The organism is Trichocoleus desertorum AS-A10, assembly GCF_039962155.1.
In the GTDB taxonomy this organism is placed as follows: Bacteria; Cyanobacteriota; Cyanobacteriia; order FACHB-46; family FACHB-46; genus Trichocoleus.
In genome coordinates, this window is the sequence record NZ_JAMPKN010000023.1 from 1 (window position 1) to 56,727 (window position 56,727).

Consider the following 56,727-nt stretch of genomic DNA (forward strand, 5'->3'; position numbering starts at 1 on the left):
CTACCCGGTTGCACTGCTGAGCCAGCGGCACCGAGCCGTTGGTAAGGAGACAGGGTTGACGAGCTATATTGAGCGGTTCAACAACACGTTACGACAACGAATCTCTCGCCTAGTGAGGAAAACATTGTCCTTCTCCAAAAAGCTCGACAATCATGTTGGAGCCATCTAAACGAAATGATCAGAACCAAGTTGTCATGTTGTTGAGATAACCTAATTTTTCTACATCCTTTACAAAATTGCACTACCCAAGAGGCAATTGAAGCCGTGGGAGCAAAGGTGGTGTTTTTACCTCCTTATTCTCCTGACCTCTCACCCATTGAATTATGTTGGTCGAAACTCAAGCAACTTTTACGTTCAGCGAAGGCTCGAACTCATGAAGCACTGGATCAAGCGTTAACGCGAATTATCAACGAGTATATTTCCGAGGAGGATGTCTTGGGTTGGTTCGCTCACTGTGGTTTATCCATCTGATAACCGCTGTAAGTTTAATTCTGGCTAGCTGCTTACCGTTCTTATGGGTGTGAATGGATTGACATTAGCGGTGCCTATACTCTAGAGCGTTTTAAGTTTAATTCTGGCCAGCTACTTACTATTCCCTGTAGTCTACAGGGTGAGAAGCGAAGATTGAGGATCTATTCGTATTACCGAAGGCCAGAGAGTTTGGGTTAAGTTCAAAATCAGCCATAGACGATGCTGATTTGAGGAAAGAAAACTATAGCGCTTGGCGATCGCCGAACCCGATCGCCAAGCGCTATAGTTTTCTTTCCTGGCCACACTCCTAACAGCTGCCAAGAGCCGATGGTTGACACGAGACAAATTTTTCAGAGACAACTAATTAGGATACTGCTTCAACTTCCAGATTAGCTCTACGGAAGTAAGCAGCGGACATTAAACCGATCGCTTTGCAATGCTCAGCGCACTTGCGGAAAATGGCAGCGTACTCTGTCATTTTGTCATCATGCATTTCGTCGCAAGCGATCGCGCACTTGAAGCACATCTCGGCGCAAAGCTGGCAGGTTCTACCTGCAAACTCAGAACCATCGGCAATCATGTTGATGCACATCATTGTCATCTCAGCACAATCGCGAAGCATAGACATCATCGAAACATCGATGTACTTACAGCTTCTATCTGAGCAGTAAGTCATGACTTCTAAGCACATGTTGTGGCAATCGGTGCAAACTTCGATACAGACTTTTAGCTCAGTTAATTCAGTATTCATAGAATCAGTCATCATATTTACCTCTATATTCTTTTGAGATAAGGACAATTGCTTTGGGTGCTTATTTAGAAGCGTATTCCTACCTTCTCAGCAAAGTCAATGGAGATGCTAAACCCCCCATTTAGAAGGCCAGAATGCCGCTCCATTTACCGGGAATTGCTGCCTCTATCCCAGAAATTCACCGGAGATTAAGGGGGATTAGAAGCTAAGGGAGCCAGAAATCTTTATAGGGGCTTGGCAAATAGGGCTCTGCAAATCACGCTGATTTAGTGATCATTCTGGCCTCTCGGGCTGCCTCTCGGACTCATAGACGAATCTGGCCTTAGATTTACTTTAAAAATTTTGAGAACAGCAGGAAATTATATAGATAAGTAACTTTATAAGAAGTTGTAGTGGGATTTGGTGAAACGCAGAATTAAGAACCCTTTCAGGCGTTTTAGGAGTCATTTCAGGTTTTTAGGCAGACTAAGAAGTATGACGAAACTCGTAGTTGTATCAGCGGCTTATGTCAGGAAAACCTGACAATTCATTGTTTTATAACTCTTAAACAGTTCCAGGTAGCTTAGGTGTTGAGTCTAGCGGCAGAGTTCGGTGGCTCTACCTTTTGGTTGGCTACCAAAACTAAAGGTAGCCTTATGCTTGTATAAAATACGTTAACTCGATAGACTAACCGTATTTTGTAAGTTGGGTTTCGGGAGAGTTGTCGTGGGTATTTCTGTTCAAAACGTTGACAAGCATTTTAGCTCCTTTCACGCGATCGATAATGTGAGCCTGAATATTGAGACAGGGTCCTTAGTTGCTCTTCTAGGTCCTTCGGGGTCTGGTAAATCAACTTTGCTACGGATGATTGCTGGATTGGAGCAACCTGACTCTGGAGAAATTTTTTTGACTGGCGAAAATGCCACCTACCGCTCAGTCCAGGACCGGGGAATTGGTTTTGTATTTCAGCATTACGCGCTGTTTAAGCACCTAACCATTCGGCAGAACATTGCTTTCCCGTTAGAAATTCGTAAAGCTAAGCCTAGCCAAATTCGTCATCGGGTTGAGGAACTACTGAACTTGGTGCAATTACGAGGGTTGGGCGATCGCTATCCTTCTCAGCTTTCCGGGGGTCAACGGCAGCGGGTGGCGCTAGCACGGGCATTGGCAGTTCAACCCAAAGTTTTGCTGTTAGATGAACCTTTTGGGGCTCTGGATGCAAAAGTTCGTAAGGAACTGCGGACTTGGCTACGGAAACTGCATAACGAGGTCCATGTGACCACTGTGTTTGTCACCCATGATCAAGAAGAAGCGATGGAAGTGGCTGATCAGATTGTGGTCATGAACGAAGGTCGGATTGAACAAGTTGGTAGCGCGGCAGAGCTTTATGATTCGCCAGCGTCTCCTTTTGTGATGAGTTTCATTGGTCCGGTGAATGTGCTCCCCGCGAATGCTGGCATCTTACCAAGAAACCAAGGCATACAAGGCGATCGCGTCTTTTTACGGCCTCATGATTTGGTGATCCGCTCCTATGCCACTGAGGATACAGTGCCTGCCAAGATTGAGCGGATTGTTCACCTAGGTTGGGAAGTTCAGGTGGAGTTAATGTTGCCTTCAGGTCGGGGGGTAACGGCTTACTTGGCGCGGGAAGACTTTGACAAACTGAACCTAGAACGGCACCAAGATGTCCATATCATCCCTAAGCAAGTGAAAACTTTTCCAGAGTATTCGTTGAATTAAGTAGATAGCTGTGAATAGCTTCTAATCTCTTGATGGGCTCACCCTTGCAACTACTCTTTGTCCGGACTTTAATTTTGTCTTGCTATGACCTTGGAATCTGCCCCCCCTCTTCAAAATGCTAAGCCAGCTACCAAGAAAAATAAAGATGCGTATGTTGCTAGTAGAGTTCTGATCGCTGTTCTGTTAGCAGCTTTGCTTTCTACTTTCTTTGTCATTGTCAATGCAGGAGAGCGGGGGGTGCTGATGCAGTTTGGCAGGGTGCAAGAACCTGTGTTGGGGGAAGGAATTCATCTGATTGTTCCTGGCATTAATACCGTTAAGAAGCTGAGTGTGCGAGTGCAAAATCAGGAAATCTCTGCTGAAGCTTCTTCCAAGGATCTGCAAGATGTTTATACTGATGTCGCCCTCAACTGGCATATTATCCCTGAGGAGGTGGACAAAATTTTTCAACAAATCGGGGATGAAGCGACAGTTGTTACGACGATCATTAACCCTGCCGTCGAAGAGGTGCTGAAAGCAGTAGTGGCAATGTACACAGCCGAGGAAGTAATTACGAAACGGGGAGAGGTCAAAGCGGCAGTGGACCAGGCTCTGACAACGCGATTAGGCACTTATCACATTGCAGTTGATGACATCTCTCTGGTGCATGTACATTTCTCTAAGCGGTTTAGCAATGCGGTGGAGGCTAAACAAGTGGCAGAGCAAGAAGCCAAACGAGCAGAATTTGTGGCTCTCAAGGCAGCTAGAGAAGCAAAAGCTAAGGTAAATTTAGCCAAAGGAGAAGCAGAAGCCCAGAACTTGCTGCGAGAGGGTTTAACCCCAGAGTTATTACAAAAGCAGGCGATCGAGAAATGGAATGGCAATCTCCCTCTGATTATGGGAGATGATGGTTCCTCCAAACTCCTCGATTTGAAGCAACTGGTTAAATTGGGTAAGCAACGCTTAAATCCTGATTAACCCTTTAACATTTGCTCAAAAGCGATCGCAATTTGGGTTTGAAACCGCTGTTGGTGTTTCAGTTTCAGCACGGGTTGAATAATTTCCAGAATGGAGCCTGCACCTTTGCGACTATTGGTGATCTGTACTGCTTGGAGGGTAGAGAGTTCGATCTCTTTTCTCACCATGAGTTCTGGGATCGCAGCGGCCCCTACTCCGCTCTCCACCACCGCTTTGACCATCTCGCTACTGCTTAGAACTAAAACTACATCTAGTTCACTGATCTCAATCCCCCAACTCTGTAGAGCTTGCTCAAACATCTGTTGAGCCCCCGAACCAGGCTCTCGCATGACCCAAGTGGTTTCGTTGAGTTCACGAACTGAGATTCTGGTGCGCTCAAACCAAGGGTGGGATTTGCCTACCACTACTTGCAGGCGATCGCTGCCAATAGCCTCCTCAGCTAAATAGCTTTTGAGCGCAGGTTTCACCTCACCGCTGACAATGCCTAAATCAAATAATCCGGTGGCTGTGCCTTCACAGATCTCTTCAGCATTAGCAAGGGTGCAAATGACGTTAATTCCTGGGTACTGACGCTTAAATTGACTAATTTTTCCTGGCAACCAGTAATTACCAATCGTCAAGCTTGAGCCTAGTTTCAACTCACCCCGTTGAAGGTTATTCAATTCCCGTAAACCGCGTTCAGTTAAAGCGACTTGCTCCAGAATCTTTTGCGCTTCTTCCTGGAGTAGCTTGCCTGCCTCCGTAATTTCCACGCGCCGACCAATGCGATGGAAGAGTTTGACACTGTACTCTGTTTCTAAGCTTTGGACGGCGGCACTGACTGCTGGTTGAGTGATGAAAAGTGCTTCAGCAGCGCGAGTAAAGTGTAATTGCTCAGCCACAGCCAAAAATATCCGTAATTGCTCCAGTGTCATAGTTGGCTTTTAACGCTCCCTGCTAGACGTTGTTAAGGAAAGTAAACTCCTAGAAATACCTTAAAAGCGATGGGTTCATCGGGGTTTGTCATCTTTAGCTTTATGCCTCTGCTGCTGTTGGTTCCAGGGGATCACAACAGCAGCTAGGATTTTGCAGTCTCTCAAAGCATTGGAGCAGATGAGCAGACATGAGCGATCTAGAGTTGATTACTTTTATTTATTAAACCAACAAAAAAGAACATTAGCTTCTATGGGTCTTCTTGACTAGAGTAAACATAGTGCTTTTGGCAATGCATCCTTGCTGAAGCAAAGCTCACCGGTCCCATCGGGAGTGGCCAAACTTCCAAGGATACATTTGCATACTGGGGGATTTGCATCCATGACTAGTGAATTTCAATCTGAGCAGAGTGCCCACGGCTTAAAGCCAAATTGCCTCTCCTTCGGTGAAGTGTTGGCCCAATCAGTTGCGGTCATTGCTCCCACTACCATCCCTGCCTCCAACTTAGGTTTGATTGTCGCGATCGCGGGAAATGGCACTTGGTTGAGTTTTCTGATTGGCATGATTGGGTTGATGTTTGTCAGCATTAACATCAATCAGTTTGCGAGTTGTTCCGCTTCTCCGGGTTCGTTATATTCTTACATTGCTAAAGGTTTAGGCCCAACGGCGGGTGTAATTTGCGGCTGGAGTTTGGTTCTCGCCTATTTGTTTACTGGTATGTCAGTGTTGTGTGGCTTCGCCAACTTCAGCACTATGTTACTGGGGCATTTGGGCATCCATCCTTCTAGCCTGACTTTATTAGCGATCGGCGCTGGGGTGGCCTGGTATGCAGCTTACAAAGATATTAAGCTTTCAGCAATGGCAATGTTGTGGCTAGAAGGAGTTTCCATTGCTCTCATCCTCCTCTTAGGCATTCTAATTTGGGCTCATGCAGGGTTTGCGATCGACTTCTCGCAACTGACGCTGCAAGGAGCGAAGCCAGGTGGAATCGCGATGGGGCTGGTTCTGGTGGTCTTTGGATTTTCTGGCTTTGAAAGCGCGACATCTTTAGGAGACGAAGCCAAGCGCCCGCTAAAGACCATCCCTAAGTCTGTGATGGGCAGCGCCATCTTAGCTGGGTTATTCTTCACCCTCATGAGTTACATCGAGATACTAGGTTTTAGTGGTACTTCCGCTTCCCTAGCTACGACTGAAGAACCTTTGGGCTATTTATCTAGACAACTTGGCTTGGGATTTTTGGGAGAGCTGATTGCAATTAGCGCCTTGTTTAGTTTCTTTACTTGCGTGCTAGGTAGTATTAACCCAGCAGCGAGAGTGTTTTTGACCATGTCCCGTCATGGCTTGTTCCCTGCTTCCCTAGGTGAGACTCACTCCTCCAACCAGACGCCCCATATTGCCATTACGATGTCGGCGCTTGTCATGTTTCTGGTTCCTGCCTGCCTATCCCTCTTCCATGTCAAATTATTCGACAGCATGGGTTATCTGGGAGCCATTTGTACCTATGGGTTCTTGACGGTATACATTCTCATATCGATCGCTGCTCCCGTATATCTCTATAAAATTCAAAAGCTCCGACCACGGGATGTACTGTTCTCAGTTCTGGGCGTTGGCTTCATGATGATCCCGGTCCTGGGGAGCGTCGGTGTTCCGGGTAGCCAGATTTTCCCAGTTCCCGAAGCTCCTTACGATGCCTTTCCTTATCTGTTCCTGCTCTATCTAACTGTGACTTGCGGCTGGTTTGTCATGCAAAGCCTCCGCTCTCCTCAAATTGTGCGAACGATGAAATCAAGGATTGAAGAGACGCATGCCAGGTTTGCTGTCCCTAGCCCTGTAGTCATCCCCTCGCTGACAGATGAAACCTAATTCTTCTGGGCACAACCCTGATTCCACAAAATTTATCTCTGAACTGATCTCTGTAGTAAAGACAATTAAGCGCTAATCAAGATGAACGAATTACTGACTGCATTGCCGACTGGGTTCACTGCCTTCACTGCTACGAATCTTGATGATATTTTGATCTTGCTCCTGTTCTTCTCCCAAGTAGATAGTGTGTTGCGACGACGGCACATCGTAGCAGGGCAATACCTAGGATTTGGGGTTCTCGTTTTAGCTAGCTTACCGGGTTTCTTTGGTAGCTTCTTATTCCCCCGCGATTGGGTGGGCCTACTAGGTCTCGTTCCAATCGCGATCGGTCTTAGCCGCTGGTTCAGTCAAGATGAGGCAGATGAGGCGGATGAGGAAATTACCCAGCCCACCGAGAAGTCTTGGCTAACTAGTTTTCTCTCTCCCCAAACCTATAGTGTGGCAGCAGTCACCTTTGCGAATGGCGGCGACAATGTGGGCATCTATATGCCTCTGTTTGCTAGTAGTAGTTGGGAAAGTTTGTTGGCTATTTTAGGTGTGTTCTTTACGTTAGTGGGGGCATGGTGCTACCTGGCTTACCGTCTGACTCAGGTGCCTGCGATCGCAGATGCCCTGACTCGATATGGAAACCAATTAGTTCCTTTTGTTCTAGTTGGGTTGGGAGCATTGATTCTAGTAGACAGCCGCACCTTAGAAAACCGAGGCTTGGCGGTGCTGGCTTTAGTAATGGGTGTTCTCTTCGTCACAACGCTGAGTCGGAATTCCATGCAATACTCGTCTGGTATTGCTGAATGCACAGCTCAGGCTGTCCCGATGCCGCAGGCGCACTCCCCAATTGAGCACAAGTAGTAGCCTTGCCGCAGGAGCATCATGAACTGGTTTGGACGAGCCGTGATTACCGGGGTTACTGCCTTTGCCGCCACCAATATTGATGACATTGTAATCCTGATGCTTTTTTTCTCTCAGGTAAATGCTAATTTTCGTCCCAAACATATCATCTGGGGTCAATATTTAGGATTCACGACGTTGATGATTGCCTGTCTTCCCGGTTTTCTAGGCGGTCTCGTCATTCCTAAAGCTTGGATTGGTTGCTTGGGTTTCGTACCCATTGTGATTGGCATCAGTCATTGGCTGAACCGAAAACAAAATGGAACTCAAGTCCAGACGGTCACAGATGAGTTGAGTTTAGAGAAAGCAGTTGCCTCAGGAGTGCCTAGCTACTTAGGTTTGCTTGTGCCTCAGGTCTACCATGTCGCTGCTGTGACATTGGCAAATGGGGGAGACAATATCGGGATTTATGTACCGTTGTTGGCGAGTAGCGATCCAGCCAGTTTAGCGGTTATCCTGAGCGTCTTTTTTGTCTTGGTTGGTGTTTGGTGCTACATCGCTGAGCGCTTAACTCGACAGCCAGCCGTAGCCCGCCTGCTCACGGCTTATGGTCAGGCGATCGTGCCTTTCGTGTTGATTGGACTGGGGCTTTACATCTTGGTTGAGAGCGGGACTTACCGTCTATTGCCAGCGTTTTCCTCCCCGTAGCTATCATCTGTTCCAACCCATCTAATCTCATAGATTTTCCATCTAAAGCAGCATGTAGCTGCTGGAAAACAGTTTAATTTCAAACTAAGGAGATCATCATGAAATTTTTCAGACTTGCGCTTTTAGCTTTGGCTTTGTTAGTGAGCTTAGCGATCGCTCCTCCGGCTTGGGCAGACCCTAACTTCACCAAGGGATCTGACTATGCTGAGGTGACTCAAGCCTTAGATGAACTTTTGCAAGCAAAGAACTCCCCCAATCAAGCAGGTTACAGGGGTGAGGAAGTTCAGCAGAAACTGGCTGATTTGCAATTTCAAAAGTATGTTTTAGAGACAGCAAAGGAACAGGCTCAGTGCCGGAATGAAACGGGAAGAACGATCGCCGTTTATGCCAGCAAACCCAAGAAATCTCCCACACCGCAACTTTACTTTTTAGGTAATGGTCAGGTCACAGATGATGATTGGAAATGCAGTGGCGTTTATCTTCCTAGCGGGGCTCAAGTCGCTTTAACTCCTAACGCTCAAGCGGAAGAGTTAGCAGAGCCGATCGCCTTTAAAATTGTAGATGGCACTCAGTTGATCGCTAAGAGCAATCCAAACAGTGGTGTACTTGAGTTTAATGTTTCTCCGGCCAAAGTGTTTACAGCTAGCGAACCTGGTTGGTCCATTCCAAATCTGTCTCTAGCAGATATTGGAGCCACCGCTCCTAATGCTCCAATTGAAGACTAAACCTTGATGGCATACTAGCTAAACTAAGCTGCTGACCTGAACGCCCAGTACAAGAATGGTGTCTTAAACCAACACATTAACTTGCTGGGCGTTCAGTCAAATGTTCTATAGTAAGGGACGCCGATCTATTACTGCGAATTGAGTTCAGGGAGACGCTATCGATGCAACTATTTAAATCCACTAAAACAGAAGGAGATGCCGAACCACCAAGACGGCTTAATCCTAATCGAGTCCGGGATCACCTAGCTAACGAGCGCACTTACCTAGCTTGGATGCGAAGTGCGATCGCCTTGATGGGTTTTGGTGTGCTGATTGTCCGTTTGCGAATTCTGCGTCCACCGCTCGCCCCCCAACCGCCTGGTAACGGCTGGAAGCTAGGTTTAGCCTTCTCTGCGGCAGGGCTGTTGATGGTGTTGCTTTCAGCTCAACATTATTTTACTGTGCGCCGAGATATTGAAGAAGATACTTATGCGCCCCCAGACCGCTGGGTGATTTTGTCCACCCTGGTGATCGTCATCTTGGGGGCTGGAGTCATCTATTATGTGTTTACAATTCCGCTAGAATCATTGGGTAGTGTGATCGTCGAATAACGAGTGGCAACTTACTCCTGTGTCGCTGACACTTCGTTGTTTTCAGGACTTAAAGTTTCTGGGTTCAACTTGGCTAAGTGAGGCTTGACGACTAAACTGACGGCGATCGCCCAAGCAATGGAAACCATCCACCCCGCTACAATATCGCTCGGATAGTGAACCCCTAAGTACAACCGTGTCCAAGCGATCGCCACGACAAATAAACTGCCCAAGGTAGTCACCCAACCACACCAACGACTGCCCCAAGTTAAAACAACTAAGGATGCTACAAAAGCCATACTAGCCATCGCATGACCGCTGGGGAAAGCGAATTCTGGTTCTGGGGGAAAAGTAGAGTCCCATAGGTGGGGGCGTACTCGATGCAGTAGCTCCTTGGCAGTACGGTTAATCAGCATGGCTCCTGGTAACGTGATCAGGAGATAAATCAGCGATCGCCAGCGCTTCAAGAAAAACATTGCCATCACCAGAGCTGTAGAGACGGGAAACACTCCCCAGCGCGTGCCAAACTGAGTTAAGGTCAGGGCCAGCGAGTCCAAGTTGGCTTGTGCTGTAGAATGAATCGCCAGCAAAATAGAGACATCCCAAGGTAGGCCACCTTCTTGCAGTTGAATCTGGCCCGCCAAAAGGATAGCAAGCTGTAATGGCAAAAAGACTCCTAGAAAAAGTAATAGGAGCGATCGCCAATGGGTGCTCAACCATAGTTGAACAAAACGACCAAAAGTTTGCAGAAGTTTGCCAAAGTTAGATGATAAAGCTCTTTGAGAAGACATGGAAGGATAAAAAGATGGATTCTAAGATGAACAACTAAACCTAAGGATACTTTAGACCTGATGGGCTAGCTTCCAACTCACCATGACTAAAACCATGTACACAACAAACCGCAGGGCGCGTTGTGGTGCGAGTTGGCAAAGTTTAGTCCCTACTAAAACGCCCGGTAATGATCCTATCCATATCGGGATTACCAAGCTCCAGTCAACTGTCCCTAGGGTGAGGTGTCCTAAAGCAGTAAAGCTTAAGAGAATGGCTGCTTGAGCTAAATCAGTGCCAACTAGCTTGCGAGCATCTAAGCGGAAGAAGGCAATCAGTGCTAGGGCAAACATGGAGCCGGAGGAGACACTGGTTAAACCCACCACACAACCCAAGATGGCTCCGATCGCGATCGCCGCCGCTCGTCCTAAGGTCGTTTCTAAATCGATCTTAGGTAAAGAAGGGTATTTTAAGCCGGGTACAAAGGACAGCAATAACAGTTGTACGAGCGCTGCTACAGTAACCATTAAGATGGCCACTCCGATCAACCGCAGCAAAATAGCGTCTAAATTGAATTCCCCGATATGCCTCAGCCAGTGCAGGATACCAACCCCTGTTAAGGCACCAGGCACACTTCCGATCGCCAACCATTTTACGACTGTTGCATCCAGGGTTTGTTGCTGCCAGTGCCGAACGCCTCCGGTGACTTTCATTAACGTTGCAGCAACCACATCAGAACTGACTGCAATGGAAGCTGGAACCTGAAAGACAAAGATCAGCATGGGGGTAATCAGAGAAGCTCCTCCAATTCCAGTTAAACCCACTACAATTCCCACAAAAAAACTCAGGCATGATAGTAGAGGGTAATTCATACTGTGGCCTTAGGATACATAGTTAAAAACAAAAGCTTTTCAAAAGCTACGTCTTCTGTGTCAGGCCTACTTGTTAGCCTTCATCACGCCTACCTGTTAGACATAGCCATTTTGCATAGATAGCTGAGGTGATGAACATAGCGCTCAGCAACAGTTTTCTAGCTTGGTCAGCGAACGAGAAGAAGATGCTTTCGGTGTCAAAAATCCTGGTAGATGCTAGGTAGATGCTGTGCTTGACCTTGAATCAGCTGCAATTTCTCAAGGCAATACAGACAAGTCGATACGAAGCGGTATCAAAGTTATCAGTTAACTTTTTAATGTCACTAGTTGTAAAAGTGAACTGAGGTCAATCGACTTTAGATCAGAAAAAATGGCTGGAACATCTAAAATTTTCAGTTGCACCAGGGCCAAAATGACTAGAGTGTAAACTGTTGAAGAACCGATACCCATCAACAATTCTTTTTTTAAGTTCTGCTCTTTTGGCTGCTCTTGGAGCATATCGGCTGTGCCTAGTTGCATCAATAAAATACCAATAATATTGGAGAGCCAATATCCGGCGATCAAGCCAGGAGTAAATAATTTTTCAGCGAACAGACTGCAAACATAACCAAAGAAGTAGGCAACTGGTAGGTTAAACACCAAGTCATTCCACCAACAGAGGGGAGACAATAGGTATCCGATCAAAATTAGAAAGCCGCCTCGTAACTTTTTGGGCGTAATTCCTTTGAGTTTTTCCTGAACAGTTTGCCAAAACACCTCTGGAGTGGCGTCTTGTTGCTGATCAGGCTGCTCGCTGGCCTCGTTGAGATTATGCATACAAACTACGGCATCTTGATAAACTTACAGTATTTTACATGCTGATGGCTTAATCACGCAAACTCGATAGGATTACCGTGTTTTTAAGGGCTCAGTAAAGCTTTAGTTGTTATACTACTTTTACCTGCCTAAAGTACGGTAAGCCGATAGGTTTACGGTTACTTCTGTTCAAGGTGCATTTGCTCGTCTAGCCCTAGGTCTATCAGAATCCATGCAAATTGCTCGTGATATTACCTGCCTGATCGGTCAGACTCCTTTAGTGCAGCTCAATCATATTCCTCAAGCCGAAGGTTGTGTGGCTCGAATTGCTGTGAAACTAGAAGGTCTGAATCCCTCGTCTTCTGTCAAAGACCGCATTGGTATTGGCATGATTCAAGCGGCGGAAGCAGAAGGGCTGATTCATCCGGGCAAGTCAGTTTTAGTAGAGCCTACATCGGGCAATACAGGCATTGCCTTGGCTATGGTAGCTGCGGCTAAAGGCTATCGCTTGATCTTGACCATGCCAGAAATGATGAGTCTGGAGCGGCAACTAATGCTGAAAGGCTATGGAGCCGAACTGGTACTCACCCCAGCCACCGAGGGGATGCAAGGGGCGATCGCGAAAGCAGAAGCCATTGTTGCTAGCCTTCCCGACGCTTTTATGCCACAGCAATTTCGCAATTCTGCTAATCCTCAGGTTCATCGAGAAACCACGGCTGAAGAAATTTGGGCAGATACAGAAGGGGAAGTCGATATTTTTATGGCGGGGGTCGGAACGGGTGGCACCATTACAGGCGTTGCGGAAGTGCTGAAGCCTCGCAAATCAGGGCTACAGGTGATCGCCGTCGAACCTGTCAATAGTGCGGTTCTCACAGGTGGTGCTCCCGGAGAGCACAAGATTCAAGGAATCGGGGCAGGGTTTATTCCCCCAGTCTTGCGCCTAGAACTGATTGATGAAGTCCTGCAAGTTTCTGATGAAGCTGCGATCGCTTACAGTCGGAGATTAGCCCGCGAGGAAGGCATTTTGTCTGGCATTTCTACCGGAGCAATTTTGGCAGCAGCGATTCAAGTGGCTCAGCGCCCAGAAAATGCTGGACGGTTGATTGTGATGGTGCAGCCGAGCTTTGGGGAGCGCTATTTGAGTACTGCTTTATTTAAGGACTTGGAAGCAGAGACTTCGGAATACAGCTAAATGCTACCAAAGCTTGACAATCCCCGGTTTGCCTACAGGGAAATGATTGTATCCCAATCTGAAGTCGCCTATACTTTTTGAAAGTAAATTAATTCCTCTGTAATGGCGATCCTACAGCTAAGCAACGGCAAAGTTTGCGGTAATTCTAGTGAGATTGTTCGTGAACTTGCTCTTTTTAACGTTCAGCTCCAGCACTACAGCTTAGAAGCTCCGCAACACTGGGCCGATTTACTAGCTGAGGATGTTCTACCAGACCTGGAAAAGCGTCAAATCTTGGAGCTCTGCGATCGCCAACTTGGATCGCTGAAGCAAGAAACTAGCTATCTCTGGTCTGACCTACTGGTGTTTCACCCTGGCTCCTCTCAGCTCCACAGCATCAGCACCTACAACCGATACCACACACACAAGGCTCCAGAAGCGCTTTACATATTGTCAGGAGAGGCAATTTTTAGCTTTATAGAGCTTGATGGTCAACAGGTACAGCTCCTAGTGCAGCCAGGAGACTACGTCCAAATTGCGGCTGGCGTAGAGCACTGGTTTAGTCCTACCGCTTCACTTGAGTTTAAGGCTGTCCGCTACTTTACCACTGTGGATGGTTGGGTGCCCCAGTACACCGAGTTGGGCGAGCTGAAGAAGCTACGCTAGTCAGCCTTCTTGTTTCTAACCTTGCTGAACGAGCCAAGGGAGGCGGTAGCCAGAAAGCAGTCTGGATTGCCCGCCAGAATTAAAGATTAAAGTTAGATATAGTACATCGGGTTTTTCTGTTTACGTGCATCTCGCTTCTGGACTAGATTTTGCAGCGTATAACGGCCTAAAACGGCTTGGGCTTGACCGCTCGCCTGCTCCCAGATTTCGCGCACGATGTCTCGCTCTATGGTTGGAGTCTCATTAGATTCTGTTTCTTTGCGATCGCCATCCACTAAAACGACGATCTCTAGCAATGTAACTTGCCAAGCTTCACGAGCGAGGGTGTACCCACCTCTAGAACCTCGCTGGCTCTGAACGATGCCCCCCCGGCGCAGACTAGTCAGAATTTGCTCGAGGTAACGATCGGGAATGGCTTGTCTGCCCGTAATTTCTCCGATTGTGAGAGGAGGAGCGCTAGCTGGATGACTGGCTAATTCCAATAGAGCTAGCAGCGCGTACTTGACTCTAGAAGACAGCCCCATTAGGGCGTAATTTTGACTATTCAAGTTCCTACTCGATTACTACGGTTTTCCGATAGGGTATTGCGACTTTATCGAAAATATCATAGAAACTACGACAAATCCATCGACTTACTGTATTTACTTCTCGGAAGGTTAAGCTAGATATGAATATCAAGATGCCAAAAGGCGTTTCAGCCTTATTTTGTATGACTCAGCGCTGACAGTTTCGCCTCGCTTAAATCACTGGCTTAAGGGTGAGCAGTGCCAAGCATGTCTAGTCAGGCAGTTTTGATCCTTAATGAGGGTGACCAAGATAAAGCAGCCATTTTAGACTCTGCCTCACTCCGCAATACTGCATCTTTATAAAGCTGATGGAATAGTTGCTGCTGAGCATGACTGCCACCAACAACCCACAATTTTGACAACACAGGTTTAAGATAGGCGATCGCCCCTTCCCAATCATTTCTAGCATGGGCAATCATTCCCTGCGCTGCCGGAAGAGTGATTACAGTCCAAATCCTGCGGGCTGTAGAGTCTAGCGTTTGAGCATAAGCAGTCATACTAGTGAACATTTCATGAACCAAGTCTGCTTGATTGGCTTTGGCTAAGGCATAAATATAGTGGAGGTCCTGGAAGGGCAGCGAGTGCTCATGTAGACGCGTCAATAGATGGGGGACTAAATTATCCCATCGTTCTTCAACAGGAACTGACTGGAACTCTAGACGCAGCAGTAAGGAGATCGCTCCAACCTGGTCTTTAGGAGAATCTCGGCGAGCTTTGCCCCAAATATGCTGATCGTAGAGGGACAAAACTTTAGTAGTCTCGCTCAATTGCCCATAGAAGAGCGCAACATGCCACCAGTTATGGGTGTAGAGCATAGAATTGCAATGCTCCCAGGTATCCGAAAGCTTCTCCATCCACTCAATTCCATCTACCACCCGCCCTTGTGTTTCCATCACGTGAGCAACGGCATGATGCGCCCAAGGATTGTTCCGCTTCAGGCGAGTGGCTTCGCGGGCGATCGCTTCTGCTTCCGGCAACTGATGGCATTGCTCCAACCCAAACGCGAGCATTGAAAGCAAATCTGGCTGGTTCGAATGAACTGGCAAAACTTTCTCGGCAATTTTCAGCAACCCAACTTTGTTGCCTCGATAAAAGTAGTGATATTGCCCCTGTTGTACAGAGATTAAATCTTGGGGATAGTCCTCAGCGATCGCTTCATGAACCGCGATCGCTGTATCAATAGCCCCTTTGGCCCAAGCTGCGATCGCCTGAATATAAAGCTGCTCCCGCTCGGTAGCTGACTGACTGTAAGTTTGGGCTGCTTGGAGATAAGGAATGGCTTGTTGCCGTGCGATCGCGCTTTCTTGAGACAAGTAGTGAGCTGCAGCGTACGCATTGGCAATTGCGCAGGTTGGATCGGCACTTAAGGCTTCGAAAATGGCGAGTTTTGCCTCTCGGCCATACTGTAGAGCTTGGTTAATAAAGGCATTAATAGCTGCGATCGCCACGAGCGAATGAGTCGTGACTTCTAATCCTTGAATATCTCGAAGCATTGTTACTCTCTCACACTACAAATCACCACACTGAAGCAGAGTTAGTAGCAAACACTAACTCTGGAAACAAAATCTACGGTAAGTCAGTCGGAATATAGTACTTTCTAGATTCAGTATTCCACAACTCTTCAACAAATGGCAAGATCAAACACCGATAAGTTGATAGGGTTATCGGTGTTTAATGATAGACTGCCCTCAAAGCTCGCCTGTCGCAGGGATGATGCAAAACGTCTATAGCAATCCCAAATGGGTTGTGAGAGGCAGCCCCTAGGAGCGTGCCTCTCACAACCCGCTAATCTCACACATAATTTAGGACAGCTATAGCGATTAGAGAAATATTTAAGGAATCAGTATGTTGCCTAGTCCCCTGAGAGCGGTTTCTTATTTGGCTCCAAATTTATTTTGGTTTTACCAGGCAGTGATTGCTTATTTAGAGCGAAGTTTAGATATCGAGATCTGCCTAGTGCAAGCTGAGTATGACCCACTCGCTGATCCAGCTTTGCTCCAGGATCAACTCGATATTGCTTTTATCTGTGGTCTCCCCTTTATTCGACATTATCAAGTTGCTCCTGCTCAGTTACAAGCAGTAGTCGCTCCGGTGATGCAAGCTGAACGCTATCAAAACCAGTCTGTCTATTTTGCAGATGTGATTGTAAATGCGGCTAGCGAAGTGAGGGCATTGGAGCAGTTGGCAGGCAAAACCTTTTGTTACAACGATCTTGGTTCTAACAGTGGTTACCATCTACTCTGGCATCGATTATTTCAAAAGCAATATTCACGAGCTTTTTTTAGCCAGACGGTGGCATCTGGTTCTCATGAGTATTCAATTCAATGGGTCGCCAAGAATAAGGTAGATTGTGCAGCGATCGATAGTACCGTTTTAGAGCAAGCAATACGAGATATCCCCGATTTATCTAATCAATTGCGAATTATTGAATCCATCGGCCCATGCCCCATGCCCCCCATGGTTGCAGCTCAGAGGCTGGGAAAGCCATTTCTTCAACAACTACAGGCACGTCTTCTCGATCCTGATTTAGACCTGCAATTACACATGCATCAGGCAGGCATTCACCGATTTGCAGTCATGGATTCACAGGCCTATCAACCAATCGCTCCCTCCATTTGCAGCTTCGGCACCTCAAGATACCATTGAAGTGCTTGCCTGCTGCTGCTTGGTAGCGCAAAAGGATGCAGTTGCAAGCTCGCTCGGAAAAAACAGAAAGGGGTTGATTGGCTCAGCTATCTATGCGATACTCCTGACCTATACGCTTAAACTACGGTTAATCGGTAGAGTAACTGTAGTTTATTGACTAGACAATTCAAAAGCTTCTAGCTCAGGCGGATTGTTTCACTTTCGTCAACGACTGCAATGCAAGTTCTTTGGTTTATTCCAACGCATGGAGACGGTCGCTACCTGGCAACAGCTGAAGGGGGGCGAACCACAGATTACCCCTATCTCAGGCAGATTGCTCAAGCAGTCGATCATCTAGGTTACACAGGGGCACTGCTGCCAACGGGACGATCTTGTGAAGATGCTTGGGTTGTGGCATCGACACTGGTTTCTCATACCCAGCGAATGCGCTTTCTAGTGGCAATTCGTCCAGGTCTGATGTCTCCGGGAGTTGCGGCTCGGATGGCAGCCACCTTCGATCGCCTATCGGGAGGGCGATTGTTGATTAATGTGGTGACAGGCGGTGACCCGGTCGAGTTGGCAGGCGATGGCGTACATCTCAGCCATGACGATCGCTACCGTTTGACTGATGAGTTTCTAACCGTGTGGCGGGCGACTTTAAAGGGAGAGGAATCTCATTTCAAAGGAGATTATCTGGATGTTCAGGGCAGCAAACTGCTGTTTCCGGCTATCCAGAAACCTTATCCGCCACTGTGGTTCGGCGGCTCATCTCCCATTGCTCAACAAATTGCTGCAAAGCATGTCGATGTCTACCTCACTTGGGGAGAACCGCCTGCTCAGGTGGCTGAGAAGATTGCGGCGGTGCGCCGACTGGCAGAAGTAGAGGGACGGACGCTGAAATTTGGCATTCGCTTGCATGTAATTGTGCGAGAAACCGAAAGTGCGGCCTGGGAGGCGGCTGAGCAGTTGATTCGGTATGTGGATGAATCTGCAATCGCCGCAGCTCAAAAAGCCTATGCTCGAATGGACTCGGAAGGCCAGCGCCGCATGACCCATCTGCATCATGGTAGTCGTGAAGCGCTGGAAATTAGCCCGAATTTATGGGCTGGAATTGGCCTGGTCAGAGGTGGGGCAGGGACAGCGTTGGTGGGCGACCCGGATACGGTGGCTGCTCGCATGCTGGAGTATGCCGAGTTGGGTATCGATACCTTTATCCTATCGGGCTATCCCCATCTGGAAGAGGCATACAGAACCGCAGAGTTGTTGTTTCCTTGGCTGCCCTTAGAAAATCAGCCTGCCACCCAACAGCATGTCATGTTTAGCCCCTTTGGTGAAATTGTGGCTAACGAAGTTGACCCCAAACAGTTAGATACTCAAACCACACTCGCAACTGTAGATTAATTAACGAGGTTTTGTCACTATGGCTTATGTTTTAGCGATCGCAGGTAGCCCTTCTCATCCTTCCCGCACTTACAGCTTGTTGGAGGATGCCACTCAGCGCCTACAACAGCAGGGTATTGAAACTGGGATTCTCTCGGTGCGCGACATTGCCGCTGAAGATTTAGCTTATGGTCGCTATGATAGTCCTGCTTTGGAACAACCCAAAGCCCTGATTGAGAAAGCGGATGGTTTAATCATCGCGACTCCCATCTACAAAGCTTCTTATACGGGAGTGTTGAAGGCATTTCTAGACCTGTTACCGCAGAAGGCACTAGTCGGAAAAGTAGTGCTGCCTTTAGCCACAGGAGGCACGCTCGCTCACTATCTCTCGATTGACTATTCCCTCAAACCTGTGCTGTCAGAGTTGGGTGCCCGGCGGTATATCAGCACAGTCTACGCAGTCGACAAGCAGATTCAGCGTTTGGAAGAGGGGGGTATTCAACTGGATGATGAAGTTGAGCAACGGCTGAATCTCTCCATCCAAGAGTTAGCGATCGCCGTAACTCAAGCTCAGGCAGCATCCAAAGAACTGGCTCCTGCATAGGATTGGATGAAAGATAATGATTCGTCGCAATGATTCATTTTTCAGGCGCTTTCCCATTTGGTTAATGGGTATTGCCTGTGTCTTCTGTTTTTCGATCTTGAGCAGTTGTAGTAGCAACCAAGCTGCCGCTGACCGCCCCAATACCATTCGTCTAGACTACGCATATTACAATCCAGTGAGTCTGGTTCTGAAGCAGAAAGGTTGGCTAGAGACAGACCTGAAGCCAGAGAATGTGCAGGTGGAATGGGTGTTGAGCCAGGGCAGCAACAAGGCATTGGAATTTCTCAACGCCCGCAGTATTGACTTTGGTTCTACCGCAGGTGCCGCTGCCCTGATTGGCAAAGCGAATGGGAACCCGATCAAGTCCATTTATGTGTATTCCAAACCAGAATGGACAGCCTTGGTCACCCGTGCCGATTCACCGATTAAAACCGTGGCTGACCTGAAAGGTAAGAAAGTTGCTGCCACAAGAGGGACTGACCCCTATATCTTTCTGTTGCGATCGCTGGATCAAGTGGGTTTGAGCGAGAAGGATATTGAGTTAGTCCAGTTGCAACATGCTGATGGTCGGGCGGCGTTGGAAAAAGGAGACGTGGATGCCTGGGCAGGACTTGATCCTCACATGGCAAAAACAGAGCTAGAAAAAGGCTCAAAACTGTTCTTTCGCAATCCTGATTTCAACAGCTACGGCGTCCTGAATGTGCGCGAGGAGTTTGCTCAGAAATATCCCAAGTATGTAGAGCAGGTCTTAGCCAACTATGAAAAAGCACGTCAATGGGCGCAGCAAAATCCCGCAGAACTAAAGCAGGTTTTGGTGCGGGAAGCGAAACTGACAGATACTGTGGCAGCTAAACAGCTAGAACGCACTGATCTATCGAACTCGCGGATTGGCGAGGAGCAGAAACAGGTGATTTTGGCGGCAGGGAACGTGCTGAAAAAGAGTGGGGTGATTCAGGATGCCGTGAATGTGGAGCAAACCGTTACTACATTAATCGATCCCCAATTCATCGCCAAGGTTGCCAGTCGCTAGATTCATGAGCATCCAGACATCTCGGCGATCGCGATCGGTTACTGTCCATAAAAAACTCCAGCTAGGGAAGCTTGCTGTATCTCGCAAGCGGCGCTTCCGCTCGGCTGGAGTAAGAGGATTCGTTTTGCCTGTGCTCCTCCTAATTGGGTGGGAAGCCTTATCTCGCATGGGAGTCTTTCCTCCCAATCTTCTTCCTGCTCCTTCTACGGTAATTGCTGCCATTTGGCAGTTAGCTCTCAAGGGAGATTTATGGAAGCACATTGGCATCACGCTATACCGCGTTGCCTTTGGCTTTGTCATCGGCAGTGGCATGGCGACGATCTTCGGTGCCTTGACGGGCTACTCTCGGGCTGCTCGCCAGTTCCTTGATCCCCTATTGCAATCCCTCCGCAGCATTCCCTCTCTAGCTTGGGTGCCGCTGTTTATTCTCTGGATGGGAATTCAGGAACCCTCGAAAATTGCCCTAATTGCAGTCGGAGTGTTTTTTCCGGTGTATTTGAATCTCATGAGTGGTGTGCAGGGGGTCGATCGCAAATTGGTGGAAGTGGGTCAGGTGTATCGGCTAAACAGTCTGCAACTGATTTGGCGCATCTTTCTCCCTGCAACGCTGCCTGCCTATACGGTGGGACTACGCAGCGGCTTGGGGCTGGGCTGGATGTTTGTCGTGGCGGCGGAAATGATGGGAGCTAGCCAGGGATTAGGCTATTTGTTGGTGGATGGTCAAACTACAGGTCGCCCGGAGATCATTCTAGCTAGCATCCTGTTATTTGCCCTGTTTGGGAAACTGACAGATACGGCTCTGGCAACCATGGAAAAACGCCTGCTCTACTGGCAAGACGCTTACAGCTCACAGAGGTAACGGAAATGCTCCAACTAGAAGGCGTTGCTAAACAGTTCTCAAACCAATTTATTGCCTTAGAAGAGATCAATCTGACCGTTGCTGCAGGTGAGATTGTGAGTTTAGTGGGAACCAGCGGTTGCGGCAAAAGCACATTGCTACGACTGATCGCTGGCCTCGACTCTCCCACACTAGGCCAGGTTTTGATTGATCAACAAGCGATCGCATTCCCACATCCCAAAATTGGCATTATCTTTCAGGAGCCACGCCTAATGCCCTGGCTCTCTGTGCGAGAGAATGTGCAATTTGGCTTGGAAGGTGTTGCTCAGAAAGAAAAAGAACGGCTAACCGATGTCATTCTAGAGCGTGTCGGCTTGATGGCGTTTTCCCAAGCGCTACCCCGTCAACTTTCGGGTGGGATGGCTCAGCGAGTGGCAATCGCTCGCGCTTTGGTCACAAAACCCTCAATTCTGCTGCTAGACGAACCCTTCAGCGCCTTAGATGCCTTCATCCGTATGAAGCTTCAAGATCATCTACTCAAAATTTGGGAATACGACCGCCCAACGCTGATTCTGGTCACCCATGATATTGAGGAAGCTTTGGTGTTGAGCGATCGCGTCATTGTATTGCGAAGTAATCCTGGTCATATCCATCAGGAATTAGTGCTAGATTCACCTCGGCCTCGCAGACGCACTGACTCCCAATTTCAGCAGTGGAAGGAGCAGCTCCTGCAAGCTCTGGATCTCACGGTTGAGGAGCGATCGTTGGAACCTGACAGCCACTTATTAACGGTTGAGGTTTGATGGAGATGCAGAGTATACAGTTCATGATTGATGATTGATTGCATTATGCAACTATTGAATTCAACCACCTCACAGGATTATCTGGCGATCGCCCAGACTTTAGCCGCAGAGTTTGCCAAGACAGCCGTGGAGCGAGACAAAGCAGGCGGCACACCCAAACAAGAGCGCGATCGAATTCGGGAAAGTGGTCTGCTGCATCTCATGATCCCAACCGAGTATGGTGGTGGGGGAGGAGATTGGATTACCGCATTCAAGATTAGCCGAGAATTTGCCAAAGTTGATGCCGCGATCGCCCATGTTTATTCTTACCACCATTTAGGGGTGGTGATTCCTCATATCTTTGGTACCGCAGAACAGCGAGACTATTACTACACTCATACGCTGCAGCACAACTGGTTTTGGTGCAATGCGCTCAATCCCCTCGATCGCCGAACAATTTTGACGCCTGACGGTGATCAGTTTCGGCTCAACGGAATGAAAGGCTTCTGTTCTGGCTCGAAAGATTCTGATATCTTGCCCATTACTGCCACTCATCAGGAAACAGGCGAGCTGCTGGTTCTAGCCATTCCCACTCAGCGTAACGGCGTTAGCATTCAAGATGATTGGGATAACATGGGCCAGCGTCAAACCGATAGTGGCAGCATTACATTTGAGAACGTGGTGGTGCAGGCCAATGAGATTTTTGGCAAGCGGACAGGTCACAATCAACCCTTTAGCACCTTCCGGGCTTTGTTGACTCAGATCAATCTGGCTAACATCTACCTCGGAATTGCCCAGGGTGCCTTTGCCGCCGCCAAAGACTACACTCGCACCGCCACTCATCCTTGGTTAACCTCAGGGGTCGAGAGCGCCACGCAAGATCCCTACATTTTGCAACAGTACGGTGATCTGTATGTGAACTTGCAAGCCGCCGTATTGCTGGCTGACAAAGCGGGAGACTTAATCCAAGCCGCGTGGCCTCAACAGTGGAGCTTGAGTGCCGAACAACGGGGAGAATGCGCGATCGCGATCGCCATTGCCAAAGTTGCTGCGACTCGGATTGGGTTAGACGTGACTAACCGTATGTTTGAAGTTATGGGTGCCCGCTCTACCAGTAGTAAATATGGATTCGATCGCTACTGGCGGAATCTCCGCACCTTTACCTTGCACGATCCAGTCGATTACAAAGTGCAAGACATTGGGAATTGGGCTTTGAATGATGAATTCCCCAAGCCTAATTTCTATTCGTAAGCTTAAGCGGCTTCGGCAGTAGCTAACGTTATCCTTTCCTAGGAGCCCCAGGCAATCAGCAGGGCGGCTCAAAATGCTTGCTGACGTAGCTCAGGAAAAACCTTGGCAACTTTGTTCAACACATAGTCACCGTAAGTGCCACGGAACTCATGAACATTGGCTTTGTCCCATCGATCGCTCTGGTTATCATCCATGATTGCTCCTGCGAGTTCAATGGGATGTATTTCAGCAGCGAAATTGGGATCGAAGAAAAACGGAAAAGATAAGCGATCGCGACCAGATAAATTTTTAACTCGATGAGGAGTAGAACGATATAGCCCACCTGTCAGGAGATCAAGCATATCACCAATATTACAAATGAATGAATTGGGTATGGGTAGTGCATCAATCCAGCCTGATTTTGACTTCACCTGCAAACCGCCAGCGTCATCTTGTTTAAGGATCGTTAACAGACCATAATCGGTATGTTCACCCACCCCCCAGGAAGATTCCTGCGGATTATTTGTAGCTGGGTAGTTGAAGATACGAAATAGAATCAGGGGATCAGCGGTGTAGCGATCGCGGAAGTAAGATGCCTCCAGCCCGAGGCTAAGCGCAATTCCAGCCATCAATGTTTGCCCTAGCTGGGTCATTGCTGCCAAATATTCCAATACTGTTTCACGAAATTGGGGAATATCTGGAAACAGGTTTGCCCCATGCATCGGTATCTCGTTTTGAACTGCTGGATGGGTTGCGTCTAACTCTGCCCCGAAATAGATTCCCTCTTTGAGATCGGGTTGCCCCGAAGTTAACTCACCTCCTATCGGGAAATAGCCCCGCCAGGCTCGTCCGCCTTTCGCCATTTGGATCTGCATTTTAGTCGCTAAATCTTGAGCAAAAAATTGACGGCTCTGGCGTTCTAAGCGTTGTTGTAATGCTTCATCAATGCCATGTCCCACGACATAGAAAAAGCCTGTGTTGCAGCAAGCCTGACGAATTTGAGTCGCTACAGTATCTGGCTTGCGACTAGACACTAAAAGACTGACATCAATGATGGGAATTTGAGAGGATGGAGTTGCCATAATTACTGCTTCAAACCACCTGGCTGAACTGAGTATTTACTGAATAACCCAAGAAGATTAAAAAATATGGTAAATCGATCAGCTTACTGTTTATAGATATTAAATCTAGACCTAGAATGAAATCAGTCTCCCAAGTTTACGCATCAGTAGAGGTCACTCTATGTCTCACGCTTGCTGTGGTCCCGGTTATGCTTCGCCTGAAGCCGCTATGCAGGGAGAGAGGGAGAAACTACTGTATACAATCGCCCTTTATACTGGCTCCACGATTGTAGAACCCGACTACTTAGCTACCGTTGATGTTGATCCAGAATCGCCCACCTACTCTCAAGTGATTCATCGTCTTGCCATGCCCTATGTTGGCGATGAGCTGCATCATTTTGGGTGGAATGCTTGTAGCTCCTGTCATGGAGATGTAAATAAATCTCGGCGCTATTTAGTGATCCCAGGGATACGCTCCAGCCGAATCTACATTATAGATACGATTGAGGCCAAAGCTCCTAAGATTCACAAAGTGATTGAACCGGAAGAAATCAAAGCAAAAGCTAACTTGACTGCGCCTCACACCGTTCATTGCTTAGCAAACGGACAGGTAATGATCTCTATGCTGGGCGATCGCGAAGGCAATGGCCCTGGTGGGTTTTTGCTCCTCGATGATAACTTCGATATTCTCGGTCGCTGGGAGCAAAACGCCAGTGGCATGAAATTCAACTATGACTTTTGGTACCAACCTCGCCACAATATTATGGTGAGCAGTGAGTGGGGCGCACCCAAGACCTTCTATCCTGGTTTTGACCTTAATGATGTGGCTGATGGAAACTATGGGCAACATCTCCACTTTTGGGACTGGGAGAAGCACGAAATCATTCAGAGCTTAGATTTAGGCGAGGAGGGGTTGGTTCCTTTAGAAGTGCGGTTCCACCACAATCCAGATAGCACTCACGGGTTTGTTGGTGCTGCGTTAAGTAGTAATATTTGGCACTGGTACAAAAATGGTACCTGGCAGGTCAATAAAGTCATTGATGTGCCCAGCGTAGATTTAGAAGGATTTCCGATCCCCTTGCCCTCTCTGATTACCGATTTGATTATGTCCTTGGACGATCGCTTCCTCTACTTCTCGAATTGGTTACATGGGGATATTCGCCAGTACGACATTAGTGATCCGCAAAATCCGAAGCAGGCAGGTCAAGTGTGGGTCGGTGGCCTGCTAGGTAAAAGCGGTGAAATAAATGGTCACAAGCCCGTGGGTGGTCCCCAAATGTTGCAACTGAGCCTCGATGGCAAACGTCTGTATGTGACTAATTCCTTATTCAGCACTTGGGATGACCAATTCTATCCCGATCTAGCGAAAGCAGGCTCTTACATGCTGCAAATTGACTGTGATATCGAGTCCGGCGGATTGGCAGTTAATCCCGATTTCTATATTGATTTTGGGGCAGAACCGCAAGGTCCCTCGCGAGCCCATGAAATGCGCTATCCCGGTGGCGATTGCACCTCGGATATTTGGGTATAAAAGGCTGGGATGAAAACTTACCGAGTTGAGTTGGTCAACCGCGATCGGGTTACGCTAGAAGTTCCAGAGAACCAGACGATTCTGGAAGCTCTGGAACAGGCGGGAATACAACTCCCGGTGGGTTGTCGTTATGGCGCTTGTGTTACCTGTGCCGCCAAACTGATTCAAGGAGAAGTGGATCAGATTCAACAACAGTGCTTGAAACCTGCTCAGTTAGCAGCAGGCTTTGTGCTGTTGTGTATTGCTTATCCTCGCTCAGACTGCCAATTAGAGGTTGGTCGGGAATGCCAAAACTTCCTCTACATCAACCCATTTAAGGTGCTTAAGGCTGAGACTGCGCCACCTCCTGAACCTTGATTGGTTTCGGCAGTAGCTTTAACTCGACGAAGGCATCCGCCACCTGCTGCTGATAGTTCACGACATCTGGTTTGAGCGGCTGTTGAACGCCATAGGGACGCTCCTTCAAAATCTCCGTTAATGTTGGGGCATCAATGCCAATCTGTGGTGACAAGAGGGTTGCTGCTTGGCTGAAATTGCTCTCTGTCCACTCATTCACCTTCTGGGTTTCTTCGATGATTGCCTGTAAGCGATCGGGATGTTGTTCAGTAAATTGCTGAGAGGCGAGGTAAAACTGACGATTGGCGACCAAATCTGATCCATCTTGCAAAACCCGAGCACCCATCGCCTTTTTAGCAACCGTTAAATAAGGCTCCCAAATCACCCAGGCATCTACGTTTCCTTGCTCAAAGGCGGCTCGGGCATCGGCAGGAGCTAAAAACACAGGTTGGATATCACTATATTTCAACCCTGCCTCTGCCAGCGCTCGAATCAATAAATAATGCACATTGGAGCCTTTGTTGAAGGCAACTTTTTTACCCTTCAAGTCAGCAACTTTTTGCAGCGGCGAATCCTTAGCCACTAAAATTGCCTCACCTTTGGGATCAGGTGGTTCATGGGCCACATAGAGGAGTGGGGTGCCAGCGGCCTGGGCAAAGATTGGCGGTGTCTCTCCGGTAGAGCCATAGTCAATACTACCTGCGTTGAGTGCTTCCAACAGCGGTGGTCCTGCGGGAAACTGCACCCACTGCACGGAGATCCCCTGCTCCTTCAACCGCTGATCTAAATCTCCGCGCGCCTTCAGCAGAAAGAGGGTGCCATATTTTTGATATCCAATCCGCACCACATTGCTCTCTGCCTGATTTGAAGTGGAGGGATTGCTGGTATTGGCTGTGCCAGCAGGTGCCGCACTAAGAGTTGATGTGTTTGTGGTATTGGAAGAACTATCAGATGAGCAGGCAGAGAGACCGCTAATGCTGACGCCCAACACTAATAGGAGGGCCAGAGGCTGAAAGGAAAATCGGACCGGAAACACAAATAACTCCTGATCTAGCGTACTGTTTTTTTGGAGAGAGATATGCGATCGCCTGAAAGCTAACTACATATGGTTTTGGCAAATATCGGTAGGGGCGGTTTTTGTCATAAAGTCGCTGCACAGTTGATAAGCTACCTATTAAACCCGCCCCTACAACTACCTCAACTAGCGGTTTACGCTGTTACCAGGCGCTGATCCTCTGCTTGAGATGACACAGATTGGACCTGAGATTCGATCGCTGTGCCCGTGAAGAAATCAGGGTTAGCTTCGGTGTAGAACTTGTAGGGGTTTTCAAACACATAAGCTTTGAAGTCAGCTTCAGAAATGACTTCTTCTTCTACCAGTTCCCAGCTTTCAGCCAAGGGAGCAGTCAAGTCAGGCACATCCCAGTGACCCACATCCGAGGAGTAGATGGCGTTGATCTTGACGCCCAAGGGATTTGCCTTATCGTTGAAGGCAGCGGCGATCGTGCGATCGTCGGATTCAGAGCCAAAGAAGAAACTGTTGACCCAGCGATCGCGGATATCCTCAACGGTCTCAATTCCAGCAGCGGCAAAATCTTCTAACTCACTACCTACAGGCGATCGGCTATGGCGATTGAAGGAAGATCCAAGAACTGTTGTCTTGAGTTCCTCTTTGCTCAGGGAATGGCCTTGAGTTATTTCGCCCCCAAAGCGCTCAAACAACTCAAACAGTTCATTGGCATTTGCCAGATTTGGATTGTAGTTTTGTAGCGCCTGCAAATTGCGTTTGGAGAAGCGATCGACGAGATGAATGTAGACATGGGCACCCCAGTCGGCACCCCCTTCTAGCATACCGACGCGCAGTTGTGGGAACCGTCGAGTTACACCGCCAAAGAACAAGGCTTTAGCAAAGGCTTGCGAGCCATCGGCAAAGTGACCGATGTGGTTGTTCATGTAGTTGCTGATAGAGGAGCGCCCCGTCCATCCTTGGCTACCGTAGTGAGTAGTGACAGGTACGCCCAATTCTACGACTTTCGCCCAGAAGGGATCATAGTCGTATTCACTGTCTAATCCGTAGAAGTCAATATAGGAGGCGTATTTGGCAATTTCAGGATATTGGTCGGGTGGATACTTATCCACGATCGCCTTGATCGGTCGCTTCACACCGCCAGGGATATTGATCACTTTCAAGCCGAGGGTTTTGACTGCAAATTCTAACTCCTCGATTGCTTCCTGGGGCGTCGTCATGGGGATACCTGCTACTGGAGTGAGGCGATCGCTATATTTGCGATAGATATCCGCATGATAGTGATTCACGGCCCGTTGCAAGGCTTGGCGATGTTCTGGACCAGCGCCTGCGGGTGCTAATACATTGTTGGGAAACAGCACTGAATAGTCTGAGCCTTGCTCTGCCTGCCGCTCATAGAAGAGTTCGGGAAGCGTATATGTGGCGAGATCGAGGGTGTTGCGGGTGACTCTGGCCCACCAAGGCGATCGCAGCGTGCGGTTATACTGACGCTCTTCTGGGGTTTGTTGATACCAGTCTTTACCGTCGGTCTTAGAGTTGAGACGTGAGGATTCTGCCTTCCGCAACGCATCTACCAGTTTCGCGCCACCATATTTATCGATGTAATCTTCTAGCGCCGGAGTGAAATCATTGGTGTGAACATCGGTATCAATCACCGGATAATTTAACTTAGCCCGGATTGCAGCGGAAGGTGAGTTCTTCAAGCGGCTATACTCAACCATGTTTTTTCTCCAGAAATACAAGTTTTGCGATCGGACAACTCGTAACTTACGCCAGTACCAATTGCTCTTCTTTTCGTTGAGCAGCGAGACGGTGAGCAGGGCGGCGTAATCCTAGGTTTTCCCGCAACGTACTGCCCTCATAAGCAGTTCGGAACAGCCCGCGTTTCTGCAACACGGGAATCACTAGGTTGACAAAATCATTTAATCCCGTTGGCAGGATGGGCGGCATGATATTAAACCCATCTGCCGCACCGTTGTTAAACCATTCTTCTAGTTGATCAGCAATGGTTTCAGGAGTGCCCAAAATCGTGCGATGACCGCGTGCTGTTGCCAAAGAGAGATACAGTTGGCGCAGCGTCAAATTGCCACGAGCCGCTAAATCACTGACTAGTTTGAGGCGGCTCTTGTTGGTATTGGTGTCACTGGGCAACTCAGGAGCGAGATCATCTAAGGAATATTTCGACAGATCCACACCTTTGTAGTAATTTTTCAGAATCCCCCAAGCCACATCGGGGTGAATCAAAGATTGCAGAAATTCATACTTCTCTTGCGCTTCCTCTTCAGTGCGCCCAATGATCGGGAAGGCTCCAGGCATAATTTTGAGATCGTCAGGCGATCGCCCATACTTCTCCAGCCGCCCTTTGACATCTGCATAAAATTCTTGAGCATCTGCCAAGGTTTGATTGGCGGTGAAGATGACCTCAGCAGTGCGGGCCGCTAAATCCCGTCCTGCTTCTGAGGCTCCCGCTTGCACGATGACTGGATATCCCTGCGGTGGGCGACCTACGTTTAAGGGGCCTTTAACGGAAAAATGTTTGCCTTTGTGATTCAGGACATGGAGTTTCTCGCGATCGAAATAGACACCTGATTCGCGATCGCGGATAAAGGCATCGTCCTCCCAGCTATCCCACAATCCTTTTACCACTTCCACAAACTCTTCAGCTCGCTCATAGCGTTGGCTGTGGTCTGGGTGATGCTGCAAACCAAAGTTCTGGGCGGCGTTCTCGTTGCCTGTGGTGACGACGTTCCAGCCCGCTCGGCCTTGGCTCAAGTGATCTAAGGAGGCAAACTTCCGAGCTAGCGTATAAGGATCTTCGTAAGTCGTCGAAGCAGTGGCAATGAAACCAATATCTTTGGTCACGGAGGATAGGGCAGAGAAAAGCGTCACTGGCTCAAAATGGACGATTTTGCCGTTGCGACTCTGAGTCTCCGGCGCACCTCCCCAAACTCCAGGGCTATCTGCGAGAAACACGGCATCAAACAAACCCCGCTCAGCAGTCTGAGTAATTTCCTTGTAATGTTCAAAGTTTAGACCTGCATCAATCTGAGCTTCAGGATGCCGCCAAGCAGAGATATGATGTCCCGTTGCTTGGATAAATGCACCTAAACGAAACTGCCGTTTTGTGCTCATAAGCTTGCTTCTATGGTGTGATAACTAATTTGCACTTCGCAAAAGACTTTTTGGGGTAGCGGTGTTAGCTTCTAACCGCTATTTGGCGGATTCCCAATGACTCGAAAATCACTATCCACGTTGACCAAATATGAATGTGATGAGGAATCCTGTTTAACGACCAACATTACTTGCAACACTCACATCCTGCCAATCAATAATCTGACGGAAGGATAAGCCAAACTACAGCGGGACTTTAACAGGAGGAGGGAGGTTTTGCATCAACTATGAGTTTATAATACACGAATTGTTAGTCTATCTAACAAAAATTTTGAGGCGCTGTGTGATTCATGGTTGCACTACTATTTCTGAGATGAGATTAGCGGCATCAATGGTTTAGTCAGCAACGACTAGCGCGATCGCCAGCCCATCGTAGCCCTGACTAACAACGATTTGAACTCTCCCTAATAGCCTGCGGTTTTATCTACTACATTTCGAAGCGGTTGGCTTGATTGGTAGCGGATCAGGTTATCCAGAAACAGTGCGATCGTACGTTCTGCAATTCGAGCTGAAAAACCAGAGCAATGAGGGGTGACAAAGACATTAGGTAAAGACCAGAAAGGACTCTCATGCGGTAAAGGTTCTGTATGAAACGTATCTAGTCCAGCTCCCGCAATCCAGCCTTCTTTGAGGGCCGTGATTAATGCCGCTTCGTCTACCACTGCCCCTCGGGCAATATTGATTAAGTAGGCGCTAGGACGCATGGCCTGTAAGGCAGTGGCATCAATCAAATTGCGAGTTTCGGGAGTGAGAGGTGTGGCTAAGACGACATAATCGGCTTCCGGTAGCAGCGATCGCCATTCATCTGTGCCCACAATGCGCTCAAACCCTGGCGTGGGTTGTGGGTGACGCCGAGACCCCCAAACATGCATGCCAAAAGCACTGGCCCGCTTCGCAATTTCTTGCCCAATACTGCCTGCCCCAAGAATGAGCAGCGTTTTGCCCCATACTTCCTGAAGAGGGAGTTGAATACTCCGCTTCCAGGTATGACTGGCTTGCAACTCCAGCAATTGAGGGATTGTTTTGGCGTGAAATAAGATATAGGTCAGGACAAATTCAGCGATCGGAATGGCAAAGGTGCCTGCTCCATTGGTGAGCATGATATCCCGTTCTAAATAGGTGGGAGTAAGGATATGATTGACACCCGCACTCGGCGTTTGATGCCAGCGAATCTGGGGTGCTGCTGCTAATACCTGCTGGAGCAAGTCAGGTTTGAGATAGAACCAATTGAGATATACCTCAGCGTCACTGGGATCACCCTCAAACTTGCCGTTGATATCAACCCAGGCCACTTGCAGATCGGGATCGAGTTGAGACAGCTTAGGTTCTAAATCAGGGGCGAATTCAGTCGGTAAGAGCAGTTTCATCAGTTTGCCAGATCTCTACAGTCACGATCATTTTAGGTCCAGGGTTTGGTGCGTGACTGACCAGGAAGGAGGATTGTGAATGGTTGCCGAGTAGATGAGACGATCGCTGTAGATCCTCATCTACCCAAAAGGTAAAACTAGCAGAATCTTATTTTTGAGCTGCACCCACCGGAGCAGGTTCACCCAGAATTTTGGCAAAACGCTCCAAGTAGAACTCTGTGGAGTTGGCAACTGCTTGAATCGAGGGGCGATCGCGCACCACATTCCACCACTCTTGCAAACGTGGGGTTTCAGCAGGGAGATTAAAGTTGCGGAAATGCTCTAGCAAGGGGAGACGCTCAAACCAAGGATAAAAGCTGATATCAACCAAGTTCAACGATTCTCCCAACCAGTATTGTCCTTCAGACTTACCTAACCCTTCTTGCTCTAGATACAACAATGCTTCTAGAAACTCACGCTGTCCTTGTTCTCGCTCCTGTGCATCTTTGCCACGCAGGAACTTGCTAAACGCAGGTACAAAGCGGGTGTTGGCATAGTCAATCCAGATGCGGGCGATCGCTTTGGCTCCAGGATCGCGTGGCAGGAGGGGTGGTTCTGGAAATACTTCATCCAGATATTCGTTAATAATGGCAGACTCGTACAGCGTCAGATCGCCATGTTTGATTGCTGGAACTTTGCCGTAGTGGGAAATTTGGGTATATCCTTCTGGCTTGTTTTGTAAATCAATTTCGGTGGGCGTGAAGTCGATACCCTTTTCGAGTAGAACGACACGGGTGCGTTGGGCGAAAGTCGAGGCTTTCGCAAAATAAAGTTCAATCGTGCTCATAGACTTTTACTCAAAATAATACGGTTTGTCGAGCGAATTACCGTAGAATAAGTTTGAAGTATCACATAGCCCTGCTGCACATACAAGTACGTTCGATACAAAAATTAGATGCTTTACTAATTATTAGACTATCTAAACAAATTAAAAATAGCTGTAGGATAAACGTAATAGCCTTCAGGCCAATCTTCTAGGCCACAAGTCGAACCTTAACTAGATTTAAGAGCATGAAAGCAATGACACGTCGTGAATTTATTGCCACCACAACTCTAGCGACAGGTTTCACTTTGGCAGTGCAACCGATCGCGGAGAGCATTATCGCTACCGACCCCACAGGATTAATCGCAGGTGCGGTAAACATTCCCGTCAAAGATGGTGAAATTCCTGCTTACCGAGCGCAGCCTGCCACTGGAAAGAACTTTCCGATCGTTTTGGTGATTCAGGAAATTTTTGGGGTGCATCAACACATCCAGGATGCTTGCCGTCGGTTTGCCAAGCTGGGATATGTGGCGATCGCCCCTGAGCTATTTGCCCGTCAGGGAAATGTCTCTCAGTTAGATACCATTGATGAAATTCGTCAGGTGGTTGCTAAGGTGCCCGACGCGCAAGTGCTGTCTGATTTAGATGCCACCGTCAACTGGGCCGTGAAGTCATCCAATGGTAATTCAGATAAATTAGCGATCACAGGCTTCTGCTGGGGAGGGCGCATCACCTGGCTATACTCGGCGCACAATCCTCAAGTCAAGGCAGGAGTAGCGTGGTACGGGCGACTAGTCGGTAATACCAGTGAGCTCACGCCCAAGCACCCCGTTGATGTTGCCTCCAAACTCAAAGTACCTGTTCTCGGACTCTATGGCGGTCAGGATACAGGCATTCCCCTGGATACAGTGGAGCAGATGAGAGAGCAACTAAAAGCAAGCCGCAGCCAATCGGAAATCCTCGTCTACCCAGATGCGCCTCACGCCTTCTTTGCTGACTATCGCCCCTCCTACCGAGAAGTAGAGGCTAAGGATGGCTGGAAGCGGCTTCAGGCATGGTTTAAGCAGCACGGAGTTTAATCACATCCATAAAAAAATGGACGAAGCATTCAATTACTCACGAAATGCCTCGCCCAGGAGAGCACTTAATTTTCAGCACCTAGCACTCCGCTAGACACCCGGCGTAGTGCCACCATCTACCAGAATTTCGGCTCCTGTGATGGAAGCAGCCAAATCAGAGACTAGAAATAGAGCTAAGTTGGCAATTTCCTCGGGTTGCGCCACTTTCCCCAAAGGGATAGATTTCACCGTCTCAGCTTTGATTTCTGCCACGCTCACGCCTCGGATCTGGGCATTTTGTTCTGCCAAGCGATCGCCCCGCTCTGTTGCCGTTGCCCCCGGAGAGATGGCATTGATCCGGATGTTATGCTGAGCCAGCTCTTTGGCGATCCCGCGAGTAAAGTTGAGCAATGCAGCGTTTGTGGTGCCACCGGGAAGGAAGCTAGAGCGGGGGGTGCGTCCTGCTCCGCCGATGATATTGACAATTCTGCCATCCCGTCGCTGAATCTGATCAGGAATGACCGCTTTGACGAGGCGGATATAGCCCAACAGTTTGAGGTTCCAAGCATCTACAAAGGTTTGGTCTTCCAGCTCTAGAAACGTGCCAGCCTGAGCCGAGCCAGCATTGTTGAAGATATCAATTTGCCCAAAGGTTGCCAGCGTTTTTGACACCACAGTATCTACTCCCTCGGCTTGGGAGAGATCAGCGCTAATGGCAAGCACTTGGTTGCCTTGATTGGGTAACTCGCGAATTGCCTGAGCAGCTTGCTCCAATCGCTCTGGATTCCGAGCCGCGATCGCGACACTGACTCCTTCACGATACAGCGCTTTGGCAATGGCAAACCCAATGCCTGCACTGCCACCCGTGACGATCGCTGTTTTACCCGCTAGATTTAATTCCAAACCCATCGTTTGTCTCCTAATTGATCTAATGAATGGTGAGAAAGCATGAATGGCTAGAACGAGAAATTTGTCCGCAGTGCCCCCACCCAAATCGCATCATTTGCGTCGTTATGTTCTGGCGCAGTGACGACAAAGACATTCGGAGTGACACTAATGTTGTCTGTTAATCGGAGCGTGTAGAACGCTTCCAGATGCAGCGAGGTATCGACATCTTCGCGAGGAGCAGCTCCGGGTCTAGAGCGGTAATCATTACTGGTGGCTTTGGGTGGCACCCCAACCACAAACCCTCCTAAATTCCCTTTGGCAAACAGATCCGGGAATGCGACTGTAAGTGCCCCGTGTAAGATGGTGGCATCGTTATCTCCTCCACTTAATTGATGAGCGCGAGTGTACCCAAACCAACCACTCAGATTGAGTATGGGACGGGCTCTCCAGTTAAACTCCACACCAAAGTTATCGGAGGCTGTGGCTCGTTGGTCAAATGGGTTTCTGGCAAAGGCGCTGCCTGTGCCACCCGTGAGGTTAAAGCCTGTATTGTTACCAAAATACTTGCGCCCATAGGTCAATCCCAAGTCAAACTGAGGACTGGGAGAGAAGGTCAACTGGGCAATGGCGAGATTGTTGCCTTCAAAGATCCCTCGACCGCTCTCAGGCAAATTAGCTTGATTGTTATCCACTATGTAGCCCAGACCGAGTTGCAATTGGGGATTAAACTTGTAGGAAACAGCAGCACCCGCCCCATCAAACCCAGGCCGATACAAGGTGTGGTTGAAGGCGGCAAAGCGAGAACTTGCTCCTGTGGGTCCGCCTACTAGGGGGTTGAGAGTTGGTAAAAAGACAGCGGGTTGCAACGCTCTCGGACCAATCCAAGCAGTTAGCTTGTCATTTACCGGAAAGCGATAATACAAGCGATCGAGAAACAAATCGTTATCCTCAAAGGCACCCTGTCTCTCAAACCCAAAGCGGGTCATCTGTGTTCCCGTTTGGGAAGAAAAGTTAGGGATATTGCTGGCCTGTAAGCCTGTGGTCAGTTGGTCTTTTCCGGTGAAGCTGGTTTGCAACGTCAGGCGGGTACGGTGGGCGAAAAAGGTAGTTGTCTCATCTCTCGTATCGTCTTGGGGCGTATTATTGGCGCGATCGCCGAAGGTATCCGCCGCAATAAAGATGGCATCTCCTCTGAGTTGGGTGGTTGTCGAGAACTGCGGCTGTTCTAGCTTGGCAGTTTGCGCTTCTAAAGCATCGACTCGACCCCGCAGAGTTGCCAGTTCAGCGCCAAACTCCTCTTGTAACCGCCGAATCGTTGCCAAATCTTCAGCAGTCGGCCCTTCGGTGGCAGCGGCAATCAGTTCATTCACCCGGTCTAAGCAAGCATTTAAACCAGCAGCAAATTCATAGCGAGAGAGTGATCGATTTCCGCGATAGGTGCCATCAGGATAACCTGCAATGCAGCCGTAGCGCTCAACTAAAGACTGGAGTGCTTGAAAAGCCCAATCGGTAGGAGTGACATCCGAAAGCTGAGATACAGACGTAACCTGAGATAATGCCGGGCTAGGCGTGATAGATGTATCAATAGTAGAAATAGGTTCGCTGCTAGAAGGGACAGCTTGGCTAGGAAGGGCAGCTTGAGAGATTTGAACGCTCTCGCTGCTAGGAATATCTGGGGAAGGGACAGGTTGTGGTTGAGGCGTGATGTATGCGATCGCGGCCTGCTGTTCTGTTGAATGTTCTGTTGAAGCTGGAGATTCTGGCGTATTTGCCCAACTGTGGGCAGGAATCAACAATAACCCTAAAACTCCTAGGCCAAGCAAACTCAACCGCACCTCACGCAATTGCCACCGATGTTGCGACATAATAAACTTTCGTCCCCTCCAGTCGTAAGTAATAGTCATGAATAATGAATGAGCACCCACTTGGATGCGTCAAATTAGCAGCGTCTGCGATCGCGCTGCCAAACTAGATTTCAAGAATTTCTGTCACCGCTGAATCTAGTAGAAACTCGTTCTTGATTCAGCAGTGCTAAACTTTGCTCGGCATGTTTAGGACAAGAGATATACAGAACTGTAACCTGTTAATCTACGGTAAATCGATGGGATTACAGTATTTTCTTGTAGAAGTCATCGTTACATAGAGATGGGTGAAAAGCAAGCACATCGGTTTCAGATTTTTGACTAAATCTCTCGGTTAGGCCCAACGCGATCTGATTTTCTTTCTCATCCCTAGGATTGATTTAGCCACTTGATGCTATGGAGCCTTGACTAAACCAATTACTTTGGCAGACAATATCTCCACACATCAGTTAGATAATCTAACAATTTGGTCAACGATTAATTTTATCTTTTCTAAAAGCAGCCATCTCCGACGCGGCAATTCACGCTTCGGAGGTCACGGAAATCGTTTGCTATGCAATTGAACGGACTACAAAAAATCTGGTTCCAGGTGAGCCAGCAACTACCTGCCTTGCGATCGCGCAATTTTCGCCTCTATTTCATTGGCCAAAGCTTCTCCCTCTCAGGCACATTTATGACCCAAGTGGCTGTGCCTTGGGTAATTTATGATCTAACTCATTCTGCCTGGCTATTGGGTTTAACTGGATTCCTCGGCTTTCTGCCTACGTTGATTTTGACTCCTTTCTCAGGAGTTTTATCCGATCGCTGGAGTCGTAGATCTCTACTATTGCTGGCGCAGTTTATGGGAATTGCCGTTTCTTTCGCCTTAACCATTCTCACGTTTCTAAAGTTGGCTAGTTTTAAATCTCTCCTGATGCTCAGTATTTTGGCAGGCGTGGTGAAAGGGCTGGATATGCCTGTGCGTCATGCCTTTGTAGTGGAAATGGTGAACGAGCGCGAAGATTTGAGCAATGCGATCGCGCTGAATTCCGCCATGCTCAGCAGTTCTCGGCTGATTGGCCCTGCGATCGGTGGAATTTTGTTGGCAACAGTAGGCGCGGAATTTTGCTTCCTTTACGACAGCCTCAGCTATGTGGCAGCAATTCTGGCACTCTGGGCAATGCGATTAACGCCCCAGCCTATAGAAGCTCAAACTAGCAATAATTGGCAAAGACTGAAAGAAGGCTTCAGATACGTCTATACTTTTTTGCCAATTCGCTCAATTCTCCTATTGTTGACTGTGCAGGGCTTATTTGGCATCGCTTACATGGCACTCCTACCCATTTTTGCGGCGGATATTCTCCGAGGTGGCCCGGAAACAATGGGCTTTCTCACGGCAGCGGGGGCGATCGGTTCGGTATTTGCCTGTGTTTATCTCAGCTTACGGCGAGGCACTGAAGGGCTAGAGCGGTTGATCGCCCTCTGTCCTGCTGTAATCGGGCTAGGGTTGATTGCCTTCTCACAATCTAGAGTGGTGTGGGTTTCGCTGTTGCTGTTGGTGTTGGTGGGAAGTAGCAGCACGCTTCAGGTGGCTAGCAGCAACACAGTCATTCAAAGCCTGGTGGAGGATAGCAAACGGGGCAGAGTCATGAGCTTCTATGCCCTGTCACTTGTAGGAATGCTGCCTCTGAGTAACTTACTGGCAGGAAGCTTAGCTCAGGCGATCGGTGCCCCCAGTACGCTAGTTGTCTGCGGCAGCATTTGCATTCTGGGGTCGATTTGGTTCAGTCAACAATTACCTGCTGTCTCCCGTTGGATTCAACAAGAATTGCATTGAGGGGGATGGAGAACACCGAAACTGACAAATATATTGGCCCGAAACAGGGACAAAAATTTGCAAGGAGATATTGAGGGATGCAGTATATCAATCTCGGAAAAACTGGCTTAAAAGTTTCTCGCATTTGTTTAGGAACCATGACATACGGTTCTCCCCAGTGGCGAGATTGGGTGTTGCCTGAGGCAGAAAGCCGTCCCTTTATCCAAAGAGCCTTGGAAGCTGGGATCAACTTTTTTGATACGGCGGATATGTATTCCAAAGGCGTGAGTGAAGAGGTTTTAGGGCGATCGCTGAAAGACCTATCTCGGCGGGATCAAGTGGTAATTGCCACCAAAGTTTACAACCCAATGGGTCCTGGTCCCAACGATCGCGGCTTATCTCGCAAACACATTTTCGATAGCATTGACGCTTCCTTGCGACGGCTACAAACCGATTATGTGGATCTCTATCAAATTCACCGATGGGATGATGAAACACCCATTGAAGAAACTTTAGAAGCGCTGCATGATGTCGTCAAATCGGGCAAGGTGCGGTACATTGGTGCATCAAGTATGTATGCGTGGCAGTTTGCCAAAGCCCTCTACACTGCCGATTTGCACGGGTGGACGCGGTTTGTTTCCATGCAGAACCATTACAACTTGGTCTACCGCGAAGAGGAGCGAGAGATGCTGCCTCTATGCCGTGACCAAGGGATCGGTGTGATTCCTTGGAGTCCATTAGCACGAGGCTTTTTGGCAGGGAATCGGCAGCAGCGAGGAGACGGAGCCACAGCACGAGCCAAATCCGATGATTTTGCCCATCGGCTGTATTACGAGGAAGGTGATTTTCAAGTCGTAGATCGAGTCGTAGGACTAGCAAAAAATCGGGGAGTTGCCCCAGCGCAGATTGCCTTGGCGTGGTTGTTACACCAGCCTGGAGTCACAGCGCCGATCATTGGTGCGAGCAAACTGCAACACCTAGAGGATGCGATCGCGGCGATCGACCTCGCTTTAGATGCCACTGAACTCGCTGCCCTGGAGCAACCCTACCGACCTCATCCAGTATTGGGTCATGGCTAATCAGAAGCAGATCAAGAGACTTGCTTTTCTGAGTTGGCTATGGGATACTCAGGTCTATCTACGGTATCTCTATTGATTTACCGTAGTATCAGGCCAAAAAAATCTCCCAGCCATCAGCATGAATCTACTAGCCGCTTCCAGTTCAAAATCCCAACACTGGAAATAGCTGAGCAGAGCAGGTCTCATCAGTTATCAACATCACTAGAGGAGATCACAAAGTCTTGTACAATTTCGCGGAACTGCACCTCAACGACATTCAGGTAACCCTGATTATTTAAGGTGTCTGAGTTGACTAAGTTGCTCTGAATTCCTGCTTGCACCAGAGATTCTGGAGTGACTTGTCCTGCCGCGATCGCTTGAGTCAACGCTTGGCTAGAAGGAATTCCCTGATTACGGAAATGGCCTTGTTGAGCCAAGTTTACTAAGGTTACAGGAGGTGTTTGCCGAACTACATTGCTGTTTGCGGCATTGGATGTGGTTAATTCAGCAGCGATCGTAGGGGTTGCGGCTGTCGCGATCGCCATAGCAACAGCAGACAAGCTACCAAAAAGCACTTGCTTCATCATTAGTCTCCTAATTAACGATCAGAACTGGGCCAAATTGTTCAGATTGAACCTTGCTAATATTCAGTCTGAACAATTTTTCTGACTTTTGCACCTATCTTTTGACAATTTTTTCTTAAGATTATTCTGGCGAGCTTTTCTAGCATGCTTCAGCCTGATCTATTTATTCGTTTAGCCATGTCTGAGGACGCAGCCGCGATCGCACTCCAGCAGGACTGTTGGGATCTCAACAGGTGAATGAGCTAGCCCATCAGCACCATGCAGTGTTAGCTCCTCCACCGTTCCATAGCCGTAGGTGATCCCGATCGCGCTCATTCGATTCCGTTTTGCCCCAATCATGTCATGCTGGCGATCGCCAACCATCACAGCGTTACCAGATGCAAGCTGTTCGGTCTTAAGGATATGAGCAATCAAAGCATCTTTTTCACTGCGAGTGCCATCAAGCCCGCTACCATACACACCATCAAACAGGGTTGATAACTTAAAATGCTCAACAATTCGGATGGCATAAACCTGCGGTTTTGAAGTGGCAACCAAAGTCTGATAGCCAGCCGCCCGCAACGTTTCTAGCGTCTCTACAATTTGCGGATACAGGGAATTCTCAAATAACCCAATCGTGGCATAGCGATCGCGATAAAGCGTTATGGCTCGGTTAATCAAAACCTTGTCTGAGGTGTCTAGGAGCGTGGCGAAACTTTGTTGCAACGGTGGCCCAATACACCAAAGTAAGTCATCGACAGCGGGTGACGGATAACCCAGCTCAGAGAGGGCGTACTGAATACTGCAAGTAATACCCAGTTTGGGATCTGTGAGTGTTCCATCCAGGTCAAACAAGATCGCAGTGATAGGCATGTTTAATCACTTGAATTAATCATTTCGAGAAACAAGAACATTTGATTCTATCAGGCGGAATGTCTATTGTAGAAGTAGAAGTTAAACCTAAACTCTACAGTTAGGACATCCTATGTTTGAGCATTTAAGAGAGCAACATTATCAACAGGGTTGTCGCGATCGTGATCGTGGGTTATTACCCCAAATGCAAGGCTCTGTTTATTTAGAGGGATATCTGAAGGACAGACCGGAAGGCTTGGATGGAACAGTGCAATATTTCCCCACTATTGAGTCGTATTTGAAGTGGAAAAATAAAAGCTCTGAAACCCCCAAGCTGTAACCGATACAGTGATGCTTCTATACTTCAACGGTATAGTTGAGCTGATGCTCGTCTCCGGGCAATCCACGGAAACCCCAATTGTGTTTGGGGGTTTCAAAAATGGTGATCTCCAAGTCTTGAGTTGAGATGCCTAACGGTTGAACTCGCTCAAACAGGAGACGAATCAATCGCTTCTTAGCTTCTACACTACGGCCTTCCAACATACTCAGTTCAAGAATGGTATAGCGCTCTGTTCGGCCTGCAGGGTAGAAAAAATCCGAGGCATCCAGCGGGAAAAAACGATGTGCCCGCTTGTTAGGCGGATATTGCAGAGCATCCACGATACAAGAATGAATCACATCCGAAAGCTCTGGCTTAATTGGGTCAAGCTCGGATCGCAAGCCATAAACTTTGACTTGTACCATTACGATCCCTGGCTGTAGAGGCTACTGAGTTCTGGCAAATTGAAGTTTTGCACAAACTGAATTAAATCTTGGGGAAGTTGACTGATCTCCGTCAACAATTGATTGGGAGCGATGCCAAAAGCATATTGCAGCACTAAAACAATGGCCGCGATCGCTAAGATCGACCCCCAACTGGCATTTAGAACTTTAAATATAAGTCTGAGAAACAACAGCGAAACTGCGATCGCTGCCACTAAAAGTACTGTTTGTGTGTCTACAGCCGTGAGAAAACTGTCCATACGCCTAAAAGAGCGAGCACCTAGCAATGTGTCGGGATAACTTCATCATAAATGACACCGTTGCCTGATGGCTGCTATTGCTAGGAGTTGACTGTGGGGTTATTGGCGATCGCTTGCTCTAGCGCCTGTTTTAGCTTGGGGTTCGCATCGAGATCGATCCCGACTGCCTGGGCTCGTTCTATGGTTTGCTCCGAAGTCAATCCTTCTTGTTGGGCAATACTCAGAAGCGCCACGGCACTCGCCCGTAAGCCACCTGCACAGTGAATCAGCGTCGGTTTTGGCAGTTTATCCAGTTCGGTGACAATCGCCGCAAGTTGGGTTTCATCCAGTGTGGCGATCGCTAGGGGAGCATTGGCGTAAGCTAATCCCAAAGAGGTAACAATTTGTGCCTCTTTATTGAGAAAACCTTGTTCCTCAGGCGATCGCACATTCAAAACTGATTTAAACCCCGCTTGAGCAGCTTGCTCTAATTCCTCCGGTGTCACCTGTCCCGCAGCACTAAACTCTTGATTAATGGGTTTGACCATGATCTAAAAACCTCCTATCTTTTTACGCAATGTTTTTGGATACTGTCATACTATCTTGCTCGCCTGGAACCTGACTTAGACTGAATCACTGAGGCATCTATAAGCGCGATCGCATAAAGTTGGTACAGTATTGCTCACGCTCAACTCTGCGGCCAGCTCAACATCGGCTGCAAATCCTTTACCAATCAATTCTTGACCGGAACCGCATTGCTCTAAAAGGCATTTTAGATTAGGTTCAGCATAGCAATAAGCACTCACCGCCATTTCTGCTTCTGGTGACCAGCGGCCCTGAAGCTGAGAGATAATTGCTCCTGCTCCAACCCAATCTTCTAAGCAAGGACGGAGGCTACCATCTTGCCATTTTTCGCCCGCAGGGATGACCGCAATCCGCTGACCATAACGCATTGCTGCTAGCGCCACTGCCCGACCGTTTCGCAAACATCCCGCTAGGGTTGGGGTGGTTCCGGTAGCCAGACTGAGGGTTGAACCATTGGGTGAAGGGAGCACCAATCGAGTGCCATGAGGAATTTCGATTAAGGAGGTAGGAGATAGAGAATAAAGGCTGTGGCTGCCACGTTTACTGGCTAATTCTGCATCAACCAATTTGGCAAATGTCTCAGCAGTGTCATGGTTCCAGAGATAAGGAAAGACGATCGCACCCCGACTTGTGGCAATTTCAACACAGGTGGAAAACGAGAGAACATCGACAATGATCACGACATCACTAATAGGAGCCAGTTGCTCAACGCCTCTGACTCCCCACTCACACCGAATCTCAAAGTTAGATTGATCAAAGTCGCTCATCCAGTCGCGATCGCGCCCTATTGCTTAGCCAGCACCGCTTGAGGTGTGAATTTAGCATACTCTTCCGGTGTGAGAAACCCATCACGAACATTTACTTGCTTGGGAATCAACTTCAAGCTGTACCACAGACCAGCAACCTCCTCTTGTTTGGTGATCACAGCTTCCGTAATTGGTTGCAGCCCATAGTTATATTTCCCGTGCATGATTTCCAAAGTGGCGGGATCAAGCTGAGTCACAGGCGCTAGCAGTTGAGCCATTTCTTTGGGATGGTTTCTAGACCAATCTTCCGTCTTTTCGAGTTCTTCCAGAAACACCTTGATCACTTCCGGATGAGCTTGATAAAACTTGCGACTTGTCGTGTAGAAATTGCGTGTATCTCGTAGCTTTTCGCCATCGATCAGAATCCGTCCTGCACCGCTTTGCTCGGCTCTAGTGATATATGGGTCCCAGATGAACCAAGCATCTACTTTCCCCTGAGAAAATGCTACGTTCGCTTCAGGTGGCGGCAGAAAGACAGACTCCACATCATTCAGTGTCAGGCCTGCTTGTTCTAAGGCCTTCACCAACAAGTAGTGACCGATGGAGGCTTTTTGGAAGGCAATCCGCTTGCCCTTCAAGTCAGCCACACTCTTCACAGGTGAGTCTTTGGGTACTAGCAGTGCCACAGGCTTGCCATTGGTGTGCGTTGTGGCGACGTAGACCAACGGGGCTCCTGCCGCTTGGGCAAAAATTGCCGGAGACTCAGCGGTGTGGGCAATATCCAAACTGCCCGCATTCAAAGCCTCTAGCTGTTGGGGACCCGCAGCAAACTCGGTCCACTTCACCGTAAATCCTAGCGGCTCTAGTGCTTTGTCCAGAGTGCCTTGTTGTTCTAACACAGCTAGGGAAGACAATTGCTTAGAGCGTACTACTCGAAATTCTTGCTTCCCACCGCCGCTGTTACTAGCAGTACTGACATTGGCAGAAGTACCCTGTGATTGGGGTGCTGCATTATCCGACGGGGCAGTACAACTTGCCAGAGAAGTAGAGAGAGCCAGAGAATAACCGATGCAGAATAAGGCCGATCGCCGCGTGATTTTTGAACGCTGCCAAGCTGAAAATGTTTTGTTGAGACTCCACACTGATCAATACCTAACAAAAAAGATACATGAACCTGGAACGAGATGTTTAGCTAAAACTGGTTTAGGCAGTGACCGCGACAGGAGGCGTATAGGTAGAAGAATCTCCCTTAACCGCTTGGCTATGCTTACCATCGATCCCGACTGGGAGATCTCCGGCGATCGTGACTCGTTGCACCCGACGGGGTTGGTTTCCGTAATCCGCGATCGCGTAGTGTTGAGTGGCACGGTTATCCCAGAAGGCGACATCTCCTACTTTCCAGCGCCAACGCACGGTGTTCTCTGGACGGGTAACATAAGATTGCAACAGCCGCAGGATATCATCGGATTCAGTGGTGGATAAACCTTGAATTTGACGGACAAACCCACCAATGAATAACCCCCGCTCTCCCGATTCGGGATGCACACGCACAACTGGATGCAAGCTTTCGTAAACGGTGGAGGTAAAGACTTTCCTGTAGGCTTTCAGTTCTTCCGACAAGTTGACTGCGGCTTCGGCGTAGTCGTAAGCATTGCTGTGAACTGCCCAAAGACGATCGGCTAAGTTGCAGAGATGATCAGGTAAGTCTTGATAAGCGGTCACACTGTTGGCCCAGATGGTATCGCCACCTGCGGGAGGAATCTCGATCGCGCGTAACACAGAACCGAGGGGTGGGCGATCGACGAAGGTAACGTCGGTATGCCAGTTGTTGGCACGAGCCGTAGTACGGCCATAATCAAGGTCTAGAACTTCAGGATGTCCAGGGAGAGAGGGCACGGTGGGATGAGCCGTGGTCACTTCGCCAAACCGCCGAGCAAAGGCAACTTGCCCATCTGCATCCAGCGTTTGCCCCCGGAAGAAGATCACTTTGTATTGCACTAAAGCTTGGCGGATCTCCTGAATCACTGCATCACTGAGATCTGCACTAAGATCAACCCCAATGATCTTGGCTCCGATACGTCCAGCGATCGGTTTGACTTCAAAGCTTTGAGATTGGATCGTTTTGGTATCTTGGCTCAAAACTGCACTCATGATCGACTCCGATTACAAATAGGTTGGTGATTTCTAGGTGAGGGAGAAGGGCGATCGCGCCTCTCAACAATTAACTGCTAATGACATCAAGCAGAGGCACCCACTAGCTCAGGTGCATTTGCTTGGATAAACTGATTGGTAGGGCGAGGGAGACCCAAATTTTCCCGCAGGGTGCTGCCTTCGTATTCGGTGCGGAACAGACCGCGACGTTGGAGTTCCGGAATCACGAGATCGACAAATTCATCGAGTCCACCAGGGAGATAGGGCGGCATAATGTTGAAGCCATCGGCGGCATCGTTGACGAACCACTCTTCTAGTTGATCGGCAATCTGTTCTGGTGTACCGAGAATCTGGCGATGTCCGCGAGCCCCTGCGATCGCTTGATACAGTTGGCGGATGGTCAAGTTCTCTCGACGGGCCAAATCAGTCAGTAGTTTTTGGCGACTCTTACCACCGTTGGTTTCTGGCAAATCGGGCAAGGGGCCATCTAAAGGATATTGAGATAAATCAAAGCCACCAATCATTCCACTCAGCAAAGCCAACCCGACCTGTGGGTGAATTAAATCTTGAATCTGCTGGAATTTCTCCTTGGCTTCCTGCTCGGTTCTCCCGATTACCGGAAACACGCCAGGCATAATCTTTAGATGGTCGGGATTGCGGCCATACTGCGCTAATCTCCCTTTAACATCGGCATAGAATGCCTGAGCTTCTTCTAAAGTTTGTTGCGCGGTAAAGATCACCTCTGCGGTTTGGGCTGCCAGATTTTTGCCATCCTCCGACGATCCCGCTTGAATCAGCACCGGATATCCCTGAATCGGACGGGCCACATTTAGGGGACCCCGCACCGAGAAGTGAGTGCCTTTGTGGTTAGGGATATGTAACTTATCTGCTTCAAAGTAAACGCCAGAGTCTTTGTCACGCACAAAAGCATCATCTTCCCAACTATCCCAAAGCTTGGTGACGACCTCCACAAACTCACGAGCCCGCTCATACCGCAGCGTATGCTCCATGTGCTTGTCACGGTTGAAATTGAGCGCTTCCGCTTCCGTGGCAGAGGTCACCAAGTTCCAACCTGCGCGACCGCCACTGAGATAATCAAGAGAGGCAAACTTACGAGCGAGATGAAACGGTTCGTTGTAGGTGGTGGAAACGGTGGCAGTGAGACCAATCCGTTCCGTGACCGCAGACAGAGCAGACAGGAGGGTAAAAGGTTCAAAATGCACCACCTTCCCCGATCGACTCAATTCCTCAGAAGTTTGCCCGCGATCGCGCACTGCCACGCCATCTGCTAGAAAGAGCATGTCAAACTTGCCCCGTTCTGCGGTTTGGGCAATCTGCTTATAGTGTTGAAAATTTAATCCTCCATCGGCTTGAGCCTCCGGATGTCGCCATGACGCCACATGATGTCCTGAACCAGGCAAAAATGCCCCTAATCTTAGCTGTCTCTTTTTACTCATGCAAGTCTCTCTCCCATTGATAGGCGATCGCCAACTAGCGCCAAGTCTGACTGTTCTTGTTTTCTAGGCGCAATCACAAACTGAAGCGATTGACTCTCAATCGCTCGTGCTCAAACAACTCAATTGCTAGTTAATTCTGGAGGGCTGTGTTCAGGAGCCTGCTTAACTCCACTCCCGTTCAATCGTTCTAGATTGAAATTCACAAACTGTTAGGGTATCGAACTAAATATCGATAGAGTTATTCTCCGGTATATCTATCGATTTAGTCAAGATTAAATTTAAGAGGGCTAATTGGATGGTAAGCGATCGCTTCAAGCTGGTTGGTTTCCAGTATCCGGTTCGGATGGAGAAGCGGAACCAGACCTGTACTCATGCAAAGCCCCCAACTTCCGCAGGTTGGGAAAAATCAGGGCTGTGGCGATCACAACCGCGATTGTACCCACACCCCCACTGACCACTGCTAACACTGGCCCCAAGAGTGCTGCGGCTAAACCTGATTCAAAGGCTCCCAGCTCATTGGAGGCGCTGATAAAGACACCGTTGATTGCAGCCACTCGGCCCCGTAACTCATTGGGAGTGCGAATCTGAACTAAGATGTGACGGATGACAACGCTGATATTATCCAGCGCACCGCTCAGAGCCAGCATCAACAGAGATAGCCAGAACCAGCGAGACAACCCAAAGATAATTGTCACAACGCCAAAGCCAACCACGGACCATAGGAGCGCTTGGCCTGCTTTGCGAAAGGGTGGTAAATAGGTCAAAGTTGCGGCCATCACGAGTGCCCCAATGGAAGGGGCCGCTTGCAGCCAGCCCAACCCAACAGGCCCAACTTTAAGGATATCTTTGGCGTAAATAGGCAACAGGGCGACTGCTCCACCCAACAGCACCGCAAATAGATCCAGAGCGATCGCCGCCAGAATCAGTTGGTTTTGCCAAACAAATTTTGCCCCCGCTGATAGTGCCTTCACCGACAAAGGTTCGGTCGAACGAGTGGTGGAATGATCGCGCATGATGGCAACCAGACTGAAGCAGAGCAGGGCTGAGGTCGCCGCTAAAAGATAAGCTGCTGTGGCACTGCCTTGAGCTGCGATCGCCAGTCCACCTAAAGCAGGGCCAAAGACCGCTGCCAGTTGGAAACTGCTGCTATTCCAGGTGGCAGCATTAGTGTAAGCATGAGTAGGAACCAACTCCCAGCCCAACGCATCCGCCGCAGGTTTATTGAAGGCTCTGGCAATTCCCGTGACGAATAAACAGGCATAGACCAACGGAATTGCCCCTTGCGTGTAGGAGAGCACCGCTAGCCCCAGGGATGACAGACCCATGACCAGCATTGTCAGGAGCATGATCCGTTTGCGATCGCTGCGATCGGCTAAATGCCCCGCAAACAAAGTTAGAACCATGACGGGTACGACCTGCACTAAGCCGACACCACCCAAGGCCAAAGCTGATCCAGTGCGTTCGTAGAGTTCCCAGCCGACGGCAATGTTGCGGATCTGGAAGCCAATAAACAAAAAGACCCGTGCTAGGACAAACAGCCGATAATCGCGGAATCGGAGTGCCAGAAACGGATCAGGAGGATGGGCGATCGCATCATTCGCCGCGCGTTTTTTTCTAAACCACATGTTGAAAAATCGAAAAATAGTAAATATTCGTTTAGGTCGAGTCAGCGGATTGTTCAAACACTTGTTTCAGGAGCGACAATCCCGCTTCAACTTGGGTGATTTCCTCATCACTCAGGGAGGTCAGCAAATCGCCGATGTACAACCGAGTTTGGGCACGGGTTGCTTCCAGGTGTTCTTTGCCTGCTGGGGTTAACTTCAGCACCACTCGCCGCCGTTCTTCCGGGTGGTCACAGCGATCGACAAAATTGCGCTGCACTAGACGTTCGGTATTGGCTGAGGCTGTGGCCCGCGTCACACCTAAGTGGTCTGCCAGTTCTGACAGAGAAGCGCCGGGATTTTTATCGAGAAAGGCCAAGCTGCGGAATTGAGGCACTGAAATTTCTTCGTAAGAACCCCGCACCCGCATATCTGCTCGAATAAACCGCATCACGAGAGGGACAGTTTCCATCACTCTCGCCGCACATTGCTCTACAACCTTCTTCCGAGCAGGTTTTCTCGATCCCATTGGACGCTGATTCTCCCCAAGCCACAGATACGATGCATGATTTAGAGCACTCATTCTACTGTCTGTATGAATTGCCCTTTCTCTACTTTCGCTTAGATTGGGTGAAATAAGACACTACATGCCAACTTGGGGATAAAGTCGGCCACCAATGATCGTGAAAATGGTAACCACCAGCAATAAAATGGCGCAATCTAACCCAAACCCGTAGGTACTAGAACCATTTGCTAGCATCGTGCCTCGCAGGGCATCCACTTCATAGGTGAGTGGGTTGAGGTGAGAAAGCACCTGCAACCACTGGGGCATCAGAGTAATCGGATAAATGGCGTTGCTGGCGAAGAAGAGAGGCATCGTCATCAGTTGCCCCATGCCGTTGAATCGCTCTCGCGACTTCACTAAACAGGCAACGATTATCGAAAAGAGGGAAAAACAGGCTGCACCCAGCAACACAATCAGCACGACTCCGGCGATCGCCACGGGGCTAGGATTGAGCTTCACCCCTAACAGCAGCGATAACAGATAGACAATAGCCACCTGAGACAAGCTGCGAATCCCTGAAGCCAAGGCTTTGCCCAGCACCATTGCCTCCCGTGGCGTGGGGCTAACCAAAAACTTATGCACGATCCCCAGGTCTTTTTCCCAGATGATTGACATGCCGCCACTAAAAATGGAGACGAAGAGAACACTCTGAGCCAGAATTCCCGCCGCCATGAAATCCAGGTAAGGCAGATCCCCAGTAGGAATGCCGCGAATGCGAGTAAACACTTGACCGAAAATCAGCAACCAGAGCGTGGGTTGGACCGCTCGCAAAAACAAATCACTGGGATCGTGGCGGAGTTTGCGGACTTCTAGTTCTGTAATCACCAGCGTTTTGTTGATCAGTTCAGCGATCGCCCCCCATCCCCGACTCAGCGGATGCGATCTGGGCTTATCCCAACCGTTGAGTGGTACGTCGAGTTCTTGAAGTTTCACGGTAGCTAGCTCCTGTGGTTAATTGGTCTCCGGTGTAGTGGATAAACACGTCATCCAAGGTGGCATCACGCTGATTCAGTGAGGCTTTGAGCTCAGCAGGCGAACCTGTGGTAATCACGCTACCTTGGTGCATAATGGCAACGCGCTGACATAATGCATCTGCTTCATCCAGAAAGTGGGTGGTGAGAAATACAGTGGTGCCGTAATCGGCACAGAGTTGCCGCACCAAAGCCCAAACCGAGCTGCGAGCCAGCGGGTCTAGACCCACCGTGGGTTCATCCAGAAACAAAATTTGAGGACGATGCAAAATGGATTGCGTCACTTCCAGTCGCCGAATCATACCCCCAGAATAGGTACGCACCAGGCGATCGGCGGCATCCTGCAAACCCATGAATACCAGCAGTTCTCGAATCCGGCGATCGCGCTGACTGCGAGGAATGTCGTAGAGTTTGGCGAAAATGAGCAAATTCTCATACCCGGTTAAACTGCCATCGGCAGAGAGGGCTTGCGGCACATAGCCGATGACTCGCCGGACTGCTGAAGCTTGACGGGTGACATCAAAGCCTGCGATCGCTGCTTTGCCACTGGTAGCGGGGAGCAAGGTGGTGAGCATTTTGATCACTGTACTTTTGCCTGCCCCATTCGGCCCCAACAACCCAAAGACTTCACCCGGTTGTACTGCCAGATTCACGCCATTGACTGCGGTAAATTTGCCAAAGCGACGAATTAGGGCTTGGGTTTCCAAGAGTGGACGCTGACTGACCAAAGATGGAACGGGTGAAAAGGCTTCTGGCTCTGGAAATCCTGCATCTTGAATCGATTGCCTCATGGATACCGTTGTTTTCTAGTTAGACTCTCTAACAATTAGTAACATACCTATTTACTAATTCATTAGATTCTCTAACAATTAGTTAGCCGGATGTTTTGTTGGCGAAAATACTTGTATTTGCCCAGCGACTATGCCATACTCCAAAATTAATCTACGGTAAATCGGTAGATAAACAGTAGTATCTTGAGTAGAGCGGTATGACGGTTGGTTGTGGCAATTTGACCTGTAAGTAGTGAGTCAGTCCGCGTCTCTAGCGCTTGTGTGAGCGGGAAGGGCGGCTCAGCAAACTTGAATCTTTAGCCAAAGGGAAAGCACGTGAGTGGGAATTCTTCGACATTTGAGCAGCGATCGCAGGCGGCTGCGACCTTGCAACTAGAAACCGATGTCTTGGTGATTGGCGGAGGTCCAGCGGGAGCTTGGGCGGCCCACAACGCTGCGGCTAATGGCAGTCGCGTGGTGCTGGTGGATAAGGGCTACTGTGGCATCAGTGGCGCAACCGCAGCAGCAGGAACGAGCGTCTGGTATGTGTCCCCCGATCCCGAAAAGCGGGAAGCAGCAATGGCGAGTCGCGAAGCATTGGGTGGCTTCCTCTCCGATCGCACCTGGATGGAGCGCGTGTTAGACCGAGCCATGGCCAACCTGTACCAGTTGGGCGAATGGGGCTATCCTTTTCCGCTGGATACTCAGGGTCAGGCTTACTACCGATCGCTGCAACAGGGTGCGGAGTACATGCGCCTGATGCGAAAACGGATTAAGAAAGCGGGCGTGCAAATTCTCGATCACAGTCCCGCCCTGGAATTGCTGGTAGATGCTGATGGAGCTGTAGCGGGAGCCAGAGGAATTCAACGGCAAACGGGCGATCGCTGGATGGTGCAGGCAGGTGCGGTGATCATTGCCACCGGGGGCTGTGCATTTCTCAGCAAGGCGTTGGGTTGCAACGTCCTCACCGGAGATGGCTACCTCATGGCAGCGGAAGCAGGAGCAGAGCTGTCTGGCATGGAGTTTTCTAATGCCTATGCGCTCACACCTGCTTTTGGCTCCGTCACCAAAGGGGCGTTTTACCGCTGGGCCAAGTTCACCTATGCAGACGGCACCCTGATTGAAGGCGCAGGTTCTCAACGCGGGCGATCGGTAATTGCCAAAACCCTCTTAACGCAACCCGTGTATTGCACTCTCAGCGATACCCCCGCAGAAGTGCGGGATTGGATGCGGACGATTCAGCATAACTTCTTCTTACCGTTCGATCGCGCGGGGATTGATCCCTTCACCCACCGCTTCCCGGTGACGCTGCGCTTAGAAGGAACGGTTCGTGGCACTGGAGGAATTCGGATTACTGATTCTACCTGTGCGACTTCGGTGCGTGGACTCTATGCGGCAGGAGATGCGGCAACCCGAGAGTTAATCTGCGGTGGCTTTACCGGAGGTGGTAGCTATAACGCTGCTTGGGCCATGTCATCAGGATATTGGGCAGGAGAAGCGGCAGCAAAGTATACCCAAACTCTGGGAACCAATGCGAATCAGCGCACAGCGGAAGGAATTGGACAGGCGGCGGTGCGTTCTCATAGCTCCCAAACCGTGGCACCGCAGGATATTATTCGCGGCGTTCAGGCTGAAGTGGTGCCCTACGATCGCAACTTGTTCCGCACGACCCAAGGCTTGGCGCAATCTCTCAATCATCTGCACGAACTCTGGCAGGCGGTGCGGCATAGCGATGCACCCAGCGATCGCCAGGCAGTCCAAGCCCGCGAAGCTGCGGCAATGGTGGCAACGGCTCGCTGGATGTATACCTCGGCATTAGCCCGCACCGAAACCCGAGGTATGCACAAGCAGCAAGATTTCCCCGACGCTGATCCTAGCCAACAACGACGGTTGATTAGCGGTGGCTTAGATACCGTTTGGGTCAAGCCAGAACAAAACATTTCTACGAGGGAGTTAGTAACCCTGTGATTGAACTTGTCAGTGCCTCCCGTTGCATCCAATGCAACTTATGTGTCACGGCTTGCCCCACCAATGTCTTTGATAAAGTGCCTGGCAAGCCACCTACGATCGCTCGCAAAAGTGATTGTCAGACCTGTTTTATGTGCGAGCTGTATTGTCCGGTAGATGCCCTCTATGTAGCTCCCAACGCTGATGAATCAGTGCCTGTGGATGAAGCGGAATTAGTCGCCGCAGGTTTACTCGGGAGCTACCGAGAAGACATCGGTTGGGGAAAGGGACGCACCCCCGCCGCTAAGCAAGAGAAATCAGCTTACTACTATCCAGCCATGCAAAGTGGCAGTTCGTTACCAACTGACGCTCAGGGACGTATCCTGCCTTGGCAACCCACGTCTCAAACTCAAACTTCAGCCTCCGCTCAGTAATTCCGCGATCGCTGATCTCCTCTGGGCTAGAGAGTCACTATTTATTCACATAGATCATGATTCATCGACTTGGGCGACGCAAATTTCTCAATCACTTTCTCACCTCTTTGACCACCTATGCCCTGGTAGTCACGGCTGCAAGTTGTTCTTCGCAACAAAGCCAAATTAACTCTACGGCGATCGCTAATAGTGCTCCTGCTACCAGCTCAGTCGCCAAAGCTGGGGATCAGGCAGTGTTGCGCGTTGGCTTCATCAGTACCGAAAGTCGAGTGCCACTGGGTCCGGAAGGATGGGCGCACCAAAAAGGCTGGTGGAACCAAGAACTGCAAAACCTGGGGATTAAAGAAGTTCGCTTTGTGCCGTTTGATGGTGGACCTGCTTTGAATGAGGCTCTTTCCAGCGGGGCGCTAGACCTGGGCTTATATGGGGATACGCCAGCCTTGGTGGGGCGATCGGCGGGATTGCCCACAAAGCTGATCAATCAAACCCGTGTTGGTCAAGATGCTTGGTTGCTGACCAAACAAGATGGTGTGCGATCGCTAGCAGATCTCAAAGGCAAGAAGGTAGGCGTGGCGAAGGGCACTTATCTCCATCGCTATCTGATTGGTTTGCTAGAGGAGAACAAACTCACGTCAGACGTGAAAATTATCCAGATGAAACCCGCAGAAGCCAAAGTTGCGATCGAGCGGGGAGATATTGCGGCCTATCCGTTTGCAATGGGGGTAGGGCCAACCTTGTTAGAGCAGGGCTTCCGGGCGATCGACCAAGCCAGTACCCATGATGATTTGGTAGGAACCGGGGTCAGCATCGTCACAGAAGCGGCCTTAGCCAAATATCCAGAACTGCCTAAACAGTGGAACCAAACTCGGCAAAAAGCCTTGGCAGACATCAAAGCCAACTCAGAAGCTTTCTACCAATTTGCCGCTAAGGAGAGTGGAGGGTTGTCGTTGTCAGCGGCAAAAGCATCCTACCCTCTGAATCTCTACCCCACGGAACCTTTCAACGACAGAGGCTTGCAGCTCTTGAACTCGACCAAACAATTTTTAGCAGAGCAGCAGTTGTTGAAGTCTGATTTTGACATTAAAGATTGGCAAGCTGCGAATCCTTAATCCCTTTCCATATTTTGATCTGAAGGAGCGAATGTATGAATCGTCAAATCACGAGCGATGCCGCTTCCAGCCATGTTTCGGGCCTGAATTTGACTGCCGATGTCTTGGTGATTGGGGGTGGACCCTCTGGCGCTTGGGCCGCTTGGAGTGCTGCCAGCAATGGAGCCAAGGTGATCTTGGTAGATAAAGGCTACTGTGGCACCAGTGGCGCAGCCGCCGCATCAGGCAATGGGGTTTGGTATGTGGCCCCCGACCCAGAGCAACGGGAAGCAGCAATGGCGAGTCGCGAGGCGATGGGTGGTTTTTTGGCCCAGCGATCGTGGATGGAGCGAGTGCTCGATCGCACCTATGACAACATTAATTCTCTAGCGGATTTAGGATATTCTTTTCAGTCAGATGCCGAGGGCAAACCGATTCGGCGATCGCTGCAAGGCCCAGACTACATGCGCTTTATGCGAAAGCAGATCCGTCAGGCTGGGGTCAAAATCCTAGATCACAGCCCCGCCCTAGAATTGTTGGTAGATAGTGACGGAGCCGTTGCGGGGGCCAGTGGCATCAACCGGAATACCCAAGAATCTTGGACAGTGAAAGCAGGTGCCGTCGTGATTGCCACAGGCGGTTGTGCCTTCCTCAGCAAAGCCTTGGGTTGCAACGTGCTGACCGGAGATGGCTACTTGATGGCAGCCGAAGCAGGCGCTGACTTTTCCGGGATGGAATTCTCCAATGCCTATGCCATCTCTCCCGGTTTCTCCTCAGTCACCAAAACTCGTTTTTACGACTGGGCTTCCTTCACCTACGAAGATGGCACTGTGATCGAAGGTGCAGGCTCAAAGCGGGGGCGATCAGTGATTGCCAAGACACTGTTGAGCCAGCCTGTCTATGCTCGATTGGATCAGAACATGACCGAAGAGACGAAAGCCTGGATGCGGGGATCTCAACCCAACTTCTTTGTGGCCTTCGATCGTGCTGGAATTGATCCTTTCACCCAACACTTCCCGATCACGATGCGTCTGGAGGGCACCGTTCGCGGTACAGGTGGTATTCGCATCACCGATCGCACCTGCGCCACCTCTGTCCCCGGACTCTATGCCTCCGGAGATGCCGCCACTCGCGAATTAATCTGTGGTGGCTTTACTGGAGGGGGAAGCCACAATGCAGCCTGGGCCATGTCATCGGGGTATTGGGCAGGCCAATCTGCTGCCACCTTTGCCCAAAGTTTAGGAGAGCAAGCCACTCAGCGACGAGTGCAAGGCGTGGGGGCAGCAGGATTGCGAGGTGCAGGAGCGCGATCGCTAACTCCTCAGGAGACGATCGCCGCAACTCAAGCAGAAGTGATGCCCTACGATCGCAACTTGTTCCGCTCAGAGTCTGTGCTAAGCGAGTCGTTGGGTCGCTTAAACAGTTTGTGGCAGGAGATTCGCAATAGCGCCACACCCACTGCTAATGACGTGATTCGCTCTCGTGAAGCAGCAGCAATGGTCGCAACGGCTCGCTGGATGTATAGCAGTGGTTTGCAACGGCAAGAATCTCGCGGCATGCACAAACGCCTGGATTACCCCGACCAAGACCCCAACCAAAAGCACTACTTGATTAGCGGCGGCTTAGACCAAGTTTGGGTGAAAGCTGAGCCGATTCAACCTCAGGTAGCGGCACGAGAACTGGTCGCTTTATAACCCGAGACCAAAATCTATCTTTTCAGATCATGACCTTTACTGCACCTGCTCCAACTACTGCAGCTAACCTGCTACGCGATCGCTACGGTACAGCATTTGACCTCAGCCTAGAGGCTCCCTGGAACAGTAGCCTGACGACGCTGTTATCCCACCGCTCCGTCCGCTCTTATCTCTCTAAGCCACTACCCTCAGGAACGTTAGAAACGCTGATTGCGGCTGCCCAGTCTGCCTCTACTTCCTCCAATCTGCAAACTTGGAGTGTCGTAGCGATCGAAGATCCAGAGCGCAAAGACCGCTTAGCTCAACTAGCAGGGAATCAAGCCCATATCCGACAGGCTCCGCTATTTTTGGTTTGGTTAGCTGATCTGGCTCGCCCTACCCACATCGCGGCACAAAGAGGATTCGCTCACGACGGGCTGAACTATCTAGAGATGTTTTTGATGTCGGCGATCGATGCTACTCTGGCTGCCCAGAATGCTGCTGTGGCCGCAGAATCTCTCGATTTAGGCACTGTCTACATTGGCGGCATTCGCAACCAACCCGTCGCTGTGGCCGCAGAACTGGGTTTGCCGAAACAGGTTTTTGCGGTGTTCGGTCTCTGCGTTGGCTATCCCGATCCCGCCAAGCCCGCCGCGATTAAACCTCGTCTTCCTCAAGCCGCTGTGTTGCATCGCGAAACCTACAACCTGGAAGCCCAAGATGCCGCGATCGCCCATTACAACGAGCTCATGGCAGCCTTTTATGACCAGCAAAACATGAAGGTTGAAGGGGATTGGACCCAGCATTCTAGCGATCGCGTTGCCAGTGCCGAATCGTTACGCAATCGCGCTCATCTCCATGACATTCTGCATCAGCTCGGCTTTGAGCTGCGTTAATTTATCCTTGCTATTCAGTTATGACTCTCGCCTTTAACCCGCCACCCGCTATCAGAACCCCTCTCGTAGACCAAAACACCATTCGTCGTCGTGGTACTGGTTTACGAGCCATTGACCACATGAAAACCTTTTTGGGATACACCCTATTTACGCCTTTGACTGGGCAGGGTGAAGTGTATCTAACCGATATCAAAGGAAGAATAGTGCACGAATGGAAACTGCCCTATGCACCTGGGCCTTATGGCTATCTCCTCCCCAACGGCAATCTGTTTTATAACGGCAAAGTTCCCGAAGCGCAGAGCCGTTTTCCCATGTGGTCGCTCTTCAAGGGCGGTGTGGTCTTAGAAGCCGATCGCCATGGCAACATTATCTGGGAATATCATCATCCTGATCACCATCATGATGCTTGCCGACTCCGCAATGGAAACACTTTGATTTTGTGCATCGAGAAGATTCCGCGATCGCTAGTGACTCAAGTTAAAGGCGGCATCCCTGGTACCGAAGCAGAGGGCGACATCTATGCTGATGTAATCCATGAAGTCACACCTGGCGGAGAGATTATCTGGAGTTGGCATGCTTATGAGCATCTTGATCCAGAAACCGACGTCATCAATTATCAAGACCCGCGCCACGAGTGGACT

At 49.4% G+C, this 56,727-nt stretch carries 57 protein-coding genes and 1 pseudogene (1 of these 58 only partly in view); 29 read left to right on the forward strand and 29 right to left on the reverse strand.

Annotation, left to right across the window (positions count from 1 at the left end):
• Together NDA01_RS22295 and NDA01_RS22300 are read left to right on the forward strand one after the other, a co-directional pair.
• Nucleotides 1-169, forward strand: a 169-nt coding sequence (locus NDA01_RS22295) for an IS1 family transposase (protein WP_348229742.1), incomplete at its 5' end; no start/stop codon positions are given.
• A 77-nt stretch (nt 170-246) separates the two neighbouring features.
• Nucleotides 247-396 (forward strand): annotated as a pseudogene (locus NDA01_RS22300) (transposase); the annotation flags it as partial.
• A gap of 207 nt (nt 397-603) precedes the next feature.
• Here NDA01_RS22300 and NDA01_RS22305 read toward each other — a convergent pair.
• Nucleotides 604-774 carry a hypothetical protein gene (locus NDA01_RS22305; protein WP_348229689.1) on the reverse strand — a complete coding sequence of 57 codons (171 nt, stop codon included), beginning with the start codon at nt 772-774 and terminating at the stop codon, nt 604-606.
• Between the two features lie 61 nt (nt 775-835).
• On the reverse strand, nt 836-1,237 hold the full coding sequence (locus NDA01_RS22310; RefSeq protein ID WP_190442418.1) for a four-helix bundle copper-binding protein: 402 nt from the start codon (nt 1,235-1,237) through the stop codon (nt 836-838).
• Between the two features lie 690 nt (nt 1,238-1,927).
• Between NDA01_RS22310 and NDA01_RS22315 the strand changes: the two genes are divergently transcribed.
• Both NDA01_RS22315 and NDA01_RS22320 read left to right on the forward strand, forming a co-directional pair.
• On the forward strand, nt 1,928-2,941 hold the full coding sequence (locus NDA01_RS22315) for a sulfate/molybdate ABC transporter ATP-binding protein (protein WP_348229690.1): 1,014 nt from the start codon (nt 1,928-1,930) through the stop codon (nt 2,939-2,941).
• A gap of 84 nt (nt 2,942-3,025) precedes the next feature.
• Nucleotides 3,026-3,898 carry a prohibitin family protein gene (locus tag NDA01_RS22320; RefSeq protein ID WP_190554849.1) on the forward strand — a complete coding sequence of 291 codons (873 nt, stop codon included), beginning with the start codon at nt 3,026-3,028 and terminating at the stop codon, nt 3,896-3,898.
• Here the strand turns inward: NDA01_RS22320 and NDA01_RS22325 are convergent.
• Entirely contained in the window at nt 3,895-4,812 is a 918-nt protein-coding gene (locus tag NDA01_RS22325; protein WP_190442425.1) for a LysR substrate-binding domain-containing protein, read from the reverse strand. The genes NDA01_RS22320 and NDA01_RS22325 overlap by 4 nt on opposite strands.
• 379 nt (nt 4,813-5,191) lie before the next feature.
• Here NDA01_RS22325 and NDA01_RS22330 point away from each other — a divergent pair, with 379 nt between their 5' ends.
• The 5 genes from NDA01_RS22330 to NDA01_RS22350 all read left to right on the forward strand — a co-directional run bounded on the left by NDA01_RS22330 (nt 5,192) and on the right by NDA01_RS22350 (nt 9,524).
• The gene (locus tag NDA01_RS22330) at nt 5,192-6,673 is read left to right on the forward strand and encodes an APC family permease (RefSeq protein ID WP_348229691.1); all 1,482 of its coding nucleotides are present in this window, start codon (nt 5,192-5,194) and stop codon (nt 6,671-6,673) included.
• Between the two features lie 81 nt (nt 6,674-6,754).
• Nucleotides 6,755-7,522, forward strand: coding sequence for a cadmium resistance transporter (locus NDA01_RS22335; protein WP_348229692.1), 768 nt, complete (start codon nt 6,755-6,757; stop codon nt 7,520-7,522).
• 21 nt (nt 7,523-7,543) lie between these two features.
• The gene (locus tag NDA01_RS22340; RefSeq protein ID WP_348229693.1) at nt 7,544-8,209 is read left to right on the forward strand and encodes a cadmium resistance transporter; all 666 of its coding nucleotides are present in this window, start codon (nt 7,544-7,546) and stop codon (nt 8,207-8,209) included.
• A gap of 98 nt (nt 8,210-8,307) precedes the next feature.
• Complete coding sequence (locus NDA01_RS22345) at nt 8,308-8,934, forward strand: hypothetical protein (protein WP_348229694.1); 627 nt, start codon at nt 8,308-8,310, stop codon at nt 8,932-8,934.
• A 161-nt stretch (nt 8,935-9,095) separates the two neighbouring features.
• Nucleotides 9,096-9,524 carry a YidH family protein gene (locus NDA01_RS22350; RefSeq protein ID WP_190442434.1) on the forward strand — a complete coding sequence of 143 codons (429 nt, stop codon included), beginning with the start codon at nt 9,096-9,098 and terminating at the stop codon, nt 9,522-9,524.
• 11 nt (nt 9,525-9,535) lie between these two features.
• Here NDA01_RS22350 and NDA01_RS22355 read toward each other — a convergent pair whose 3' ends face one another.
• From NDA01_RS22355 to NDA01_RS22365, 3 genes are all read right to left on the reverse strand, one after another.
• A complete protein-coding gene (locus NDA01_RS22355) occupies nt 9,536-10,294 on the reverse strand; it encodes a phosphatase PAP2 family protein (RefSeq protein WP_348229695.1) in 759 nt (252 codons plus the stop codon).
• A gap of 51 nt (nt 10,295-10,345) precedes the next feature.
• Nucleotides 10,346-11,143 (reverse strand): sulfite exporter TauE/SafE family protein, encoded by a 798-nt coding sequence (locus tag NDA01_RS22360; protein WP_348229696.1) that lies wholly within the window; start codon nt 11,141-11,143, stop codon nt 10,346-10,348.
• A 306-nt stretch (nt 11,144-11,449) separates the two neighbouring features.
• Nucleotides 11,450-11,959 carry a DUF7980 family protein gene (locus NDA01_RS22365; protein ID WP_348229697.1) on the reverse strand — a complete coding sequence of 170 codons (510 nt, stop codon included), beginning with the start codon at nt 11,957-11,959 and terminating at the stop codon, nt 11,450-11,452.
• A 211-nt stretch (nt 11,960-12,170) separates the two neighbouring features.
• On the opposite strand from NDA01_RS22365, the gene cysK reads away from it, so the two are divergent.
• Both cysK and NDA01_RS22375 read left to right on the forward strand, forming a co-directional pair.
• Complete coding sequence (gene cysK / locus NDA01_RS22370; protein WP_190554856.1) at nt 12,171-13,130, forward strand: cysteine synthase A; 960 nt, start codon at nt 12,171-12,173, stop codon at nt 13,128-13,130.
• Between the two features lie 102 nt (nt 13,131-13,232).
• Nucleotides 13,233-13,775: a cupin domain-containing protein gene (locus NDA01_RS22375; RefSeq protein ID WP_348229698.1), complete on the forward strand. Its 543-nt coding sequence runs from the start codon at nt 13,233-13,235 to the stop codon at nt 13,773-13,775.
• Between the two features lie 92 nt (nt 13,776-13,867).
• Here NDA01_RS22375 and NDA01_RS22380 read toward each other — a convergent pair whose 3' ends face one another.
• Both NDA01_RS22380 and NDA01_RS22385 read right to left on the reverse strand, forming a co-directional pair.
• Nucleotides 13,868-14,323: an RrF2 family transcriptional regulator gene (locus NDA01_RS22380; RefSeq protein WP_242017149.1), complete on the reverse strand. Its 456-nt coding sequence runs from the start codon at nt 14,321-14,323 to the stop codon at nt 13,868-13,870.
• Nucleotides 14,324-14,556: 233 nt separating this feature from the next.
• Nucleotides 14,557-15,834, reverse strand: coding sequence for a tetratricopeptide repeat protein (locus tag NDA01_RS22385; RefSeq protein WP_348229699.1), 1,278 nt, complete (start codon nt 15,832-15,834; stop codon nt 14,557-14,559).
• Nucleotides 15,835-16,186: 352 nt separating this feature from the next.
• On the opposite strand from NDA01_RS22385, the gene NDA01_RS22390 reads away from it, so the two are divergent.
• From NDA01_RS22390 to NDA01_RS22420, 7 genes are all read left to right on the forward strand, one after another.
• The gene (locus NDA01_RS22390; RefSeq protein WP_348229700.1) at nt 16,187-16,987 is read left to right on the forward strand and encodes a PhnD/SsuA/transferrin family substrate-binding protein; all 801 of its coding nucleotides are present in this window, start codon (nt 16,187-16,189) and stop codon (nt 16,985-16,987) included.
• A 216-nt stretch (nt 16,988-17,203) separates the two neighbouring features.
• Entirely contained in the window at nt 17,204-18,367 is a 1,164-nt protein-coding gene (gene ssuD, locus NDA01_RS22395) for an FMNH2-dependent alkanesulfonate monooxygenase (protein WP_348229701.1), read from the forward strand.
• A gap of 19 nt (nt 18,368-18,386) precedes the next feature.
• Complete coding sequence (gene ssuE / locus NDA01_RS22400; RefSeq protein WP_348229702.1) at nt 18,387-18,950, forward strand: NADPH-dependent FMN reductase; 564 nt, start codon at nt 18,387-18,389, stop codon at nt 18,948-18,950.
• A 97-nt stretch (nt 18,951-19,047) separates the two neighbouring features.
• Nucleotides 19,048-19,980 carry an aliphatic sulfonate ABC transporter substrate-binding protein gene (locus tag NDA01_RS22405; RefSeq protein ID WP_431193490.1) on the forward strand — a complete coding sequence of 311 codons (933 nt, stop codon included), beginning with the start codon at nt 19,048-19,050 and terminating at the stop codon, nt 19,978-19,980.
• A 4-nt stretch (nt 19,981-19,984) separates the two neighbouring features.
• Nucleotides 19,985-20,839 carry an ABC transporter permease gene (locus tag NDA01_RS22410; RefSeq protein WP_348229703.1) on the forward strand — a complete coding sequence of 285 codons (855 nt, stop codon included), beginning with the start codon at nt 19,985-19,987 and terminating at the stop codon, nt 20,837-20,839.
• Between the two features lie 5 nt (nt 20,840-20,844).
• On the forward strand, nt 20,845-21,621 hold the full coding sequence (locus NDA01_RS22415) for an ABC transporter ATP-binding protein (RefSeq protein WP_348229704.1): 777 nt from the start codon (nt 20,845-20,847) through the stop codon (nt 21,619-21,621).
• Between the two features lie 45 nt (nt 21,622-21,666).
• Entirely contained in the window at nt 21,667-22,851 is a 1,185-nt protein-coding gene (locus NDA01_RS22420; protein ID WP_348229705.1) for an acyl-CoA dehydrogenase family protein, read from the forward strand.
• A gap of 68 nt (nt 22,852-22,919) precedes the next feature.
• Here the strand turns inward: NDA01_RS22420 and NDA01_RS22425 are convergent, their stop codons facing one another.
• Entirely contained in the window at nt 22,920-23,912 is a 993-nt protein-coding gene (locus NDA01_RS22425; protein WP_348229706.1) for an isopenicillin N synthase family dioxygenase, read from the reverse strand.
• A 160-nt stretch (nt 23,913-24,072) separates the two neighbouring features.
• Here NDA01_RS22425 and NDA01_RS22430 point away from each other — a divergent pair, with 160 nt between their 5' ends.
• Both NDA01_RS22430 and NDA01_RS22435 read left to right on the forward strand, forming a co-directional pair.
• Nucleotides 24,073-25,422 (forward strand): selenium-binding family protein, encoded by a 1,350-nt coding sequence (locus NDA01_RS22430; RefSeq protein ID WP_348229707.1) that lies wholly within the window; start codon nt 24,073-24,075, stop codon nt 25,420-25,422.
• 9 nt (nt 25,423-25,431) lie between these two features.
• Entirely contained in the window at nt 25,432-25,779 is a 348-nt protein-coding gene (locus tag NDA01_RS22435) for a 2Fe-2S iron-sulfur cluster-binding protein (RefSeq protein WP_348229708.1), read from the forward strand.
• Here the strand turns inward: NDA01_RS22435 and NDA01_RS22440 are convergent.
• The 5 genes from NDA01_RS22440 to NDA01_RS22460 form a co-directional block, all read right to left on the reverse strand.
• Nucleotides 25,745-26,794: a sulfonate ABC transporter substrate-binding protein gene (locus NDA01_RS22440; RefSeq protein WP_348229709.1), complete on the reverse strand. Its 1,050-nt coding sequence runs from the start codon at nt 26,792-26,794 to the stop codon at nt 25,745-25,747. The genes NDA01_RS22435 and NDA01_RS22440 overlap by 35 nt on opposite strands.
• Nucleotides 26,795-26,967: 173 nt before the next feature.
• Entirely contained in the window at nt 26,968-28,506 is a 1,539-nt protein-coding gene (locus NDA01_RS22445; RefSeq protein ID WP_348229710.1) for an amidohydrolase family protein, read from the reverse strand.
• Between the two features lie 46 nt (nt 28,507-28,552).
• A complete protein-coding gene (locus NDA01_RS22450) occupies nt 28,553-29,917 on the reverse strand; it encodes an LLM class flavin-dependent oxidoreductase (RefSeq protein WP_348229711.1) in 1,365 nt (454 codons plus the stop codon).
• Between the two features lie 443 nt (nt 29,918-30,360).
• A complete protein-coding gene (locus NDA01_RS22455; protein WP_348229712.1) occupies nt 30,361-31,323 on the reverse strand; it encodes a D-2-hydroxyacid dehydrogenase in 963 nt (320 codons plus the stop codon).
• A gap of 148 nt (nt 31,324-31,471) precedes the next feature.
• Nucleotides 31,472-32,149, reverse strand: coding sequence for a glutathione S-transferase family protein (locus NDA01_RS22460; RefSeq protein WP_348229713.1), 678 nt, complete (start codon nt 32,147-32,149; stop codon nt 31,472-31,474).
• A gap of 233 nt (nt 32,150-32,382) precedes the next feature.
• Between NDA01_RS22460 and NDA01_RS22465 the strand changes: the two genes are divergently transcribed.
• Nucleotides 32,383-33,204 (forward strand): dienelactone hydrolase family protein, encoded by an 822-nt coding sequence (locus NDA01_RS22465; protein WP_431193491.1) that lies wholly within the window; start codon nt 32,383-32,385, stop codon nt 33,202-33,204.
• Between the two features lie 90 nt (nt 33,205-33,294).
• Here NDA01_RS22465 and NDA01_RS22470 read toward each other — a convergent pair whose 3' ends face one another.
• Together NDA01_RS22470 and NDA01_RS22475 are read right to left on the reverse strand one after the other, a co-directional pair.
• Complete coding sequence (locus NDA01_RS22470; RefSeq protein WP_348229715.1) at nt 33,295-34,092, reverse strand: SDR family oxidoreductase; 798 nt, start codon at nt 34,090-34,092, stop codon at nt 33,295-33,297.
• Nucleotides 34,093-34,139: 47 nt separating this feature from the next.
• Nucleotides 34,140-35,975 carry an iron uptake porin gene (locus NDA01_RS22475; protein WP_348229716.1) on the reverse strand — a complete coding sequence of 612 codons (1,836 nt, stop codon included), beginning with the start codon at nt 35,973-35,975 and terminating at the stop codon, nt 34,140-34,142.
• Between the two features lie 511 nt (nt 35,976-36,486).
• Here NDA01_RS22475 and NDA01_RS22480 point away from each other — a divergent pair.
• Both NDA01_RS22480 and NDA01_RS22485 read left to right on the forward strand, forming a co-directional pair.
• The gene (locus NDA01_RS22480; RefSeq protein WP_348229717.1) at nt 36,487-37,749 is read left to right on the forward strand and encodes an MFS transporter; all 1,263 of its coding nucleotides are present in this window, start codon (nt 36,487-36,489) and stop codon (nt 37,747-37,749) included.
• Nucleotides 37,750-37,826: 77 nt separating this feature from the next.
• Entirely contained in the window at nt 37,827-38,807 is a 981-nt protein-coding gene (locus NDA01_RS22485) for an aldo/keto reductase (protein ID WP_348229718.1), read from the forward strand.
• Nucleotides 38,808-38,992: 185 nt separating this feature from the next.
• On the opposite strand, the gene NDA01_RS22490 is transcribed toward NDA01_RS22485, so the two are convergent.
• From NDA01_RS22490 to NDA01_RS22550, 13 genes are all read right to left on the reverse strand, one after another.
• Nucleotides 38,993-39,373, reverse strand: a complete 381-nt coding sequence (locus NDA01_RS22490; RefSeq protein WP_348229719.1) for a hypothetical protein — start codon at nt 39,371-39,373, stop codon at nt 38,993-38,995.
• 168 nt (nt 39,374-39,541) lie between these two features.
• Nucleotides 39,542-40,222 (reverse strand): HAD family hydrolase, encoded by a 681-nt coding sequence (locus NDA01_RS22495; RefSeq protein WP_348229720.1) that lies wholly within the window; start codon nt 40,220-40,222, stop codon nt 39,542-39,544.
• A gap of 336 nt (nt 40,223-40,558) precedes the next feature.
• The gene (locus NDA01_RS22500; protein WP_348229721.1) at nt 40,559-40,945 is read right to left on the reverse strand and encodes a tautomerase family protein; all 387 of its coding nucleotides are present in this window, start codon (nt 40,943-40,945) and stop codon (nt 40,559-40,561) included.
• The gene (locus NDA01_RS22505; RefSeq protein WP_348229722.1) at nt 40,945-41,223 is read right to left on the reverse strand and encodes a hypothetical protein; all 279 of its coding nucleotides are present in this window, start codon (nt 41,221-41,223) and stop codon (nt 40,945-40,947) included. The genes NDA01_RS22500 and NDA01_RS22505 overlap by 1 nt, the downstream gene beginning before the upstream one ends.
• Nucleotides 41,224-41,303: 80 nt before the next feature.
• A complete protein-coding gene (locus NDA01_RS22510) occupies nt 41,304-41,750 on the reverse strand; it encodes a protein tyrosine phosphatase family protein (RefSeq protein WP_348229723.1) in 447 nt (148 codons plus the stop codon).
• A 75-nt stretch (nt 41,751-41,825) separates the two neighbouring features.
• Nucleotides 41,826-42,554: a 2-phosphosulfolactate phosphatase gene (locus tag NDA01_RS22515; protein WP_348229724.1), complete on the reverse strand. Its 729-nt coding sequence runs from the start codon at nt 42,552-42,554 to the stop codon at nt 41,826-41,828.
• Between the two features lie 17 nt (nt 42,555-42,571).
• Nucleotides 42,572-43,675 carry an aliphatic sulfonate ABC transporter substrate-binding protein gene (locus NDA01_RS22520; RefSeq protein WP_348229725.1) on the reverse strand — a complete coding sequence of 368 codons (1,104 nt, stop codon included), beginning with the start codon at nt 43,673-43,675 and terminating at the stop codon, nt 42,572-42,574.
• Between the two features lie 61 nt (nt 43,676-43,736).
• Nucleotides 43,737-44,684: a TauD/TfdA dioxygenase family protein gene (locus tag NDA01_RS22525; RefSeq protein ID WP_431193492.1), complete on the reverse strand. Its 948-nt coding sequence runs from the start codon at nt 44,682-44,684 to the stop codon at nt 43,737-43,739.
• A gap of 86 nt (nt 44,685-44,770) precedes the next feature.
• A complete protein-coding gene (locus tag NDA01_RS22530; RefSeq protein WP_190562440.1) occupies nt 44,771-46,141 on the reverse strand; it encodes an LLM class flavin-dependent oxidoreductase in 1,371 nt (456 codons plus the stop codon).
• Between the two features lie 311 nt (nt 46,142-46,452).
• Entirely contained in the window at nt 46,453-47,766 is a 1,314-nt protein-coding gene (locus tag NDA01_RS22535; RefSeq protein ID WP_348229726.1) for an MFS transporter, read from the reverse strand.
• 31 nt (nt 47,767-47,797) lie between these two features.
• A complete protein-coding gene (locus NDA01_RS22540) occupies nt 47,798-48,271 on the reverse strand; it encodes a MarR family winged helix-turn-helix transcriptional regulator (RefSeq protein WP_348229727.1) in 474 nt (157 codons plus the stop codon).
• 114 nt (nt 48,272-48,385) lie between these two features.
• A complete protein-coding gene (locus NDA01_RS22545; RefSeq protein ID WP_431193493.1) occupies nt 48,386-49,240 on the reverse strand; it encodes an ABC transporter permease in 855 nt (284 codons plus the stop codon).
• Nucleotides 49,197-50,069, reverse strand: coding sequence for an ATP-binding cassette domain-containing protein (locus tag NDA01_RS22550; protein ID WP_348229728.1), 873 nt, complete (start codon nt 50,067-50,069; stop codon nt 49,197-49,199). The genes NDA01_RS22545 and NDA01_RS22550 overlap by 44 nt, the downstream gene beginning before the upstream one ends.
• A 315-nt stretch (nt 50,070-50,384) precedes the next feature.
• Here NDA01_RS22550 and NDA01_RS22555 point away from each other — a divergent pair, with 315 nt between their 5' ends.
• The 6 genes in view from NDA01_RS22555 to NDA01_RS22580 are tightly spaced (at most 56 nt apart) and all read left to right on the forward strand, a layout consistent with a single transcriptional unit that may run on beyond the window.
• On the forward strand, nt 50,385-52,016 hold the full coding sequence (locus NDA01_RS22555; RefSeq protein ID WP_348229729.1) for an FAD-dependent oxidoreductase: 1,632 nt from the start codon (nt 50,385-50,387) through the stop codon (nt 52,014-52,016).
• The gene (locus NDA01_RS22560; RefSeq protein ID WP_348229730.1) at nt 52,013-52,429 is read left to right on the forward strand and encodes a 4Fe-4S binding protein; all 417 of its coding nucleotides are present in this window, start codon (nt 52,013-52,015) and stop codon (nt 52,427-52,429) included. The genes NDA01_RS22555 and NDA01_RS22560 overlap by 4 nt, the downstream gene beginning before the upstream one ends.
• Nucleotides 52,430-52,485: 56 nt before the next feature.
• The gene (locus tag NDA01_RS22565; RefSeq protein ID WP_348229731.1) at nt 52,486-53,538 is read left to right on the forward strand and encodes an ABC transporter substrate-binding protein; all 1,053 of its coding nucleotides are present in this window, start codon (nt 52,486-52,488) and stop codon (nt 53,536-53,538) included.
• Between the two features lie 35 nt (nt 53,539-53,573).
• The gene (locus NDA01_RS22570; protein WP_348229732.1) at nt 53,574-55,211 is read left to right on the forward strand and encodes an FAD-dependent oxidoreductase; all 1,638 of its coding nucleotides are present in this window, start codon (nt 53,574-53,576) and stop codon (nt 55,209-55,211) included.
• A gap of 29 nt (nt 55,212-55,240) precedes the next feature.
• Nucleotides 55,241-56,086, forward strand: coding sequence for an NADPH-dependent oxidoreductase (locus tag NDA01_RS22575; protein ID WP_348229733.1), 846 nt, complete (start codon nt 55,241-55,243; stop codon nt 56,084-56,086).
• A 20-nt stretch (nt 56,087-56,106) separates the two neighbouring features.
• On the forward strand, nt 56,107-56,727 hold the 5' portion of the coding sequence (locus tag NDA01_RS22580; protein WP_348229734.1) for an aryl-sulfate sulfotransferase. 522 nt of this gene lie beyond the right edge of the window; only the first 621 of its 1,143 coding nucleotides appear in the window; its start codon is at nt 56,107-56,109; its stop codon lies beyond the right edge, outside the window.

Bases quoted from the DNA above. Each gene is read 5' to 3' on its own strand.
- NDA01_RS22310 (WP_190442418.1), bottom strand. From the start codon at position 1,237: ATGATGACTGATTCTATGAATACTGAATTAACTGAGCTAAAAGTCTGT.
- NDA01_RS22320 (WP_190554849.1), top strand. From the start codon at position 3,026: ATGACCTTGGAATCTGCCCCCCCTCTTCAAAATGCTAAGCCAGCTACC.
- NDA01_RS22325 (WP_190442425.1), bottom strand. From the start codon at position 4,812: ATGACACTGGAGCAATTACGGATATTTTTGGCTGTGGCTGAGCAATTA.
- NDA01_RS22330 (WP_348229691.1), top strand. From the start codon at position 5,192: ATGACTAGTGAATTTCAATCTGAGCAGAGTGCCCACGGCTTAAAGCCA.
- NDA01_RS22335 (WP_348229692.1), top strand. From the start codon at position 6,755: ATGAACGAATTACTGACTGCATTGCCGACTGGGTTCACTGCCTTCACT.
- NDA01_RS22340 (WP_348229693.1), top strand. From the start codon at position 7,544: ATGAACTGGTTTGGACGAGCCGTGATTACCGGGGTTACTGCCTTTGCC.
- NDA01_RS22345 (WP_348229694.1), top strand. From the start codon at position 8,308: ATGAAATTTTTCAGACTTGCGCTTTTAGCTTTGGCTTTGTTAGTGAGC.
- NDA01_RS22350 (WP_190442434.1), top strand. From the start codon at position 9,096: ATGCAACTATTTAAATCCACTAAAACAGAAGGAGATGCCGAACCACCA.
- NDA01_RS22355 (WP_348229695.1), bottom strand. From the start codon at position 10,294: ATGTCTTCTCAAAGAGCTTTATCATCTAACTTTGGCAAACTTCTGCAA.
- NDA01_RS22360 (WP_348229696.1), bottom strand. From the start codon at position 11,143: ATGAATTACCCTCTACTATCATGCCTGAGTTTTTTTGTGGGAATTGTA.
- NDA01_RS22365 (WP_348229697.1), bottom strand. From the start codon at position 11,959: ATGCATAATCTCAACGAGGCCAGCGAGCAGCCTGATCAGCAACAAGAC.
- cysK (WP_190554856.1), top strand. From the start codon at position 12,171: ATGCAAATTGCTCGTGATATTACCTGCCTGATCGGTCAGACTCCTTTA.
- NDA01_RS22375 (WP_348229698.1), top strand. From the start codon at position 13,233: ATGGCGATCCTACAGCTAAGCAACGGCAAAGTTTGCGGTAATTCTAGT.
- NDA01_RS22385 (WP_348229699.1), bottom strand. From the start codon at position 15,834: ATGCTTCGAGATATTCAAGGATTAGAAGTCACGACTCATTCGCTCGTG.
- NDA01_RS22390 (WP_348229700.1), top strand. From the start codon at position 16,187: ATGTTGCCTAGTCCCCTGAGAGCGGTTTCTTATTTGGCTCCAAATTTA.
- ssuD (WP_348229701.1), top strand. From the start codon at position 17,204: ATGCAAGTTCTTTGGTTTATTCCAACGCATGGAGACGGTCGCTACCTG.
- ssuE (WP_348229702.1), top strand. From the start codon at position 18,387: ATGGCTTATGTTTTAGCGATCGCAGGTAGCCCTTCTCATCCTTCCCGC.
- NDA01_RS22410 (WP_348229703.1), top strand. From the start codon at position 19,985: ATGAGCATCCAGACATCTCGGCGATCGCGATCGGTTACTGTCCATAAA.
- NDA01_RS22415 (WP_348229704.1), top strand. From the start codon at position 20,845: ATGCTCCAACTAGAAGGCGTTGCTAAACAGTTCTCAAACCAATTTATT.
- NDA01_RS22420 (WP_348229705.1), top strand. From the start codon at position 21,667: ATGCAACTATTGAATTCAACCACCTCACAGGATTATCTGGCGATCGCC.
- NDA01_RS22425 (WP_348229706.1), bottom strand. From the start codon at position 23,912: ATGGCAACTCCATCCTCTCAAATTCCCATCATTGATGTCAGTCTTTTA.
- NDA01_RS22430 (WP_348229707.1), top strand. From the start codon at position 24,073: ATGTCTCACGCTTGCTGTGGTCCCGGTTATGCTTCGCCTGAAGCCGCT.
- NDA01_RS22435 (WP_348229708.1), top strand. From the start codon at position 25,432: ATGAAAACTTACCGAGTTGAGTTGGTCAACCGCGATCGGGTTACGCTA.
- NDA01_RS22445 (WP_348229710.1), bottom strand. From the start codon at position 28,506: ATGGTTGAGTATAGCCGCTTGAAGAACTCACCTTCCGCTGCAATCCGG.
- NDA01_RS22450 (WP_348229711.1), bottom strand. From the start codon at position 29,917: ATGAGCACAAAACGGCAGTTTCGTTTAGGTGCATTTATCCAAGCAACG.
- NDA01_RS22455 (WP_348229712.1), bottom strand. From the start codon at position 31,323: ATGAAACTGCTCTTACCGACTGAATTCGCCCCTGATTTAGAACCTAAG.
- NDA01_RS22460 (WP_348229713.1), bottom strand. From the start codon at position 32,149: ATGAGCACGATTGAACTTTATTTTGCGAAAGCCTCGACTTTCGCCCAA.
- NDA01_RS22465 (WP_431193491.1), top strand. From the start codon at position 32,383: ATGACACGTCGTGAATTTATTGCCACCACAACTCTAGCGACAGGTTTC.
- NDA01_RS22470 (WP_348229715.1), bottom strand. From the start codon at position 34,092: ATGGGTTTGGAATTAAATCTAGCGGGTAAAACAGCGATCGTCACGGGT.
- NDA01_RS22475 (WP_348229716.1), bottom strand. From the start codon at position 35,975: ATGACTATTACTTACGACTGGAGGGGACGAAAGTTTATTATGTCGCAA.
- NDA01_RS22480 (WP_348229717.1), top strand. From the start codon at position 36,487: ATGCAATTGAACGGACTACAAAAAATCTGGTTCCAGGTGAGCCAGCAA.
- NDA01_RS22485 (WP_348229718.1), top strand. From the start codon at position 37,827: ATGCAGTATATCAATCTCGGAAAAACTGGCTTAAAAGTTTCTCGCATT.
- NDA01_RS22490 (WP_348229719.1), bottom strand. From the start codon at position 39,373: ATGATGAAGCAAGTGCTTTTTGGTAGCTTGTCTGCTGTTGCTATGGCG.
- NDA01_RS22495 (WP_348229720.1), bottom strand. From the start codon at position 40,222: ATGCCTATCACTGCGATCTTGTTTGACCTGGATGGAACACTCACAGAT.
- NDA01_RS22500 (WP_348229721.1), bottom strand. From the start codon at position 40,945: ATGGTACAAGTCAAAGTTTATGGCTTGCGATCCGAGCTTGACCCAATT.
- NDA01_RS22505 (WP_348229722.1), bottom strand. From the start codon at position 41,223: ATGGACAGTTTTCTCACGGCTGTAGACACACAAACAGTACTTTTAGTG.
- NDA01_RS22510 (WP_348229723.1), bottom strand. From the start codon at position 41,750: ATGGTCAAACCCATTAATCAAGAGTTTAGTGCTGCGGGACAGGTGACA.
- NDA01_RS22515 (WP_348229724.1), bottom strand. From the start codon at position 42,554: ATGAGCGACTTTGATCAATCTAACTTTGAGATTCGGTGTGAGTGGGGA.
- NDA01_RS22525 (WP_431193492.1), bottom strand. From the start codon at position 44,684: ATGAGTGCAGTTTTGAGCCAAGATACCAAAACGATCCAATCTCAAAGC.
- NDA01_RS22530 (WP_190562440.1), bottom strand. From the start codon at position 46,141: ATGAGTAAAAAGAGACAGCTAAGATTAGGGGCATTTTTGCCTGGTTCA.
- NDA01_RS22535 (WP_348229726.1), bottom strand. From the start codon at position 47,766: ATGTGGTTTAGAAAAAAACGCGCGGCGAATGATGCGATCGCCCATCCT.
- NDA01_RS22540 (WP_348229727.1), bottom strand. From the start codon at position 48,271: ATGGGATCGAGAAAACCTGCTCGGAAGAAGGTTGTAGAGCAATGTGCG.
- NDA01_RS22550 (WP_348229728.1), bottom strand. From the start codon at position 50,069: ATGAGGCAATCGATTCAAGATGCAGGATTTCCAGAGCCAGAAGCCTTT.
- NDA01_RS22565 (WP_348229731.1), top strand. From the start codon at position 52,486: ATGATTCATCGACTTGGGCGACGCAAATTTCTCAATCACTTTCTCACC.
- NDA01_RS22570 (WP_348229732.1), top strand. From the start codon at position 53,574: ATGAATCGTCAAATCACGAGCGATGCCGCTTCCAGCCATGTTTCGGGC.
- NDA01_RS22575 (WP_348229733.1), top strand. From the start codon at position 55,241: ATGACCTTTACTGCACCTGCTCCAACTACTGCAGCTAACCTGCTACGC.